The organism is Shewanella sp. 0m-6 (assembly GCF_052977325.1).
In genome coordinates this window covers 57,672-115,342 of sequence record NZ_JBRIMD010000007.1, presented here as the reverse complement: position 1 = coordinate 115,342, position 57,671 = coordinate 57,672, and the positions used below count along the sequence as shown (strand labels likewise).

The following is a 57,671-nucleotide window of genomic DNA, read 5'->3' as shown; positions in this document are numbered from 1 at the left end:
GAGTTAACGAAACCTGTTATGCAAAGTGGCACCGATGCACAGCTTCGCGGTACGCGCCATACTTTGGTTAACGTACTAGAGCAGATGCAGCGTCTAATGCACCCAATCATGCCATACCTAACTGAGACTATCTGGCAGCGCGTTAAGCCACTAGCCGGTGTTGAGGGTGACACATTGATGTTGGCTGCCTTCCCTGAGTATCAAGCTGACAAAGTCGATGCTGCTGCGATGGAAGATTTAGAGTGGGTTAAGCAAGTGATTGTTGCGGTACGTAACATCCGCGCAGAACTTAACATCGCGCCATCTAAGCCGCTTAATGCATTGCTACGTGGCGTGAGCTACAAAGACAGAGCACGTCTTGAAGCGAACCAGATATTCTTCACTACACTGGCAAAACTTGAGACTATCACCATTATGTCTGAAGATGATGTTGCGCCGATGTCGACGACTCAGCTTGTAGGCAACATGGAGCTATTGATCCCAATGGCAGGTCTTATCGACGTGGCTAAAGAAGTGGCGCGTATCGATAAATTACTCGAGAAAGCGGCCGCTGAATTTGCGCGTATCGAAGGTAAGTTATCTAACCAAGGTTTCGTTGCTAAAGCGCCTGCTGCCGTGATTGAAAAAGAGCGTGCTAAGCAAGCCGAATACCAACGTGATATGGACAAGCTAACTGAACAGAAAGCTGAACTGGCTAAGCTAGAAGGCTAATTCGAAAAGCTACAAATAGCGTAAAAAAAGAAAAAGGGCTGTCATCGACAGCCCTTTTTGTTAGCTAAAATCTAATACTTCAACAAAATCACACTCGGTAGTAAGCAATCTCTTGCTGCATAGATTCAGCAAGCTGGGCAAGCTCATGGGTCGCGGCCTGCGTTTGCTCTGCACCTGCTGCTGTTTGGTCTGAGATATCGCTAATATTAATAATATTGCGACTAATCTCTTCGGTCACTAAGCTCTGCTCTTCTGATGCGGTCGCTATCTGCGTATTCAAAGCACTAATTTGCTCGATGCTCACCATAATTAACTGTAGCGCGTCACCCGCTTGTTGTGATTTATCCACGCTTAACTTAGCTTGCTCTGTACCGCGCTCCATCATCAACATCGAGTCGCGTGCGCCCTGTTGCAAATGCTGGATCATCTTCTGGATCTCCTCAGTCGAGTCCTGAGTTCGTTTAGCCAGCGAACGTACCTCATCAGCGACAACAGCAAAACCTCGGCCCTGCTCTCCAGCCCTAGCCGCTTCAATTGCCGCGTTTAAGGCAAGTAAGTTAGTTTGCTGCGAGATCCCTTGAATAACATCAACAACTGAGCCGATTTCATCAGATGACTTAGACAACAATTGCATCGCTTCTGTCGCCCCATCCATCTCTGTTGATAACGTCTCGATCACCGCAATACTTTCACTCACAACGGTTTGCCCATGATGAGCCGCGTCATTTGCTTCTGTTGACGTCATAGCTGCAGCTTCGGCACTTTGCGCAACTTCTCGCACCGTTGCAGAGAACTGATGAATCGCGGCAGCGATTTGCTGAGTTTGCTGTTGCTGGTCAATCACATTACGCTGAGTCTGAGTCGATACCACAGAGTTCTCTTCCGCTGCACTGGCTAAGCGAGCTGTCGACTCATGGGTATTTTGTACTGCATGCTGAAAGCGTGCCGCAATTTGATTCACATAGGTAGCAATATGCGAAAACTCATCATCCCCACCAAGCTCTATGCGCTTGGTTAAATCGCCATTAGCAATATCAATGGCAGTGGTTTCTAGCTCCGTCATCGCCTTGCCCATACGACGAACAATAAGTGATGAGCTAATCGTTATAACCAAGATACAAACCGTCGAGAAAACCGCCACCAGCAAGAGATAAATACGCATGTCTTCATTAAAACGATTGAAGCTATCTCGCCCCTCTACAACCTGCATATCTAAGAAAGACTGCGCCTCAGCGGTAATGTTCTTAAACAGTGGGTTAATCTGTGTCAGCAACACCCGGTTTGCCGCTTCATACTCGCCTCGCTCTAAGGCATCTATTGTTGGGTTAAACCCCTGCGCGACCACTTTATCGAGCTGAGTCTTTAAACGGCTAGCTTGCAGCCGTTCTTCATTATCTAATTTCGCGCCTAAGATTTCATTATCGATAATATTATACAGCAGCTCGATAGCCGCCTGTGCCTGGCTAACATGCAGCCTCAGAGGATGGTTATGCATTTCAGAAAACGGGCTACTTGGATCGTGCTGAAACGCTAATAAAAGCTCACTTCGAGCAGTAGCAAGTTCATTAAGCACCTGTCCAGCGCGAATACTATGCTGCATACCTTCGGCATACAGCTTTCCTATCGAATCGCCCGCATCTTGCATACCAGAAATCCCCTTATACCCTAGGAATAGGAAAGAGATCACGGTCAAAAATACAATCAGTTTTAGTTGAAAACGTACTGATTTAAATGCTGAGACAACATTCGCTTGCGAGTGATTCGATTGGCGAAGGTCTTCTCGGTCTAGCTGTTCGATTAATACAGACATACAGTTCCCTAGTCTCCGGGGTTGCCTTACTGAAATATAAGAAATGCTCGATTTAACTACCTACTCATTGCTTCTAACAATATCGAGTCGGCAAGCAGCATAGAGTAAAAGCGACAATTTAATACCTGAAAATCAATCGATTGTATAAATAGTTGATATGGGTCACAGCGAAAACGAGTCGTAGAATTGGCGGTAAAGCTAATAGTGAGAAACGCTAATTTAGTCACCACTAAATTTACAACAAATGTCAATTTGATGACAACGCCAAAAAACCGCCTTAAACATTGTTTTATATAACTATTTTAAAAATAACCATTGCTTTAAACATGAAACAAATTCAAGATGTAAACAAATTGCATAGAGTGTAAATAAAATGAAGCATTTGCTTGTATCGAGTTGTTTATTATTAGGCTTATCGGCCTGTGGCGGATCAGATGATTCAACCAGTGATAATGGCGGCGTAATACCGCCCTTAGCTCAAGCTCCCACTATTGAGCTCGGCGATACCGTAACGGCATGGAATGATTCGCTGATAAACCTCACCGCTGATGTCAATATTTATGCCACTGGCGCTAATACATTTAGCTGGCAGCAAGTATCAGGACCCGAAGTCACATTACAAAACGCGACACTTGAAGGCGTAACTATTAATGCCAAAGAACTTATACAAGATAGCAGCATTACCCTCAGCCTTACGGTTACAGATAGCAGTAACCAAAGTGCTAGCGAGCAGATAACGATTCAGCTCAATGATAAAATCAGCGCGGCGATGAAAAGCGGCGATGCCAGTATTGCCGCCGCAATGTCACCACAAATAATCAAGCGCGCCTTGAGTCACATTCATCAGTATCGCTTAGACGGCGATACACTGCTAAAAAGCATCTACCAAAATGATAGCCTTCAATACGATCAAGGCCGTCACTCACAAATGATCCAGCTTGCAGGCGCAGAACATGCCTATCCGCAAAATAAGGCTTATGCCATTGTTACGGGTAATAAAGGCCTAACCTTCGCAGCTACCAATGACAAGTCTGGTCAACGCAATGCTGCATTCGGCACCGATATTATTTCGAGCATGCAGCAAGGTCATAACGCTAGTTTTGAACCTAGCTTTAAGCGCTTATTAGGCTGGATGCTCAAGCAGGATGAAACTGCACTGGCAAAGCCACAACAAGTACGTCTGTTTCTCATGAGCGGCAATACGGTCAGCCGCATCAATGGCTGGATTAGCGAACACTACCCTAATTGGCAGGTACAAACCTGTAGCGATGAAACCACGCTTAGCAGTTGCTTAGCCGAGGCGCAGTTGGTGATAACCGGCTCTTCAGAGCTATTTCCAATCAAAACTGTTGAGCCACTGATTGCTCAAATTCAACAGGCAACACAACCACTGCTCTATGTGCACCTACATAGCTGGAATAGTGTTCCCTTAACCCAAACCGTACTGAACCCTATGGGCTTTAGCATGCAAGGTTCTGGCGGGCCTGGTAACTATTTTGCTCAAGATAAAGCCGACTGGTCATCTGCCACCGCGATGCTCGACAGCTTCAGCGCGCTAGATAAAGAACAATTATGGTTAAGCCTATTCGATAGCCAACAAGTCGATTTTAACCTTGCCAATTGTGCAACGAGTTGCGATGCCAGATTTAACGATCATTATCGGCCAGCGCTCGGTACTATTCGCAGTAATATCCAAGCGATAGAAACCAGTAAACGTGATATTTTCAATCAGCCTGACTACTCTCTCTACAAGCTGCTTATCTTACTTGGTGATAACTATCGCCAAGCGATTCAATACCCGATGGATGTGACGACGACCGATAGCTTGAATTACCTTAAAGCCTATTACGCCGATCATAGCGTTTATAACTTCCGCGATATTAATGCTGTACCAAAGGACTTAGGCAACTTTAGTCGCACCGACTTTAGCCAAATCAGCGCTGTAGATCAGCATGTGAGTTTAAGCAGTAAAAAAGGTTTCCGCTCTGCTGGCGTTTACGCCCTACCGGGCCAAACTGTAAGCGTGACGCGAAGTGATAACAGTCAAGTCCGCACCTGGGTATTTATCAATACTCTGCGCTCAGGTTCAACTCATGAGTTTGCCAGCAACGGCTACAACCGCCCTAAATTATTGCAATCGACCCATATTGAAGTTAAGGCCGGTGAAACCATTAAGTTTACCAGTCCTTATGGCGGACCGATGCAGGTGCGTTTTGACCAAACTGACTTAGCCACTGAATTTAGCTTTAAGCAAGTAGGCCTTCATCCATACTGGCGCACAGGCATGGACGGCAGCAAGTTCATGCAAGATTTAGCGGCAAATCAATATGATTGGAGTGAGCTGGCAACAGAGCATTTTGAGGTGCATTCCAAACTCGATAAGATGCAAAATACCCTAAGCCACGAGCCTCTGTGGAATACCCCAGAAAAAATGGCAACCGCCATCATGACCCAGGTCCATAACTACCCTCACTTGTTAGCGGGATTCAAAGGGCCGTTTATCGACGAGGTTGCAGAGATCAGTGAGTTTGCCACCAGCCAGGGCTGGCAAGTCGATACTATTGATACTGTAAAACATATGAATGCCGACCAAGCCACCTGCGGGGCGGGCTGCTCTGGCAACCCTTATGATGCGAGCTGGTCATTTAGCCCAACTGGCCATGGTGACATCCACGAACTTGGGCATGGGCTTGAAAAAGGCCGCCTGCGATTTGATGGACATGATGGCCATTCAACCACCAATCCATACTCCTATTACACTAAGTCACGCGCCTATACCGAGCTAGGTAAATTACCTTCTTGCCAAGGTCTTAACATTGATGATGAGTTTGCAGTATTGCAACAAAGCATGAATCAAGCCGACCCATTCGCTTATATGCAAGAGGCTAAGCTAACAAGCTGGTCAAATGGTATGGCAACCATGCTGCAGATGATGGTTGCTGCGCAGAAATATGGCGCACTGGAAAATGGTTGGCATCTGCTCGCAAGACTACACATTTTATTGCGTGAATTTGAACGAGCTAAAGGCTCAGAAGAACTTTGGCTGCAAAAGCGCGCTTTACTCGGCTTTAGTCAATTTAACTTAGATGCCGCAAAGAACATCTCAAATAATGACTTCTTGATGGTGGCGATGAGCTACTCCACTCAGTTAGATTATCGTGAGCTTTATCAAATGTGGGGACTGGCGACGACACAAGCGGCCAAAGATCAAGTCGCTGGATTTAACTTTAGTGTTATCGACAGGAAAGTATATGTCTATAACCCTGGGGATTACTGCCTAAGCTTAGATCTTCAAGCTGTAGCGGTGGATGGTAAACAGGCTTGGCCACTTTAACCCGGTATTTTCAGCGGCGAGTTAAGCGCTAAATTAAGTGTAAATGTGCTTATCGATTAAATAAGCAATCAAATGATCAAAGCCACCAAGATACGGTGGCTTTAGTTTATCCCTCCTTGGTGCGTTTACAAGCCCTATAATATAGATTAAGTTTTGAACAGTTATCATAAAAAATGTACTGAACAAATCATCGAGTTATCGCCATGCATAAGCCATTTGTTATGCGAAAAAATATGCTATTCGATAAAGACTAAAAGGACATTACAACATGGACACCAACAAGCTATTACTTATCATCATTGCGATTCTATTGCCGCCATTGGCAGTATTTTTAAAAAATGGTGCGGGTAAAGACTTATTAATCAACATTATTCTCTGCCTGCTTTTCTTCGTTCCTGGTTTATTACACGCTCTGTGGGTCGTCACTAAGTCGTAATCTAACGAGTAGTTACCTAGCGAGTATTAGCAGCTTGGTATTACTTGGTTAGTTTTAGTTGCTTAGTCTTAGTCGCTTAGTTTTAAAAAGACTGTCCTTCACTATATGCTTGCTAAGTAACCCCAGCTACTGACTCGCCTATAAATGCACAAAGCCTAGTCTCTAATGAGCTAGGCTTTTTGTTTTCCAAAAAGCCAAACATTGGCTGCATTTTACTTATTCTGCGTCAACATCGCCGTCTGCTCTAACTGTTGCTTAACGAGCTCTATCATCGCCTTAGCCGCAAAAGAGAGAGTTTGCTGCTTATGCCAAAACAGGGACAATTCCCACCTAAGATCATTTGCCGCAAGGGGCACATTAACCACAGCATCAACTCGATAGCGCTCGGCAATAATCTGCGGTAACACCATAATTCCCGTACCGGCCGCAACCAGAGCTATGCCAAAGTCAGCATGGCTGACTCGAGTAATTTCAGCGGGGACAAAACCCGCCTTATCGCAGGCCTCTAAGATCAGCTCATAGAGTGCATATTCAGGTTCAAACATCACCTGCGCTAAAGATTGCAGATCTTTAAGCTGTAGCTCTTGATAACCGGCTAACGCGTGGGTTTTCGGCACCACGACGACCATAGGATCATTACGGATCCTTAATCCATCAAATTCACCATCAAATTCAATGATCCCTGTTGCCAACTCAATTTCATTTTTTTGTAAGGCTAGTGTTTGCTCAATGCCGCCACGAACCAGTAATTGCATATCAACTTTCGGATATTGCTGCCTAAACTTTGCTATAACAGGGGCAAATAGCTCGGCGCTACCAAGCGGAGCTAAGCCTAACTTTAAGCTGCCGCCGGTTAAATTACGCAACGCATCGAGCTCATTAAGCAGCTCTTGCCGACCAGCCAGCAATTGCTGCGCATGTCGATAAACCACTTCACCTGCCGCCGTTAGCTTAATTTGTGTGCCACGCTTACCACGCTCTAACAACACCATATCGAGCTCTTCTTCTAGCATTTTTATTGCCTTAGAAAGCGCAGGTTGAGTTAGAAATGCTGTGCGGCTTGCTTTTGCAAATCCACCCGCATCCACGACTTGCATAAAATAGTGCAGGGTTTTAAGATCCATTTAGATAACCAAAATTGATAGATTCCATTCTTAATATTCATTTTTTCTATCAATTAAGCAAGCGTAAACTAAGCATCAATCCTCAAAGCCCTAGTTTGGAATTCACCATGGCAACTTTTGCCAAGCCCTGTCATAAAAATGCTAAGCATATCGCTTTAGCCGCCTCACAGATGATCGCACAAATCGTTGCTTTGTGTTTATTGGCCTGGGCCTGCCAAGTATTAGCACAGAAAATTAACTCCCCTATTCCCGGCAGCGTAATTGGTTTAGGGATTTTATTACTGCTACTTGCCAGTAAGATGGTGCCTGAAAAAAGCGTCAATATGGGAGCCACTTGGCTCATTGGCGATCTACTGCTGTTTTTTATTCCTCCCGTTGTGGCGGTCATTAAATATGAAGCCTTGCTTGAACATTATGGCTTGGTGCTTATCAGTTCCATGTTAGTCGCTAGCACCTGCGTGTTATTGGGCACGGCTTTTACTGTCGATAAATTATTCAAATTTGAACGAAGGCTGCGATTAAGAAAACACTTAGCCTCTTCAAAAGCGCAAGTCATACCGCTACGCCCTGTCGATTTACCCCATGAGAAAAGGAAGGCTGCGTGAATCATTCTGCTATAGGAATATTTTGCTTGGTCTTAACATTGGCGGGTTATTACGCCAGTAAAGCCCTCTATCGCCGTCAACGTAAAGTCTGGTTTGCGCCCATTATTGTCGCGCCTGTCGTTATTTTGTTAGTGGTTGTGTGTTTGAATATTAGTGTTAACGACTACTTCAGTTACACCCACTGGCTAGCTGCGATGCTCGCTCCTGCAACAATCGCTTTTGCGCTGCCAATTTACCGTGAACGCCTGTTAATTAAGCAGTATCCACTGACCTTAAGTTTAGGTGTTATAACGGGTTTATTACTCGGCTTGGGCTCCTCTTGGCTATTGGCCTACTTAACCAACATGCCAGCCGAGTTATCTCATAGCTTAATGGTACGCTCAGTCTCAACCCCCTTCGCTATCGAAGCCACTGGCGCCTTTGGTGGTGTGCCAGAACTCACCGCTATGCTGGTGCTACTGACAGGGATCATGGGCATGCTCATTTGTGAGCCTTTATTTAAAGTCGCTAACATTCGCAGCTCTGTTGCTAAAGGCGTCGCATTAGGAGCTTCCGCTCACGGAGCGGGCGCTGCTAAGGCGAGTGAATTAGGCCGTCAAGAAGGGGTTATCGCGAGCCTGACCATGATATTTACCGGGATTGCGATGGTATTAAGCGCCCCACTCTTTGCCCGATTACTCAGCTAATCGCAACAATACCTATTGAAGTACAACTTGATTCAAGCAATAAAACGACAACTTGAATCGAACCATATTTATGCTTTATTTAGCCTTGATGTGTAATTCCGGCCTCCATAGCCATATCAGCCGCAAGCTTATGGCTTACCTCGCTCCCTCACAATTATCGGCACTTCAGAGTACTTTCCCCATAAAACTCAATTTTGTTTAAAACATCCGTTACGACTCAATGTAATAACGCATTGGTGTTTGCAACCAAATTAGGTAAAGTGTCGCATGCAATTACAAGCTTGCAGCGTTTTGGCAAAGATTCACACGCTCTACAAACCCAAAACCAACACAATTAAGATATATACATAATAACGATTAAATAATTAAAACATTTGAAGGGATAGCTATGAGTGATTCGAACGATGCTTATGCAGATAACGACCTAAGGGAAGTTAAGCAGCTGGGTATGTGGGCCTCTATTGCCAGCTTAAGTTACATTTTCTGGATTGTCGGCGGCATGGAGCTCGTTGAGCGAATCGCCTATTACGGCGTTAAAGCCAGTGCTGGCCTCTACGCCAAAGCCCCAGTATCAGAAGGTGGCTTAGGCATTAGCCTCAGTGATTATGGTGTCATTATTGCTCTGTGGGCATTTATGCAGACCTTTGTACCTGTCTTTACCGGCGGGATCTCAGACCGTGTCGGCTATAAAGAAACAATTTTTGCCTCCACACTTATCAAAATTGCTGGCTACTTAGTCATGGCGTTTTTCCCAAGCTTTTATGGTTTCTTATTTGGTGCCATCTTGCTTGCTGCTGGTACTGGTATATTTAAGCCTGGGATCCAAGGCACATTAGTCTTATCCACGGGTAGACAAAACACCTCGATGGCATGGGGTATATTCTATCAGGTCGTTAATATTGGTGGCTTCCTCGGCCCACTGGTTGCTGTGCATATGCGTCAGCTATCTTGGGATAACGTATTTTATGCCTGCGCTGCAATCATCTCGTTTAACTTCCTGTTCTTATTTGCTTATAAAGAGCCCGGAAAAGAAGAGCGTTTAGAACGTAACCGTAAAATTAAATCGGGTGAGATTAAGCAAGAAGCGCTCTGGCGCGATGCTTTACACGAGCTAAAAAAGCCTATCGTTATCTACTATATGTTGGTATTTGCGGGTTTCTGGTTCCTGTTTAACTCACTGTTCGATGTTCTACCTATTCACATTTCTGAGTGGGTCGATACCAGTGTAATTGTGACCTCGCTATTTGGTCCAGAAGGGACCTCTAATGGCTTCTTCCAATTCTGGCTAGGGCTTGATAATACCGGAACTAAGGTGATGCCAGAGGGCATGCTAAACCTAAATGCCGGCATGATCATGACCAGCTGCTTCTTGGTCGCTGCTTTAACCGCTAAATACCGTATCACTACAGCTATGCTCGCTGGCTGCTTGTTGAGTATTTTGGCGTTCGTATTGATTGGCGCAACAAACGCGGCATGGATGATTGTGCTTGCGATTGCGATGTTCTCATTCGGTGAAATGATGATCAGCCCAAAGAAAAACGAGTTTATGGGTAACATTGCACCGGAAGGTAAAAAAGCCATGTACTTAGGCTTTGTTATGTTACCGCAGGGTATTGGCTGGACGCTTGAAGGTTACTTTGGTCCTAAACTCTACGAGATGTATGCATCGAAGGAGGTTTTTTCCCGCGAACTATTGGCCGAACGTGGCATGAGCGCTGCAGATATTAGCGCGATCCCACAGGGTGAAGCTTTTACAACTTTGGTTAGCTACACCGGCGAGAGTGCACAAGCACTGACAACACTTTTATATAACACCCATGATATAGGTATGGCTTGGTATATCATTGCCGCAATCGGTAGCATCTCAGCGATTGGTATTTACCTTTACGGTAAGTGGTTGTTTAAGCTTCAGCAGCGTTAAGCAATGTACTGTTACTAAGTATGAAATAAAAAGCAGAGACAAAAAAAGCTGACCTCGGTCAGCTTTTTTTTTCGCTTTAAATTTCACATTATTGGAGATAGGTGATAATGGATAACTTATAACTTAAGCGGCTTGTTTTTCTGCAGCGGGCTCATATGCAGCAACTGCAACTGGACCAACTGGTAAAATAACGCGGCCAAACTCAGCATTTAATACTTGTGCCATAGCAAAGTAAATTGCGCTTAAACCACAGAAGATACCTTCGTAGCCAGCGATCGTGCCGATTAGCTCACTACCCGTGAAATCACGAGCTGCAAGTAGGAAGAACAAAATCGTTAATGATGCAAACACAACTTGCTTAGCACGTGGGTAACGTAGTGAGCCCACAAAAAGTGCTGCTGTGAACAGACCCCATAAACCTAAGTACCAACCCATAAAGCTAGCTGGGCTTGCTTCTGCTAGGCCCATTTTAGGCATAACGATTAAGCCAACCAAAGTTAACCAGAATAAACCGTAAGAAGTAAATGCAGTTGTACCAAACGTGTCACCACGCTTAAAGCACATGATACCAACGATAACTTGAGCGATACCGCCGTAGAAGATCCCCATTGCTAAGATCATTGAATCAATTGGGAAGAAACCTGCGTTATGGATGTTAAGTAAGACAGTTGTCATACCAAAGCCCATTAGGCCTAGTGGAGCTGGGTTAGCTAGTTGTGTCGACATTAAGTTCCCCTACAGGAAGTAGTCAAAAAATATATCCGCACCGCTAAATGCAAATATGAAATTAAGTTAATTTGAGCGCGCGCATTCTAGTCGAAGCGATGGGGCCGAGCAAATATGCTCGCAGGCGTAGGGGAAACGAGGGAAATCGAAACTAATACGGTATATTACTAATTAATCAATGTGTTATAAACAAAAATAGGACTTTAGTTCAAGCGTAAAACCAATGCGAGACACTGATCACGCAAACCAATAAAAATATGACATTGAACACACGGTTCAAGTTTAGCACATTAGCAACTGATGAAATTCGCAGAGTAAAAGTGCTGAAAAATTGCACCAGCTCACAAACTAAAAAAATGGTCTTATTTTTAGCAAAAAGACCCTAAGGGTTAAGATATTTGACAGGTTTGGGCTCAACATTCTCACTTTGCTCTCTACATGGCCTTTATATAGCCTTTTACTCAGCCCTTTATTCCACCCTTTTATAGCCCGCTCAAGCGGTATATTTAACAGAAGTCCTGCACCAGAGTGAGCGACATGAGTTAAGAGAAAAACCTATGGATAGCATATTTAGGCATTCTGAATTTCTGCTATCGATAAGTCTCGACTTTCACCAGCAGTTAATTGCGGGTCGAGCACGATGGCGCCGACGGATATTCGATGTAAACCTACAACGGGGTTTCGAAAGCGGCCAAACATGCGCTTGATTTGATGATAACGCCCTTCCATCAAAGTCACCAAAGCCGTGTGTGCATCTATGATCTCCAGCTTAGCGGGTAAGGTCGTGATACCTTCATATTCAAAGTACATCCCATTGGCAAAAGCTGGAATATAAGATTCATCAATGGGATTTTGCAGCGTCACTCGGTACAGCTTTCCGACCTTATGTTCTGGCGACATCAGCTTTTTAGACCAGCGACCATCATTAGTTAACAGCAACAAACCTGAAGTATTGAGATCTAAGCGACCAACAATATGCAGACTGCACTTATCTTCTCTAGCCAGCAAATCGATAACCGTTTTATGCTTATCATCAACGGTAGCACTGACCACGCCAACGGGCTTATATAGCATCACATAGCTCGGCCGGCTGGCTTGCAACACTTGACCATCAAGACAAACATGGGAGAACTCGTCGATAATCAAATCGATATCACGCGCTATCTCACCGTCCACCTGCACTTGCCCTTTAGCCAACAGCAACCTAACATGTTTTTTATTAATACCTGTTTTGACGCTAATAAACCTATCTAGCCGTGCACGTTTTGATTCCATAAAATTCTATTGCTCAGCAGTGATAGGCTGTACTTTATAGGCGCAGCGACGTGCCCCCTGGATAATGTGTTCCTCACGGCTCACCGTAGCGTCATGCTGCAGTAAGGTCTGAAATAACTGCAATTCTGAGCGGCAAAAATTAAGACATTTTGTTGCTGCAGCGCAGATCGGGCAATGGTTTTCAAGTAGCCAGTAACAGCCGTCGCTATGCTCAACCGTCGCCATATAACCTTCATTGGTACGTAACTGTGCCAAGACTTGTAGCTTAATGGCTAAGCTATCGGCACTGATTAACGCATCACGATAAAGCGCAAGTGACACCTGTTCACGATGGCTAATAAGCTGTTCTAAGCCACTGTCGCCAAAAACAGTTTTAACCGAATCAATTAGCTGAACGCTCAGCTCTTCATGTCTATCAGAGAAATGACTATTACTTTGCGGCGTTAGCGCCCAGAAACGTGTCGGTCGCCCACGAGTCGCTTTTCTATCATCAAAAACCACATCGCAACTTTCTTCAAGGCTTTGTAAATGCTGACGCACCCCCATTGTTGTCAGGCCTAGCTCACTAGCAATCGCTTTAGCCGTTAATTCACCTTGGGTTTTAAGCATCTGCAAAATTTTGTCACTGGTCTTCATCGTTATCTCTTTATGGCAGCTTTGTTCTTTTATCGCTCAAGGCACAAAGCGGTATGACTATGGCCATTATTACTCAACCATCAATTAAGTAAACTTTTTTCTTTACTTTATTTTGTAAACTGTTTACTTTACTTAAAACTTAAATAAACAAAAAGGTTTACTAAAATGGAATTAGTCATCATTAGTGCCAGCCAGAGAAGCCCATCGCAGAGTGCCAAAGTCGCCCGTTACCTGAGCGAACAGGTGACGGGTTTTAACAGAGTCAATCACATAGAGCTTTGCCAATACCAGTTACCTTTTTGGGATGGAAGTGCAGAAACCAAATCTGCCGATGGTAGCCGCTGGCCTTTAATTTCTCAGCAAGTAAAGAAAGCAGACGCCTTAGTATTAATTACACCCGAGTGGGGCGGCATGGCATCACCTTTGATGAAGAATTTTTTGTTGATGTGCGACCACCAAGATACCGCCCATAAACCCGCTTTATTGGTTGCTGTTGTCAGTGGGATAAGTGGTGCCTACCCTATTGCCGAGCTAAGAATGAATGCATTAAAAAACAATAAACTGGTGGCGACGCCTGATCATTTAATCGTTAGAAATGTCGAAGAACTCTTCAATACTGACGCGCCACTGTGCGATAGAGAATTACATTTACGGGAACGTATCGACTACAGTTTGCATATGCTCACTCAATACAGCGAAGCCTTAAAAGGAGTGCGGATTAACCATCAAAACAAGCCATTTCCAAAACAGCAGGAGTACCATTATGGCATGTGACCATCAAAGCAAGCCATTTGCAAAGCTGCAATCAATTTAGGACAACAATACAAGGAGTCAATTATGATGCGTTTAGAGCATTTAAATTTAGTGGTCAGAGATATTTCAAAGGCATTAGCGTTTTACCAAGCAATCTTTCCTCATTGGAAAGTTCGCGGCGGAGGAAAGTCTAGTTGGCATGGCGTAGAGCGCAACTGGGTGCATTTTGGTGATGATTATCAATATTTAACGTTTAACGATGACGGTATTGAAGACAACCGTGACTTAAGTGGGCATCAAGTTGGCTTGGCCCACTTTGCATATGTCACCGATGATCTTGATGGGGTGATTGAGCGCCTCAAAACGAGCGGCCATCTTGTAGATAAAGCGGGCGCAGAAGATCCCTATCGCCGTAATGTGTACTTTATCGATCCCGATGGTTACGAAGTTGAGTTTGTTGAATATCTCACGGATATTCCGGCTATGCGCAATCAATATGAATAATCGCCGCTGTCAGCAATAGCATCAACAATAGCGATTAATCGCCAACCTGAACGTCAGTGACAACTATAGCGCCTCAGCTAAAGCTGTAAACGATGAGCCTGATCAACTCATTGTTCTTATCCAGCGACTCGGTAGTACTCTAAGTAGCCGATGCAGTATTGCCCATGGCCAGCTTGGTACAAAGCTATTGGCTTTTTCAGCCTCGATAGCTGCAACCATAGCACTACAGCCCACGTCGGTATCAACAATAAAAGGCACCTTTTCGACGTGCTCGTTTATTTCACTGCGGATAAAACCAGGATGAATACAACTGACCTTAATTGGCGTATACATTACATCAATACGAATACCTTCAGTTAACGACGTAACAGCAGCTTTTGTCGCCGCATAAACGGTCATCGCTCGCCTAAAGCCACGCACAGCACTCACCGAGGATATGGTTACTAAGTGGCCAGCATTTTGTTCACGAAAAATAATCATCGCCGCTTCAGCTTGAGCAAGTAAAGCTACAAAATTAGTTTCCGCCGTTTGCTTATTGGCCTCGAAATGTCCTGTGCCAATGGCAGCGCCCTTACCCATTCCTGCGTTAAGAATGATCCTGTCTAACTGGCCAAATTCAGACTTGAACTCATTAAACACCTTAAACACATCTTGATGCTGATTAACATCAAGCGCTTTAACCGAAACGTTAATATTTGGATTTATCTGTAAGAGATCTTGCTTTAGCTTATCTAAACGCTCAACTCGTCGCGCGCACAAAGCCAAATCTCGCCCCATGTTGGCAAACTCCAGTGCCATGCCTCTACCTAAACCAGAGCTGGCGCCGGTGATCAATATTGTCTTACGCTTAGCCATCATCTGTTTCCATCCATAGCGGTATCGTTTTTAATTCACATGGTTAACATCTAACCTAATCTAATCTAAGCTACTGTTGAAGTAATAGAATGTAAACCTCAACTCGGCGATTAGAAAGCGACAGAACAGCAGGTTTATCCAAGCCAGATGCCCAGCGATAGTAAGCCGATATAAAATACCAGCCCCACAACAAAAGGCTTATCGGTCTCAGGCAGTCTCCCAAGCAATGCCTTTTCACGTTACGCCGCTGTACTGACTAAGCATAAAAAGTAAGCGCAAAACCTAGCAATTCAATATCAATCCAATCTCAACGAACATCAACCCAGTATGGTTAATACCTTTGAACGCGCCATCTATCGCCTCTACTTGTCATCGAGCGATGGAGATAATCGCCCCATCGACAATGCAGGTTAAAGTCAGGTTGAGGACCGTTAATAACAATGGTAATCATTTTTTATTCACAAATTATCTGCAAATTATTTGAACTAGAGAAGTAAGACAATTTTGAAATCAATGACTTAAAATCTCGTAGATTGAAAAGCACTTACAAGGAGTAATTTAAGCGTGATTTAGTATTAGCAAAACCGTGTGTTTACTGGGTTATCGACTAGATTTACAGAATTATGGACCTGTGTTAATGGCAAGGGAATGCAAGGCTGACGGAGTATTTGCCATGATTTCCTACCACCATACATTAACGGTAATCGATAATGATTCGCCGGTACAACTTGCACTCAACAAGGCGTTACAACTCGCTAAAAAAACTCATGCGAAAGTCACTGTATTGAAGATTGAGCGCCCCTACAATAATGTATTAAGTCGCCTTGGATTACTCTCCAAGCAAGCACTCGACCCCATGCTAGTTGTCAAAAAGCTATTGGCTAAGTATCAACGGCTGGGGGTTGAAGTTGAGATAAAAGCCATTAAGAACCTCCAAGACCATGTTGCGATATTGAACGAAGCCAATAAGGGTAACTACGATTTAATCGTGGTCAATAACAAACACCACAACCCAGTTATCAACGAGTTCATCCCTAGCTGTGAAGCTCACCTACTTAGAGAGTGTGAGCAACCCGTCATGATAGTGGGTAATAAGACTTGGCAGCAACATGGGCATATCCTCACCGCGCTTGAAACCGCAGACCCAGATATTGAACACAGTAAGTTAAATCAATGCTTACTCGATGATACTTTGCAACTGGCGACATTGTTAGACAGCGATATTCATCTGCTTAACTGTTATCAAACAGAAAATTGGAGCATGTCTGTTGAAAAAGAAACTAACCACCTTTCAGATAAGGAGCAAAAACAGCAGCATTGGGCACGCTTACTCAGTAACGCTAAAAACTACCATATAACAAACGAACATTTACACCTTGAGCAAGGCCTACCGGATCATATTATTCCCACTATCGCTCACCAATGTAACGCTAACTTGTTGGTCATTGGCGCAGGTGAGCACCATGGCTTAATAAGTGAACTCAAGGGGCACACCTCTTCTGTGATCGTCAATCAACTCAAATGCGATATCTTGGCTATCAAGCCGCAAATCCACTAAGTCACTAATGCCCCTAATATGAGTCATTATCATGAATGACCATATGAACGCTAATCTCGTTCCGACTGGGTCTTCGCCACTATGTCAGAATCTGCTTGCGCCCAAAAGTCGACTCTAAAACAGGTATCATCCGAAAGAAGCTCAACTTTATGCCAATACTGAGGCGGCGATACCCCGACCTCACCGACTTTAATCACGATCTCTTGCTCCACCTCGCCCCGTCTATCAGTAAAACCATAGAACTTGAGTTCGCCGCTCAACACATGAATTTGTCCATAGACGCCCGCCTTAGTATTGTGCAGGTGTAAAAACATCTTTGGCACGGTCTGCTTGTCAAATACCGGACTCGATTTATAGTTCACATAATCAGTTGGGATCGTGGGCATATTCGTAGAACCTCATTTTATAACGTGTTATTAATGCCAATTAAGCTCAAGTTAAGCGACGATAAGCAAACTACGCACTATAATCGCAACATCCCCATACCAGCTGGCATGCACTTGCTGTAATAATGAGACAAAATGAACAATCAATATAGCTACACTACACAATACACGCTAGATAAAAGCCACTTTAGCGAGTGTTATGACGAATCAGTCATTGTCGATACTTCTGTGCGTGCATATCGTAAGGCCATCATTTTTGGCTTAGTGGGTACCGCCCTAATGCTAACCAATATTAATGGTTACGCTTCATGGTTTTTAATCGCCTTAGGCGCACTTGAAGCATTGAGTGTACGATTTAGAAAACCTTGGTGGCTAATGCGTCAAATGATGAGTAAAGCCGCCAATAATGAAGTGACCTTAACGGTAGATGAATCTGGGATCACTAATGACTCTTTCTACGTGCAGGGCACTATTTTATGGCAAGATGTCACCGAGATAACGGAAACTACTCAGGGCTTTCTATTAAAGCATCTAAAAGGCACCAGCTACCTCTCAAAGCGCAGCCTAGATCAACAGGCCACGCAATTTGTTGTGAGTAAAGCGGCTGAAAAAAGTCAAAAGCTGCAACAAAGCGAAGCGGATTAATCTCTCACATTCGCCATTAGAAATGCGTCAATATACTCGCCACTGCGAAAAGCATATTCACGCATTTCCCCCTCTATCACAAAGCCATGTTTTTTATATAAGCTAATGGCTAAGTGGTTATCAGTGTAGACCTCAAGCTCAATTCTCCTCACTGCAAGCCAATTTTGTGCAAGTGATACCATTGCGTCAAGCAACGCAGAGCCAATACCCATCCCTCGAAATGCCTCATCTACCGCCATACCAATATTTGCTACATGTTTACGCCTAGGGTTACTAAACACTTCCATACCTATTTGACCAACGACCTCGCCATCTCTTATTGCCACTAAGCTATAACAGTTATCAGGCAGTTCCATAAGACGTTTTTGCCAAGTATGTAATGACGGGAAAGGATGTTGTAACGTGCCTGCATAACAGCTTTGCTGACTATAAAGCTGACAGATACCATCAATATCAGCATCAAGGCTGTGACGAATATCTATATCTACCAAAATTGTTTTCTCCCTTTCTAAGGGGATACGCTCTCCAGTCACCACATTCTCCTTTTATTACACAGCACAGTTTAAACACTAACTTTCGCTAAAACAGCTTATATGTCAATACCTAAGCCAGTCTTATCCGTTTCCTGTACTTTTGAATCAAGATAAACACGCGCCTAAAACTGACTACTTTTCAAACTGTATCAGTTTGCAACAAATATCTTAACCTTCATGCTGTATATGGCAATAGATGATACCCTATAGCTTCATTTGTTAATTTTGTAATCAAGAGTTAATGTATTAGATGCCATACTTATTAGCACTTATGCTTACTATCAGCTTATATTCGGGAGCTGCTTTCGCAACCGCTTCAACGGGCTGCGATAACAATACCGACTGTATCGAAGTCGGTCGTTGGGACTTAGGCTTTGCCTTAGGCTATGGTAATAAATCTAATCCTCTTAAAGACTATAAAGACATCCCCCTGTATGTCGTCCCGACCATTGCCTATTATGGTGATAACTGGTTTTTCGATAACGGTAATATCGGCTATACCTTAACGGAGGGCGAAAACTACACCATCAATTTGATCACCACTTTTAGCAGTGATAGCGCCTTCTTCTATCGCTGGGATCCGTCGAATATTTTCCTGCTTTCAGCTGGCGGCAGTAGTCAACGTGCAACCTCCCCGCTCTCAACCTTTGGCAGAGTAAATCCAGAGCCTGCCATTGGTGAGCTAGAAAATCGAAACTTTACATATCTTGGCGGAGCCGAGGCTTTTGTTTACACCCGATTTGGTATAGTGCACGCAACGCTCGCCCATGACATACTTGATGTCCATGGCGGCCTTGAGTCTAAATTGAGGTGGTTTTACAATATTCCCCTAGATAGGTGGAATTTTGAATTTGCTGCGGTATTAGACTGGAAGAGTAAAGAGGTGGTTGACTATTACTATGGTGTCAGACCGAGTGAAAGCCTCTACTGGAGCCAAGAATATCAAGCGGAGTCTGCATTGAATAAGAGTATCGAATTTACTGGGCAGTACGTTTTAACTGAAAACTGGAACTTACTCTTAGTGGCACGTTATACCGATATCAGCGATGAAATCGTCGATAGTCCTCTTTTAGAAAAAGATTACACCACCACCTATTTTGTTGGCGCAGCGTATAGGTTCTGATTAGAGTGTCTTCAAAATTCAAACTTGTATTCTTGTGTCTGTTGTTGAGCTCGTTAATGAGTACAACGGCTATTGCAAAAAATAGTACAAAACAGCCAACAACTAACCTAAAACTGTCCCCTGAGTTTTGTATCACTTCAGCTAATGAAGAGTCTTGCGATATAGAAGTCACATTAGAATGGGATATGTTAAAAAACAAAACAGTCTGTATTATTTCAGACTACAAAGATCTAAAGAAATGGTGCAGTCCTTCACCAGACATTCACTCTTTGACCGTCAATATCAGTGCTGACCGTGATATTCAGTTTGTGATGATAGACAAAGATACCCACGAAACAATTGCAGGTGTAAAATTGAAAGTCACACCCGCTTCTTCGCCTCAAGTTAGGCGACGATATCGAAACCCATGGAGTTTATTCTAATGACCAGCTCTCAATCTACGCATAGAGTATTATTAGTCGAAGATGATATTCGTTTAGCCAACTTGATTGTCGACTTCCTAAAGTCACATGGCATGCATGTTGAAGTAGAGCGTAGAGGCGACACTGTCCTTACTCGCCTAATAAACTATAAACCTGACATTATTTTACTCGATATTATGCTGCCTGGGATGGATGGCTTAACCTTATGCGAAAAATTGCCAGATTACTTTGCAGGCCCTATTTTACTGATGAGTGCCCTAGGCTCAAATGAAGATCAAATTAAAGGCTTAGAGTTAGGTGCTGACGATTACGTGGTTAAACCTGTTGACCCAGCATTATTAGTCGCGCGCATTAACAATTTACTACGTCGCCAAGCTAAACCAGCGCAAGTAGAATCTCACTGCCTAAGCTTTGGTAAGTTAAGTATCGACCCGCATACTCAAGCGATTCGTTTGGGTGAGACCGAAGTGGATCTGACCAGTCATGAATTTGAACTACTTTGGTTACTGGCATCACAAGCAGGCCAAGTAATGAGCCGCCAATATATCTATCAATACCTGCTCAATATTGATTTTGACGGTAAAGACAGAAAGATTGATGTACGTATATCACGCCTAAGAAAGAAACTTGGCGATAATATTGAAACCCCTTTTAGGATTAAAACAGTTTGGGGGCAAGGTTACCTCTTCGCGCCAGAAGCGTGGAACAACTAAGTCTGCTAATTTATTAAGATGAAACGGCTTTTCATTAGCCTTTATCTTCTGCTCAGCCTAGGTTTTTTAGGCATTGGATGGGCACTGGATAATTTATGGCAAAATAACGTTGACGAAAAAGGTGCACTCGATGCACCTTTAGTTGCTTTGGCGCAAGTGTTAGCTAAGCTGCCTCAAGATGAACGTCAAGCCATGCTAGAGAGTATTCAAGCTAGGCCTAACTTTCCACTCACCCTGCTTAATGCTGAACAGGTTGCTTTTTCTGGCGAACAATTAGTTCGGGCCGACAAAGTGATTGCCACCCCTTATGACATTAACCATGAGCTGCAATTTGTGGCTGTTGGCGAACAAGTCCTAATGGCAGGTCCGATTGAACTCGACCCAGAAGCCAGCCTAAGAAATATCTATAATATTTTCTTCTATTTTCTATTAGCCTTTATTGCACTCATTTGGGTATGGCCGCTATCGAAAGACTTAAAAATCTTGGGGAAAGCCACTAAAGAGTTTGGACAGGCAAAATGGAATACCCGAATTAAACTCACTAAGCGCTCACAGGTACTGCCTCTAGCCAACACCTTTAACGATATGGCCGCCCATATCAGTGCCCTTATTGAAAACCAAAAACATCTCTCTAATGCCGTCTCTCACGAAATAAGAACGCCACTTGCAAGGCTCAAGTTCGCCCTTGCCCTGTTGCCTCAATACTGCCAACCAGAATCGGATCCCGCTAGGCGCGAACACTTTCTTGACGAGATGAAGCTTGATATCAAAGAGATGGAAAATCTTCTACAAGAACTCCTCACTTATGCCAGTTTGGAAACCCAGCGAGAATCACTCAATTTTGAGCGCTGTGACCTAAACAGCTTAGTCACGCAAACCATCCGACGATTACAAAGCCACCACCCAACCCCGATACTTTTCGATGCCCCCGAAGAGACAATTTACTTGGTCGCAGAACCATCACTGGTTGAGCGCGCTCTGCAAAACCTCATCACCAATGCTCAGCGTTTCTCAATCGATGACATTAAGGTCAACATCGCGATAGACAGTAAAGCCGTCACCTTGTCTGTGACTGACGATGGCGAAGGGATTTTAGAGGAAGACCAAGGTAAGATTTTTGAGCCTTTCTACCGCAGTGCAAGCAGTAAAAATGGTAATAAGGGACACGGCTTAGGCTTAGCTATCATAAAGAGAATCATGGAAAGACACCACGGCGAAGTCACGCTTCTAAGTCAACCAGGCTTTACCCAGTTCACCTTAGTTTGGCCGTTAAACACCACACAGCACTAGTCCAATCCGATCAGCCTCTAGGCTTATAAAACGCCTTTTAAGAGCCATCAGAACCAAAGTCTAGAGTGGAATTCACTTTCGCCCTTTCATCAAGTAACTGCGCTTTTCTCGCTTTAAATAATGCAAGCTGACGCCTCCGTTTACGCTGCTGACATAAACGGATCACATCATATTTTTGCGCATCAGAAAACTCGAGCCAGTTAAAACGCTCATTTCTATTACGTAAGCACCCTTTGCAATAGCCTCTAGCATCACTCTGACATACGCCAATACAAGGGCAGGGGATCTCAAAAAACTCTAACTGCTCCATACCTTAAACATATACTATCTTGACAATGAAAGGCTAAAATAAATACAGTGAGATGACTAATACCAATCACTCTCCCCATGTTTGGCGAGATTAAAGTCGCCGAGAATTGAGCACTAAGAAGGTAACAATATGAAACAACAGCAACGAAGCCTCTTTGTCACACTACTCGCGTTACCGCTATTATTCTTATCGGCCTGTAGCTCTACGCCTAAGAATGATTATGACCTTGATTATAACTTTGCTAACTTAAAGAGCTTTTCACAGCTCCCCCCGCCAGCAAATAGCGACCCTCTGAGCGCTAACAGAATTAAACAAGCCATAAGCAGCTCACTGACCAGTCAAGGTTTTATCCCCAATGACCTGGCCGCTGATTTTTATGTGGGTTATGGTTTTAGAATTGATGACAAACCCAAAGACTCGGGCTTTTCAATCGGATTAGGTACGGGGACATGGGGCAGTTCTGGTGGCGCAAGTATCGGCACTAGCGTCGATGTCCCCGTTGGCAGTAATACCGCCAAAATACAAACCATACAGATTGATATTCTCGACCCTAAAACCAATCAATTAATCTGGCGCGGTACAGACAAGTTCACCTTTGATGAGGGCGGTGAAGCAAAAGCACAAGAAACTAATGCTACCGTTGCAAAAATCTTAGCGCAGTTCCCCCCTAAGCAACAAAAGTAGATTGATATACAATGAACCGCCCACAGCCCGTGTTCGGTTCATAACGAGTCACTGATAATAGGAGCACAACAAAAAGTCACTCGCTATTGGTGCGCATTGACCGTGCGTCCTTCAGCCCATTGCCTTAATGATTGCAGTTTTTCACGCATCACTACCGACAATGGGCGCGTTTTCATCAGCTCTTCTTGCAACAGAGCTTGATCAACATCTCGCTCCGATGCTTTAGCCGTATAGATAGCAGAAATAACCGCTTGCTCAATCTCCGCCCCTGAAAAACCTTGGCTAATCTTAGCCAGCTGACTTAAGTTAAAGTGAGTAGGCTCAAGCTGACGTCGCTTGATATGAATAAGAAAAATAGCTTTACGGATCTCTGCATCGGGCAGATCCACAAAGAATATCTCATCCATACGCCCCTTACGCATCAACTCGGGGGGTAAGGCGCTAATATCATTAGCCGTAGCGACTAAGAACACATCTGATTTTCGCTCTGACATCCAGGTTAGAATTGTGCCAAGAATTCGCTTTGAAGTGCCATCATCACTACTACCACTGCTTAAGCCCTTTTCTATTTCATCAATCCACAACACACAAGGTGCCATTAAATCCGCAAGTTCTAACGCCTTTCGCAAGTTCTTCTCTGTCTCACCAATGTACTTATTATAAAGTGCTGACATATCCATCTTAAGTAATGGCCTTTGCCACAAGCCCGCGACAGCCTTAGCAGCCAAGCTTTTACCACTGCCTTGCACGCCCAGTAGCAATATACCTTTGGGTTTATCCTCCAGTATCTGCGTCTTTAATGACGGCGTTCTATAGCTCAACCATTGTTTAAGGTTATGCAATCCTGCAACTTGCGAAAAGTCACTGGTATCATATTCAAATTGAAGTACACCTTGCATATCGAGCAATTCAAACTTGCCTCGGTTAATACTGTCGATATCGGAATGGGTGATTGCGCCATCATCGACAATCGCTTTGTGCGCGAGTCGCCTGGCATCATCAAAGGTCACGCCACGTAGGTTTTCTGCAAGCTTAGCGACCGCACTATCATCGACATTGAGCCTGATCCCTTCACTGCGCACCTTATCTATTTGCTCATAAATTAGATTCAATAACTGAGCGCTATTAGGAAGTGATAGCCTAAAATGAGCACAATAGTGTTTGATTTCGGGAGGGATAGTGAAGGCATGGCTGACCAGCACCAGCGTATGTTTAAGTGACTCATACTCCAGCGCGATCTCTTTTAGCAAACGTACGTTTCTAGGCGCATCGTCAACAAAAGGGTGAAAATCACATAAAACATATATCCCTTGCTGCGTTGTCGACTTGATCTGCCCAAGAATATCGCCAGGTTCACAGTTAAATTTTTGTCTTCCCATGCCGCTATCGACTCGCATCAAGCCTTGGGTAATGCTCCAGCTAAACAGGGGTTGATACAGAATATTCGAAACTTTTCTAAGTAACTCTATCACCCGGTGCTCTTCATAGGTTTCTATGATAACTATCGGTGTATTCGATCGCAGTACTGCGGTGAGATCTTGAATATCTTGCATGTCATCTATTGCCTACACAGATTTAAATAGAAAAGGGGCCTATAGCCCCTTTATAGCCACTGTGGTTCTGTAAGTACCAGTAGTTAGTACCTGCAAATTCCACAGTGTTAAGATATATAAATTAATGGAACAGGTAATTGAGCCAGCCTTGCATTCTCAACAATACTTTTCGCATAATCGATACATGGGCAAAATGGTCAGTATAAATAGCTGCATGCCCAGAAACACCAGCTGGAAACTCAGTTTTCGCCTCATGATCTTCAAGCTTAATCAGTACTAATGCGCGGCCACGACTCATCACTCGCTGAGATGATATCAGTGAACCCGATGACTGAATTTCACCTTCAGCCATAGCAGGCAAGACTTTAGCCACTTTACCTTTAAATACTTGGCCCGGCGCAGCATCTAGAATGATTTCAGCTTCATCACCCTCTTTTAATCTGAGCAATGAGTTTTGCCAAAACGCGCCGACAAACATACGATCTTCATTTGGAATAAAGCTAATTAACGGCCTTAACGGCATAGGAACAGCAATAATACCTGGGCGCAATGCCATCTGAGTCACCATGCCATCGGCAGGCGCTTTGACTACCGTCTGATCTAGGTCAAACTGTGCTTTTTCAAGTTCGCCCTGGATCCCTGCGACCTTGGTATTCACTCCATCAACGTTTGACTCATAGGCTAAACGTACTCTTAGCTCTTCAGCATTAGCAGCAGTTAATAGTGCTTCTGATGCAAAATAAAGCTGACGCCTATTATCGAGTTCGAGCTCTGTAAAGGGTGAGTTAGCACCGCCACGCTTACGGCCTTTCTCATAACGGTCGAACGCAGACTTGGTTCTATCTCTGTCAGCGGTTGCTCGCGTCACTGCAGCTTTTGTCGCTTCCCATGCCGCTTCTAATTGTGGTACTTCAAGCTCCGCCGCCACTAATGCCGCACGTTTTTGCTTTACAATAGCCTGAAAAGGAGTGGGATCGATTTTAAATAATACATCACCTTTCTTAATCGGCGTATTGGGCTCCACCTCGACAGATACAACCATGCCCCTAACCGCTGGGTTGATGGGCGTTGTTACAAAATACTCTTTAGCATAAGGTGTATACGGATGGTTATAGTTCATCAATAAGATCAAGGCACCAACAATAAATATGCCGCCTAATATCGCCGTTGGAACGGTCCACTTAGTTAATGGGATCTTAAATATTTTAAAAATGGCAATACAGATTGCGGTGTAAGTCAGTACAAGTAGTAAATCCATATTACACCTCTGCTCTGTCTGTTGAACTATCGTCGATTTGAGTATCAACTTTAGTACCGGACTGATGATTACCAGAGCCTCTTACTTGTTTAGGCTGTTGTTTTGATAATTCCATCTCAGTGATTCTTTGTTCTAATTTTCTCACAGTTTCAGTCAAGCCTTGCACTTCACTCTCTAACAGTTGTTCTTTCTCGACGACCTCTTGGAATCCCCAACCACGGTCTTCACGATAAAGGGTTGCCCAGATCCATAAGAATGGCCAAATAGCATGTAAGGTAAATAGGCTCACCCACCCCGCAATATGCAGTGCATCTTGCTGTGGGTGATTGCGCTTCTTGGCTATCTCATAGGGGATATCATGAATGGCAATGACCCCATAGAAAATAAAAATCGCAACGAAAAAAATAATTCCTAACGCAAAATAATCTAAAAACACATCGCTCTCCTTGTGAAACCTTGAGTTACAACGATAGACACTAAAAACATCATAGCAACATTAAAGCAATATTAACCCTACAACTGCATTTTTTCGACTTAAATCTGCATATTAGCGATCCCATATTTAGCATAACAAAGTGATCTTTCGCACACTTGCCACTAAATCTAACCTAGAGAAATACACGTCACGTTACACTAATCACAAATAAATGGGGCACTAGAATGCCTCAGTAAAGTGTTGCTAGCTTGAGTGCCATACAGGCTCTGTAACCAATAACTACTCCCTACAATCTCAAAAGGTAATCATAATGATAGGTACTGCATTATCAGCTAATGCTAAACGCGCCATGTTGCTAGGCTGCGGCGAACTCGGGAAAGAGGTCGCCATTGAACTTCAGCGCTATGGTATTGAAGTGATCGGCGTAGACCGCTACCCCAACGCCCCTGCAATGCAAATTGCTCACCGCTCTCACGTTATTAATATGCTTGATAGTGTGGCATTAAAGGCGGTTATTGAACTTGAAAAGCCTGATTTGGTGATCCCTGAGCTAGAAGCGATTGCAACTCAAACCTTGGTAGAAATGGAAGCTAAAGGTGTCAACATCGTGCCAACAGCTAAAGCCACTCAACTAACGATGGACCGAGAAGGCATACGTCGCTTAGCAGCCGAAACCCTATCAATCCCAACATCACCTTTCTTTTTCTGCGATACCGAGCAAGAGTTTACCGATGCAGTCGCCACTATCGGGCTCCCTTGCGTCATCAAACCAGTGATGAGCTCCTCAGGTAAAGGCCAAAGCGTTATACGCACCCAAGATCAAATTGAGTCGGCTTGGCAATATGCACAAGAAGGTGGCCGTGCGGGCAAAGGACGTGTCATTGTTGAGGGGTTCATTGCCTTTGACTATGAGATCACCTTGTTGACCATCAGCGCGGTGAACGGCATGCATTTCTGTGATGCTATTGGCCATCGTCAGGAAGATGGGGATTACCGTGAGTCTTGGCAGCCGCAAGCGATGTCAAATATCGTATTAGCTAAATCACAAGCCATAGGTAAAAAGGTAGTTGAAGCCTTAGGTGGTTATGGCCTATTTGGTGTTGAGTTATTTATCAAGGGCGATGAAGTTTACTTTTCTGAAGTGTCCCCTCGACCACACGATACCGGTATGGTGACCCTTATTAGCCAAGACTTATCGGAGTTTGCTCTGCATGTTCGTGCTATCTTAGGTTTGCCAATTAGTAACATCGCTCAGCACGGTCCAAGTGCATCGGCGGTGATCCTTGCCCAAGGCAGCTCAAACAACATCCAGTTCTCAGGTTTAGCTGATGCATTAGTTGAGCCCGATACACAGGTTCGATTATTTGCCAAACCTGAGATTGACGGTAAGAGACGTTTAGGTGTGGCATTAGCCAGAGATACTGATATCGATAAAGCCGTTGCAAAGGCGCTAACTGCGGCAAGTAAGGTTAAGGTTACTTTTTAACTCTACATTAGAGTGACTGAAAGATAATTTCAAAATTAAAAAGCCTCAGCCTTGATTAAAAGGTTGAGGCTTTTTTAAAGTGTTTATTATTCTCTTAGTGCCTGCATAATGCGCTAACGTTTAATACATTAGCTTTTAATGTACTAGCCATTAATGTATTAGACTTTGACGCACCAGACTTTAATGCGTCAGCCTTTAATCGCCAACTCCTATGTGCTAGTTAACCCGATTGTTCGCATTATCTGTTCTAAAGCTCACTAGATTTTCAATCGCAATATTAAGCAAATTCTGCCGTGCCTCTCGCGTTGCCCAGGCGTTATGGGGAGAGATGCTGATATTGTTAGCGCTAAGAAGCGGATTATCAGCCTTAGGAGGTTCAGTTGACAATACATCAACGCCTGCAAATGCCAGTTGCCCTTGATTTAACGCTGCCGCTAATGCCGCTTCGTCAACAAGCCCTCCACGAGCGGTATTAATTAATATGCTGTTAGATTTCATGGTACTTAATACATCTGCATTAATCAGCTTATCTGTCTTTACGGTAAGCGGGCAGTGCAAAGAAACAATATCTGCCTGCTTAAATAACTCCGCTTGTTCTACCCAACTACAGTTTTCAGGTAGTGGAACTTGCGAGTTTCGAGTATTGACTATGACCTTCATGCCAAAAGCCAGTGCAATCTGAGCCACAGTTTGCCCGATATCACCAAAACCAACTAACCCTATTGTTTTATCTTTAAGTGATTGTAGTGGCGTAAGAGTAAAACAAAAATCTGCCGACTCAGCCCACATACCACGCTTTACTGCATCGGAGTGCAGACTCACTTGCTGAGTGGCATGAAGAATATGAGCAAATACCATTTGAGCAACCGCATCTGGGCCATATCCAGGCACGTTTGTGACCACAATGCCGAGCGTTTTAGCCGCTGCGAGGTCGACCACATTAGTGCCGGTTGCGAGAATGCCGATATATTTAAGCTTTGTTAACTGCTTAAGTATCGTTTCATCAAGCACGGTTTTATTGGTCAGGATAAACTCAGCATCAAGGCTACGCGCTATCACGTCATTCGGTGCGCTGCGATCATAACAAGTGAGCTCGCCGAACTGCGCTAGAGCTTGCCAGCTTAGATCTCCAGGATTGAGTGTGTATCCGTCCAATACTACTATTTTCATCTAACACAGCCCTTGTTTATAAAATGATCGTCAGTCTCGTGGCTCTTGAAAGAAAGACTGCAAGCCGCACACTTGAGCTAAGAACTAAGAACTTAAAGCTAGAACTTAAAACTGGCACCCAGATTGGCTTGCCCTTGCCACATAATATCTGACTGAATATTCCATATACAGCCGTCATTACCACAGAACAAAGCGTTATCAGCATTGATAAACGTCGCGTAGCCCTTTACTTCAGCAAACAATGAAAAGGCTTCACTGACCTGGTATTCAATACCACCACCAAGAGCCACTGAAAAACGCGTTTCATTAGAGTAAGCGCCGCTTGGTCGCATATGGGTAAAGCCAAGGCTAGTGGTGACATAAGGTTTAACGCTTTGCATAGGGAAATATAAACTGCCACCAAAATGAAAGTAATCCACATCCATAGAGGTAATCACATTAGGGCTAAAGTTATCACCTGTTTTTAAATCGGTTGATTGGTGGCTATAAAGAAGATAGACGTTACCAGGGTCTTTTGTGGTAAAGCCCAGCATGACACCATAGTTTTGCGCCTCAGCTATTTTTACCTTTCCCGCTTCGTCGGTTTCTGTGCTAGCAATATCAAACTCACTAGCACCAAAGCTATAGCCACCAAAAGGGGCCACATATACTTCAGACACTGCAGGAAATGCACACAAAAAAACCAGTAATATTGCTAAGCTTCTTTTCATCATATATCCCTATTATTTTCTGATTATTAGTATTTAGCGCATGCCTCTATCAGCCTTAACTCTATCATAAGCAGCTTGAATATCTTGGGCTTTTGTTTTAGCAAGCTCCATCATCTCAGCAGGTAACCCCTTAGCGACTAGCTTATCGGGGTGATGCTCATTCATCAACTTTCTATAAGCTCTTTTGATCTCTTGATCAGACATCGACTCTGTCACCCCCAGCACACTGTAAGCATCTTCAATCGATGTTTGATGTCCAGCCCCACCACTACGATGAAAATTAAACTCTGCCTGCCAACGTGCTAATAAGTCATTGAGTTGCTGTTGGCTAAATCCGAGCTCTTTGGCAACCACGGACAGAATTGATAACTCTTTTTGATCTAACTGAGCATCGGCAAGCGCTGTCTGAATTTGGATCTCCAAAAACATCTGTAGCACTTCTTTACGCCCCATAGAGATGAGTCTAAAGGTTTTTAGGCAAGCATTAAGATCAAAGTCAGGCTCCCTGCCTTCACGAAATGCCGCCTGTGCATCTGCTCTGGCTTGGCCACTTAAGTTAAGCTGATCCATTAACGAGCTCGCCATGCGAATATCGTTTTCAGTCACTTGTCCCGACGCTTTTGCTACATGCCCCATCACCGAAAAGGTGGTATTAAAAAACAGTGCCTGACGTTTTCCGCCGCCCGCGAGCCCCGCTTTTTGGCTCTGCCTGCGGTCATACATATGCCCTAGCCAAAGCCCAAAGATGGCGCCACCAAGACGACCCGCCATATAACCAATAATAAAACCGAAAACCTTACCCCAAATACGCATTATCTAACCTTTTTTGTTTCACGTTCTGTTATTTGTGCGAGTCGCTCAATCGTACCAACATCACACCAATACATATTAAAATGCTCACCACTAACCTGACTATGACTCATGGCTTTACGGAGCAAAGGAGCCAGTGCAAACGCACCTTCTGGTGTCTCTTTAAATAAAGCCGGATGGTAAATGCCCATACCAGAGAAAGTCAGTTTTTCTGCGCCACTATCACTCACCTTGCCACCTTGCAAAGCAAAGTCTCCTTGGGGGTGTTGCGATGGATTATCCACTAACCATAGATGCGCCAGCACTCCGGTATCGAGCGCCTTGATTCTCGGTAACTCATCAATAAAAATATCACCGTTTATCACTAAAAATGGCTCGTCACCTAACAGGCCTAACGCTTGTTTTATGCCTCCACCCGTCTCCAGTGCCGAGGTTTCTTCGCTATAACGAATCTTAACTTGCCACTGACTACCATCACCTAACGTCTCGACTAACTTATGGCCAAGCCAAGCATGATTAATGATGATTTCTAAAATCCCAGCCGCAGCAAGCTTTTCGATGTGATAGACAATTAGCGGCTTGCCCGCCACCTCAACAAGAGGCTTAGGCACTGAATCTGTTAAGGGGCGCAGTCGTTCTCCACGCCCCGCCGCAAGGATCATTGCTTTCATTGATCAGCCTTTTTGATATGAATCATTATTTATGAGCATTGAATGTTGGGATGATGACTTCACCAATCCATTGAGCAAATGGTTGCAGCTCGATATAACGACCTGCAATATCGCGAATATACTCAAGAGTCAGTGGAATATCGGCCATATAAGCCGGTTTATTATCGCGATAATTAAGCCTTGCGAAAATGCCCGCAGCTTTAATGTGTCTTTGAATCCCCATCAAATCAAACCAGCGTCGATACAGCTCAAATGTGACTGCCACATCAATCAGCCCAGCGCTAACACACTGGCTGTAATGTTGATGCATTAAGGCTTCCACATCGCTATCTGGCCAACGAATGTAGCAGTCTCGCAATAGTGAAACCGCATCATAGGTTACAGGTCCAAGCACTGCATCCTGAAAGTCGATAACCTTTAACTTGCCATCTTGCAGCATAATATTACGGCTATGGTAATCACGGTGCATGCCAACTTGTGGCTGAGCCAGTGCATTATCTACTAACAGTTTAAATGCACTACTGGTGTGCGCTTTAACGTCATCAGTATCCAGCCCAAGATGATGCACGGCTAACCATTCAATAAAAATCTCCAGTTCTCGTACCACAAAATCGGCATCATATTGAGGCAATGGAGCTGTTTGCGTCTCTGTCACATTGGCAATATCGTTAAGTAACACTAATGCTTGAGAATAATATTGCTGTAAGTTATCGCTTTTTAACACCGATAATAATTGCACGTCACCAAGGTCGCTAAGCAGCATAATGCCCTGTTCTTTATCGCTAGCGATCACCTTAGGCACAGCAATACCTTGACGCGCATAACTGTCCGCTAATTGAATAAACGGGGTGATATCGATAAGCTTAGGAGGGGAATCGACTACAATATAAGACAAGTTGTCGACAACAACTCTGAAGTAACGCCTAAAACTTGCGTCGCCTGAAATCAGCTGTGGCGAAACTTTTACATTAAAATACTGGTTTAGCCATGCATTTAACTGAAGAAATCTAGGATCTGACAAGGGCACCTCATGGCTCTTAAGAAGAAATTGCTTTATTATAACGACAAAATGGAATCAGCTAAGCAATTGAAAAGAATTATTTTGGCTGAGTTGCCCAAGAAAGGGTCAACTTTTCTCCTCTTTCACCGTCCAGACTAAGAAATCATAATTAATTGACCTAAGATGCAGATCCGTTATTTTCTGGCCTTGAGCCTGCTTCCCCAATTAGTCTTAGCAGACGAACCCGAAACTGTGACAGCCCCTGCGTCGCAGTGCGTAGTTGAACCTCCGGTAAAGCCGTACGTTCCGCTTTACGACATCAATAATCCAGCCGACTTAGCGCGGATCTATATTAGTTCTGATAGTTCTTCAGCCCAAATGGGTAAAGAAGCAACTTTTATTGGCGATGTAAGCTTCAGCCAGGGCGGTCGCAACATTGCAGCCGATGAAGCAATTTTAAATCAACAAACTGAAGAACTTCATGCCAATGGCAACTTAGTGTTTCAAGACGCTATGTTTACCGTTACAGCTGACTCTTTAGTTGCCAAAATGCGCAGTAACAGTGCGATCTTAAGTGGCGCTCAATATTGGTTACACGGTCAACAAATCCATGGTGATGCCGAAAGACTGGAGATCACTAAAGATAATAATCTATTGTTGTCTGGCACGAACTTCAGCACTTGTCCTGATAAAGATCCAGCTTGGCTATTAGAAGCTGACCGAATCAAGATTGATAGCTCCGAAGAGTGGGGAGAGATTTGGGACGCTAAAATTAAGATTGCTGGCGTACCTGTAATGTATGTGCCTTATATGACCATTCCGGTATCAGATAAGCGTAAATCTGGCTTTTTATTCCCAACATTTAGCACTAGTACCACCAACGGTGTTGAAGTTGCGACGCCATATTACTGGAATATTGCACCAGAATACGATTTAACCTTTACGCCAAACTATATGTCGGCTCGTGGACTATTCACCAAGACAGAGTTTAGATACCTAGCTGGCGAGAAGCAGAGTGGCCAGTTAAATTTTGAATATCTAGCCAACGATAACAAGCTAGAAAATAGTCCAGATAGATACCTGTATCACTGGGAGCATACTGGCGCATTTAATCAAAACTGGCGCGTTCATGCAAACTACACTGATGTGTCAGATAACAACTATTTCAATGACTTGAATTCAGATGTTCAACGCGCGACAGATAATCAATTAAACCGAATTGGTGAAATATCTTACTTTGAGCAGAACTGGGATTTAAGTGCACGAGTACAAGATATTAAAGTACTTGGTGAAGAGGAAAAGCCTTACCAAGTGATGCCGCAGTTTACGTTTAACTACCGTGCGCCAAGCTATTGGCACGGCTTAGACTTTAACCTATATAGTCAAGCGACTAACTTTGAACATCAAGATAGTGAATACTCGGCTGCCACTCGTGTGCATATAGAGCCAAGTATCTCCTATCCCATTCATGGTCCAGCAGGCTCGCTGACCAGTGAAGTCAAATTGCTGCAAACTAACTATTGGCAAGATGATAAGGGCAACCTCTCTGATTCAGAGCTTCGCGATCGCGTCAACCGAACGCTGCCAGAGGTACGCATTCATGGTCAAATTAACTTTGAGCGCTTTACGGATTACTTCGACACCAACTACCGCCAAACATTAGAGCCACAGTTCCAATATCTTTATGTCGGTTACCAGGACCAATCTGATATTGGTATTTACGATACTGCGCCGTTACAAGAAGATTACAACGGTCTGTTTAGAGATCGACGTTTCTCAGGCCTAGATCGCATAGCCGATGCAAATCAGTTCACGCTCGGTTTAACCACTAAGCTATTTAACGAACAAAACCGCGAAGTATTTAAATTCAGCTTGGGGCAAATTATTTACCTCGAAGACAGTCGTGTTGGTATTAACGATGTCATGGGGAGTAACGATACTTTCACCCAAGAGAACACCTCGAACTCTGCAATTGCAGCCGAATTAAGTACTCAACTCTACGCAGATTGGTTTTTAAGTGGCTCGATTCAGTATGATGCTAAAGAGAGTGAAAATAAGAAGAGCGAAGTCACCGTTGACTATCGTCCGGGTACTAATAAGCTACTGCAAGCTAGCTACCGCTACGTACCGGATCTACTGAACACCAATACCAATGAGTCTGTCGATATTAAGCAGCTTGGTTTCCGGGGAGCCTGGCCGATTAACGACAGCCTCTACTTAGTGGGTAACTGGTATTACGATCTCAATGAAAGCCGAGCAGTTGAAACCTATACAGGTTTTCAATATGAATCATGTTGCTGGGCAGTCCGTTTGAGTTATCATTACCGCATCAAGACCAATTATATTGACGAAGATAATCCGGTACAGGATACTCGAGAACTATTTGAAAGCGGGATCTACCTAAACTTTATCCTCAAAGGACTCGGTGGTTCAGGCCCATTAGGGGTATCAGATATGTTAGATGACGGCCTATTTAATTATCGTAAACCGCTTTATTTGAAGAATTAGCAGATAAATAACGTAAATAAATGCTGAACCTAGCTGACGACATGCAGTCAAAGCAGAACTAAAGAATCATTAACCCGGTGAGTAATCACCGTAAATGACACTCAATAAATGCCAAGGATTTTAGTGGATGAAACGCTGTAACCAATTGATTTTTGCCCTTATAACATTGGCAATGAGCCAGACAATTCACGCTGCGCCAGAACCTCTAGACCGTGTAACAGTGCAAATAAATGAAGGGATCATTTTAGAAAGTGAAGTGACCGGAATGGTAAAGACCATCCAGGCAAATGCTGCCAATGCAGGTCAGAAGCTGCCGTCAGACACTGCACTGCGGACTCAGGTTATTGAACGTTTAATCCTAACTCGTCTGCAGTTACAGATGGCCGATAGAATTGGTCTACACATTGGTGACTTACAGTTAGACCAGACTATCGAAAATATTGCTAAAGAGCAGAAGATGACGGTTGCGCAAATGAAAGCGCAAATTGAAAGTGAAGGTACAACTTTTGCTCAATACCGCGAGCAACTACGTGAAGAGATCACCTTAGGTGAAATTCAACGTATTCAAGTTCAACGTCGCATTCAAGTCTCTACGCAAGAAATCAATAACCTTGTAAAGCTAATCAATGAGCAAGGTCTGAAAGAAGTTGAGTTTCAAATTGGTCATATCCTTATTGATGTACCAAGCGACGCTAACAGTCAGCAGCTAGAAGCTGCAAGTAAGCGCGCCGCAGTCGTGATGAAACGATTACAAGATGGTGATGACTTTAGAAGTATCGCAATTGCAGCCTCTTCAGGCCCTAAAGCACTAGAAGGTGGTATTTGGGACTACATGAACATCAACGAAATGCCAACCTTATTTGCTGAAGTCGTTACTGATGCGAAGACTGGTGATATCATAGGTCCAATTAAGAGTGCATCGGGCTTCCATATCATCAAGGTGATGGATGCTCGCGGTCTAGAAACCAAAGAAGTTAAAGAAGTTAAGTCTCGCCACATTCTACTTAAGCCGTCTCCAATTCTTTCGGAAGAACGCGCTAAGAGCATGATGGACAGATTCCTAGCTCAAGTTAAATCAGGTGAAGCTAAGTTTGAAGATTTAGCACGTCAGTATTCAGAAGATCCAGGTTCTGCTGCTAAAGGTGGTGAACTGGGTTGGGCCGATCCGAACATCTATGTTCCAGCATTTGCCAAAGAGTTAAATAGCCTTGAAATTGGTGGCTATAGCGAACCATTCCGTTCGACTCACGGCTGGCATATTGTTCAACTAGAAGAAAGACGTACAACAGATGCAACCGATAAATTTAATACGAACCGAGCTCACCAGCTGATCTATCGTCGTAAATTTAATGAAGAGTTACAAAACTGGCTAGATGAAATGCGCGCTGAAGCATTTATCGATATTTTCGAGCCAGAAACGAATCGAGGTTAATACTATTGTCAACTAAACGAATTGCCATCACGCCGGGTGAACCGGCGGGTGTAGGTCCCGATTTAGTGATACAACTAGCTCAGCAGGCTTGGCCTGCTGAGCTAGTTGTTTGTGCTGATCCCGAACTACTAAAGTCTCGCGCTAAGAAGCTTGGGCTGTCGATTACGCTACGCCCATACCAACCGAACCAGCCGCCTAAAGCACAGGAAGCTGGAACATTGACTATTGTGCCATTTACCCTTGAAGCCGACGCGGTGTGCGGGAAACTAAATGAAAACAATAGTGCCTATGTTGTTGAAACACTGAGATTTGCTGGTGAAAAGAACATGGTTGGTGAATTTGATGCTGTTGTAACTGGCCCAGTCCATAAAGGCATCATTAACCAGGCCGGCATTCCGTTTAGTGGTCATACTGAGTTTTTCGCAAACCAAGCAAATTGCCAGGATGTGGTGATGATGCTTGCAGCCCCAGGTTTGCAGGTTGCACTGGTAACAACTCATATACCATTGGCTTATGTGTCTAAAGCTATTACCCGTGATCGCTTGCATCAGATTGTCAAAATTTTACATACCGATTTAGTCGAGAAGTTTGCAATTGAGTCGCCGCGGATCTATGTCTGCGGTTTAAATCCTCATGCAGGTGAAGACGGCCATTTAGGCAGAGAAGAGATCGATATCATCATCCCTGCCCTTAATGAATTAAGAGAACTCGACATGGATATCGTTGGCCCATTACCAGCAGATACCCTGTTTCAACCTAAATACTTAGAAGATGCTGACGTTGTACTCGCTATGTACCACGATCAAGGGCTTCCAGTACTAAAATCTAGAGGATTTGGCAGTTCAGTCAATATCACTCTAGGATTACCCTATATAAGAACGTCGGTCGACCATGGTACGGCCCTAGAGCTTGCAGGCACGGGTACTGCTGATATTGGCAGTTTTGTCTGCGCATTAAATAAAGCCATTGATTTGGCTGCAAAGAATTAGTGATAAAAGTTACCTCATGAGCAATAAAGTACATTTAGGCCACACGGCCAGAAAACGTTTTGGACAAAACTTCTTAACTGACGAGAATGTGATTAATCGCATTGTTGGTGCTATTTCACCTGATAATGATCATGTGATGGTAGAAATTGGTCCCGGTTTAGCGGCATTAACTGAGCCTGTTGCAAGCGGTATCGACAAGCTTATTGTTGTCGAACTCGATAAAGACTTGGTTGAGCGTTTACAAACGCACCCGGTCCTTAAAGATAAGCTTGAAATTCACCAAGGTGATGCACTTAAGTTTGATTTCAATCAACTCGTGCGTGAAGACAAGCAGATGAAAGTGTTTGGTAACTTACCATATAACATTTCAACTCCGCTTATGTTCCATCTGTTTGAGTTTGCTCAGCATATTGAGAACATGCACTTTATGCTGCAAAAAGAGGTCGTATTAAGACTCTCTGCAAGCCCGGGTACTAAAGCTTATGGCCGCCTTACCGTAATGGCTCAATACCATTGCCAAGTCATGCCTGTGCTTGAAGTCCCACCAGGATGCTTTACACCACCACCTAAAGTGGACTCAGCTGTTGTGCGTTTAGTGCCATACAAAACTAAACCTTGGCCATGTAAAGATGTCGACCTGCTTAGAAACTTAACCACGACAGCATTTAACATGCGCCGTAAGACGCTTAGAAATAACCTTAAGCAGCTATTATCTGATGAAGACTTCGCCGCGTTAGGTATTGATGCAACGTTGAGGCCTGAACAGATCCGTGTTGACCAATACGTCGCTATGGCTAACCACGTTTTCGATAGGAAGTAGATTTATTCTCTGAATAATATACTGACCAACAAAAGGGCAATAACTGCCCTTTTTTTATACCTGCTCATAAATAATTACCTGTTAATTCAGATACTCTCCATTTAATATGGAAGCTCGTTAAAAATCAGATAACTCCATCTTTTAGAGGTCTATATGAGTCAATTAACAACGCCTGTTAGCGTCGACGTAAAAACAGAGTATATTGAAAATCAATCCTCCCCTGATGAAGAGAAATATCTATTTAGCTACACTATTACCATCAGTAATCTCGGTGATGATGACGTCACACTAAAAAGTCGCCATTGGTGTATTACAGACTCCAATGGGCAAAAAAGTGAAGTTCACGGTGCGGGCGTGGTAGGCCAAACTCCGACAATCAAGCCCAATAGCTCATATGAATATACCAGCGGCACCGTATTAGAAACCCCATTGGGTGTGATGGAAGGCAGTTATACCATGGTCGACAGCAGTGGCAATGAATTTACAGCCCCCATATCCGCCTTTCGTTTAGCCGTCCCAGGTTTACTTCATTAATCACAAAACATAATTAACAAAACATAAATAATGCATAGGTAAAAATGGCGAACTATTTTGTAGGTGATATCCAAGGCTGCTTTGACGAGTTAACGTTGCTACTCGAAAAGGTAGCCTTTAATCCATCAAAGGACTGCTTATGGACCGTAGGTGATCTCGTTGCTAGGGGGCCAGGTTCCCTTGAGACACTGCGTTTTTTTAAGTCCTTGTCTGGTTCAGCTAAAATTGTCCTCGGTAATCATGATCTTCATCTGCTGGCTATTCACGGAAAGTTAAAACGTGCTAACCCAAAAGATCATTTAACCGCTCTACTAGCAGCAGATGATATCGCTAATATTATCGACTGGCTGAGACTGCAGCCACTCTATCAAGACTGGCCTGAAAAGAACCTTATTATGACCCATGCGGGTGTGCCGCCTAACTGGGATCTGCACACCTTACGCACTCAAGCAGATCGAGTCAGCCTAACATTGCAATCTCCCAACTATCTAAATGATTTGATTAGTGAGATGTATACCAATTCAGTCGATGAGTTTAATTCAAATTTAACAGCGCTTGAACAACAGATCTATTGCATTAATGCACTCACCCGTATGCGTTACTTAAAAGCCGATGGCCGCTTAGATTTTGACTGTAAGTCACCACTACAAGATTGTAATCATGACTCCTTAGTCCCTTGGTTTAACCAACCTAGTCAGCTACCCACCGACTACACTGTGATTTTTGGCCACTGGGCTGCCATTATGGGGCAAACTCACCTCGCTAATAGGCAGGCACTAGATACTGGCTGTTGCTGGGGGGAGCACATGACACTTTGGCATATGGAGTCAAACCAGAAAATTACTCAAAACAAAATAAAAGCCGTTAAAAGAAGTTAAAAAAGAGTTAAACTATTGCAACATTTGGCCGATACAGTATACGAAATAGATGTCGGCCAGATGCTGAGACTTAGATAAAAATAATAATAATGGAGCTCATATGAAGTTAAATGTAGCCACTAGAGTGATAGGTGGGTTTACGGTAGTCACTTTACTGCTAATTGTACTTGGCGCAGCTTCTTGGTTTACTAACAACCAGTTAAAGACCAGTACTCAAGTCTTACAGGAGCTAAGTCTTCCTGCATTAAAAACCAGCAATCAGCTTTCTCAGACTCTTTCTCAACAAGAAAAACAAGTTTTGATGGCCTACCACAGCCAAAGTGCAGCGATGATCCCTACAATCAACGCTCAATTTACTACAGCCAGCCAGACCTTTGAGCGTGAGCTTAAAAAACTAACCGGCCTAGTCAGTAGCAATTCAGAATTAAATTCTGTTATTCGAAATCTTGATAATCAATACGCTAAATTCAATAGCATTAGTCATGAAATGATTACGACTCATGAAACTGCTTTAGTCACTACAAATAAAATTATCAGTAAATACGATGATATTGAGATAGCCGTCGATGATAGCGCCTCTTTATTACTCGACTTAATTGACCTAGAGATGAGTGAAGATGTTGTTGAGCAAGAGATAGCAGCCACAGCAAGTTCGCTCGAACTCAGTTTTAGCAGCATCGCCAGCACCAGTTTTGACTTGATGGGCAGCACTGAAAAAGCAAAATTCGACATCATTTCAAAAGAACTCGATTATATTGTTAGCGATACAAAGAGCAAAGTTGATTATGTTACTAACCACTGGGACGGCGTTGTCGATGCCGAACTTATTGACGAGCTTAATGCTGAAGCCAGTAACGTATTTAGCATGGTTAAAGGCAATAACTCCCTCACAGCGTTAAAGCAAAAAGAACTTGAGCTTAATCGTAATACAAGCCGTTTGCTTGCTGATGTTGAACAAGCAGCAGCTAACGTCAACAAGCAGATGAAAACCTTAACGGCTAACATCGAGACCATCTCTGCCGAGATCAGTCACGATGTCATTGCTAATATCGATAGCGCGAGTATGCGCACCGTTTTATTGATGCTAGTCGCTATTATCGTTGCAGTCGTTGTTAGTATCGCAGTCGTTCGCCCACTGACTCGCTCATTAGAGAAAGTCAATCATGCTCTAAATGTACTAGCATCAGGTGATTTAACCCACAAACTTGATGAATCAGGCCATGATGAATTCGCAAAACTGTCAGCCAACTGCAATAAACTCGTCGATAGCCTAAGAGAGCTGATCCAAGGCATTTTAGAGCGCTCAGATCAGCTTGCCGCTGCAGCAGAAGAGACTTCAGCAATTACTGCCCAAACCACTGTTGGCATTCAAGAACAGAAGAGCCAAGTTGATCAAGTTGCAACAGCAACGACTCAGCTAAGCTCAAGTGCTCAGCAGGTGACGGCCAGTGCTGATGAGGCGCTAAGCCAAATCAAAGCCGCCGATGATGAAAGCCAACATATGCGCCTGATTGCTGATGAAAATAAGCGTACCATTCTAGCGCTAGCCGATGAAGTGTCTAAAGCCAGCGTCGTCATCAACAAGGTGCATGCAGATAGTGCCTCTATTGGATCTATTCTCGATGTTATTCGAGGCATTGCAGAGCAAACAAACTTACTCGCGCTAAATGCTGCAATTGAAGCCGCTCGAGCCGGAGAGCAAGGTCGAGGCTTTGCCGTTGTTGCCGATGAGGTGCGTAGCCTTGCATCAAGAACTCAGGATTCTACCCAAGAGATCCAACAGATGATTGAGGTCCTGCAACAAGGAACCCAAGAAGCGGTAGCCGTAATGGATTTGGGGCGCACACAGGCTAACTCTTGCGTTGATAAGACTGAACAGGCTAATAATGCACTTGAAAGTATTAGCGATGCTGTACATCGCGCTCACGACTCAGGAACACATATTGCTCATGCTGCGCAAGAGCAAAACTTAGTGAGTCAGCAAGTATCCGAGAAACTAGAGCATATTGCGGCGATTTCAGAGGAAACGTCGACTGGAGCCGACCAAACAGCCCAGTCAAGCCATCAAGTGGCCCAACTCGCAGAAGAACTGCAGGCTTCTGTTAAAGAGTTCAGAGTCTAATTTATACCCATTGCATTAAGTATCTGTTCATTCAGTGGGAAGCGCTATATTTGCAGCGCTATATTGACCAAGCTTAAGCAACAGATATAAATAAGCTCAATCAAGCCTAAAAATAAAAAGAGGCGCTAAGTTTAGCGCCTCTTTTTGTTTTCTACCTGGTAAGTTCACTCGCTACAGACAAAAAAATACTGGGATAAGCCCAGTATTTTTTATTACATTGATTTCACGGTTTAACCACCTGCGATACGCTCTTTAATCGCTGCGGTTATCTCACTGCCACTGTGACCGTTACTTTCTGCCCAAGCAACAATTGTACTTCCATCACTTTCAGCAGAGCCTAAGTCAGCTGCAGGTAAGCGCTTTGCCACAAAGGTACCCACTTTATTTGAACCACTTTTCAGCGCTACTCTTAGCAGGCTATCACCATTACAAGATACGCCACTATAAATGTTGCGAAGCTTAACACGACTCTCTTTAAGCTTTTTACGTAGGCGATTTTTATCATCAGCCTGAACATAATTACAGATATTCGCGGTCAACTGGTCTTGGTTAGCAAGTGCAGTTGAAGGTACAGAAATTAAAGATGCAGCAATCAGTGTAGCGAGGCTCAGAGGCAACAAGCGCATCGGACACTCCTTATTTTTAGTTTTTATTTATTATTAGTAAAGTAGCGCTAACTAGTAGGCTTTCTTTATCGTTATACAGGGTACTAAACAACCCCTTAAATTTAACATTTTTTTACCAACTTGATAAAGCTATATTCAAGCTGTTTATCATTTTTCGCTACATCTCGAGAGACTTCTTGCCAGCTACCATCATTCCACTCAGGAAAGAAGGTATCACCCTCGACAGTTAATGCAATTTCAGTGAGATACAAGATATCTGCTTGAGCCAGTAACATTTCATATAGCTGGCCTCCCCCTATCACAACAAGCTCCGCACAGTCTCCTGCGGCAAGTTTAGCCTGCTCAAAACTCGTGACGGTTGTCACCCCTTCAATAACGAGATCTGCTTGACGACTAATGACAATATTATGTCGTCCGGGCAATGGGCGCCCTATCGACTCATACGTCTTTCGCCCCATGACGACAGGCTTGCCCAAGGTCATGGCCTTAAAGTGGCGTAAATCTTCAGGAAGGTGCCATGGCATTTGGTTATCTTTACCAATGACGCGATTATTTGCCATTGCGGCAATCATAGCTATTTTCATGAAACTTCCTTTTATTTTTATATTGTCAGATACAGTATGTTTAGCTTACCTAAGCGTTAATGATTGAACACGTATTAGCTAAGAACGAATAACTATCGAATGAAAGATTCTAGTTACTTAATGACTGGACGCGAACGGAAATAGAGCAGACTCGGCATCGCAAGCCCCACAGAGAGTGCGCCTAAAATAAACACCGTTTTAAGGCCGTTACTGACAACTTGGTAAATCAGCTCAGGGCTCATATCGGCTTGCGCTGTTAGCTGCACCAAACCTATTACGGTATTAAATGCATAGGTGCCTGGGATCATAGGAATAATTGCAGCTACAGCATACATTAATGGCGGCGCTAAATGCTTTCTAGCAAACGCTATCGTTATAACGCCGACCAAAGCTGCGGCTAAAAATGTCGCCCACTCGATAGGCAAACCAAAGCTTAACCACATGGTACGGCTACCATGTCCCATTGCTGCCGCGATTGCACAGTAAGGTAAAAATCGACGCGGTACATTAAATACCATAGCAAAACCAATGGCTGGAATAGCAGAAAAAATGGCGTCATTGAGCATGGTTAATAATAATGAGATCACAGGAATAATCCTCCAATCTGCATTGCGATAGTAATGCCTATAACCGACGCTACCGTAAGCAAAGTGGCCTGTCCCCAGCGAGAGATCCCCACATTGAGGTGACCTTTAACCATATCCGATATGGCGTTAATCATTGGGAAACCAGGCACGAGCATTAATACACTTGCCGCCATAGGCAACTTAGGGGTATCAGTCAGGTCAAATTGATATCCCGTTTGTGCTATTAGCGTCGTCACGAAGGCAGTCACACTAAAGTTAAGCAGTAAATTATAATGACGTTTAGCAATTGATAATCTGACAAACATACCCGCTGCCGAGGCGAAAAAGGTAATCAAACAGGCCGTTAAATCACCACCAAATAAGTGGCAAAAACTTGCACATGATAAACCAATCATGGGCACGACATATTTAGCGGGGTAGGTTTTTGGTTGGATCCGGCCAACACGCTTACGTACTTCCGTTAGGCCATAAATGCCTTTTTCGGTGAGTAAACAGATACGTTGGAGTTCGCAAACTACGGTCATATTAATGCCATGTTCGCGAATGCGCCGCGTCGTTGTAATACAACGGCCGACGGCCAAGCTGGTAAGTACTAACGAGTTGGAAGAGATGGATATCTCAACGCTTTCTAAACCTAAGGCGTGGCCTAAGCGCTGAGTGATCTCTTCAACAAGTTCAGATTCAGCGCCATAAGCTAGCAGAAGTTGAGCAACCCTAACGACTTGACGAGTAATGTCATTTTGCGTTGTAGCGTACACCTTTTCTCAACTTCCTCTTATGCGAATAATTATCTTTGGTAGATAATCTCTACATCGTAGTCATCTTCATCAAAGTCGTCATCGAAATCATCGTCAAAATCTTCATTGACTGATTCGTTAGCGTTCTGATGATAGTTATCCCACTTGAACTCGACTTCGGCATCGGCATCAACTTCTTCTTCAGGAGGAAGTGAAGCAATAAAGTCTAGTAGTTTAAGGGCTAACTCAGCAGTACCTTCACGGTTATAAGCTGAAATCGTATAGATATCGCCATCCCACTCAAGTTCTTTAACGATATGGTCGATTCGCTCTTGTAGCTCTTCTTCCAACATCAAATCTGCTTTGTTAATCACTAACCAGCGCGGCTTACCCGCAAGCTTTGGAGAGTGCTTTTCAAGCTCACCAACGATAGCACGAGCAGACTCAACAGGATCGCTACCATCGATAGGCTCAACATCTAGAATATGCAGCAATACACGACAACGCTCTAAGTGCTTCAAGAATTGAACACCAAGACCTGCGCCATCAGCAGCACCTTCAATAAGACCTGGAATATCGGCGATTACAAAGCTTTGACCCGGTCTAGGGTTAACAACACCTAAGTTAGGAACCAAAGTTGTAAACGGATAGTCAGCCACTTTCGGCTTAGCCTTAGACACTGAGCGAATAAAGGTCGACTTACCTGCGTTAGGCATACCTAACAAGCCTACGTCTGCTAACAATAACAGCTCCAGCTTAAGGCTACGCACTTCACCGTCGGTACCTAACGTCTTCTGCCTTGGCGCACGGTTAGTACTACTCTTGAAACGAGTATTACCTAGACCATGGAAACCACCTTTAGCCACAAGCAATTTTTGCCCGTGAGTGGTTAAGTCACCCAGTGACTCCTCAGTATCGTTATCGATAGCGCGAGTACCTACAGGCACTTTAAGGATCAAGTCTTCACCGCCGTGACCGGTACAATCACGTCCACGACCATTCTTACCGCGCTCGGCAATATGGAAGCGTTCAAACTGAAAAGTGATCAGTGTGTTAAGGTTCTCATCGGCTTGTAGATAAACACTACCACCGTCGCCACCATCACCACCATCAGGACCACCATCAGGAACATATTTTTCACGTCTAAAGCTAACGCAACCACTGCCACCATTTCCGGCTTCTACACGGATAATAGCTTCATCGACAAACTTCATACCAACTCCTGGCACCACAGAATGAAAGAATTATACTCTTAACGATTCTAGTCGCCAAAACACAATTTACTTAATTTTGAAAAAACAAAGCCCCACCAATGGCGGGGCTTAATATTAATTATTAGCTGAGCTAAGAATTAATCTTCGATGCTGATGAACTTACGGTTCTGTGGACCTTTAACTTCAAACTTCACTTTACCATCGGTAAGTGCGAATAAAGTGTGGTCACGACCGATACCAACATTAACACCAGCGTGGAATTTAGTACCACGTTGACGAACGATGATGTTACCAGCTAGAACTGATTCACCGCCGAAGCGCTTTACACCAAGACGTTTACTTTCTGAATCGCGGCCGTTACGAGTAGAACCGCCAGCTTTTTTATGTGCCATGAGTTATTCTCCTAATTAAGCGTTGATAGCTGTAATTTTAACTTCGGTGAACCATTGACGATGGCCCATCTTCTTATCGTGGTGCTTACGACGACGGAACTTAACAATAGTTACCTTCTCCGCACGGCCGTGGCTGATAACTTCAGCAACAACCTTTCCACCTTCAACTAAAGGTGCACCTACGTGTACAGTTTCACCATCAGCAACCAAAAGAACTTGGTCAAATTCGATAGTTTCGCCTGTAGCGACTTCTAATTTCTCTAAACGAACTGTATGGCCGGCTTCAACGCGATGTTGCTTGCCGCCACTTTGAAAAACAGCGTACATAGCTATTTTACTCCGATATTTCTAACACGCCGCTCAAAACATATTTGTTTGATGCAGGGGTGCTATAAAAGCTTTAATGACAATGGTCGCGGAGTTTACGCTAAGAACAGGCTGCTGACAAGCCTTAATTAACTTAGAATAAAAAAAGACCCAAATAACTCTCACATTCATCTACAACTACTGTCTTGTACCGTAAATTTAGGTAGAATCCAATTATTATAACATTAAGCCTTAATTGAGCTGCAATGTTACTCAGCAGCCAACAAGAACTAGAGCCTACTTATGGATTTAAACGCCATTCGTCAATTGACTGATAGCGATATGCAAGCTGTCAATCAACTGATCTATAAACAACTAGAGTCAGATGTTGCCCTAATTAATCAACTTGGGTTCTACATTATTAACGGTGGCGGTAAACGCTTGCGACCTCTGCTATCTATTCTAGCAGCTCGCGCCATTGACTATAAAGGTGAATCTCACCTTAAATTAGCAGCCATTATCGAATTCATTCACACCGCGTCACTTTTACATGATGATGTTGTTGACGAGTCGATGTTGCGACGCGGCAGAAAAACTGCCAACGCCCTATTCGGTAATAGCGCTAGTGTATTAGTCGGTGACTTCTTATATACCCGCTCGTTCCAAATGATGACGGAACTCAAGTGCCTAGACGTGCTAGAGATCCTCGCTGACGCAACAAACGTGCTCGCGGAAGGTGAAGTCCTACAATTGATGAATTGTAATGACCCTGACACCACAGAAGACAGCTACATGCGCGTCATCTATTGCAAGACAGCCAAGCTATTTGAAGCCGCTACTCGCCTTGCAGGTTTGCTCGCAGACAGCCCTATTGAGGTGCAAACCGCACTGGCTGAATACGGTAAGTATTTAGGTACAGCATTCCAGTTAACCGACGATCTTCTCGATTACACAGCAGAAACAGAAGAGCTAGGTAAAAACATCGGTGACGACTTAGCTGAGGGTAAGCCTACACTGCCGCTTATTTTTGCTATGGCAAATGGTAACGACACTGAAAAGACGCTTATCCGTGAAGCTATCGAGAAAGGTGACGGAACTGAGCATATCGAGGTGATCCTTGCCGCACTTAAAAACTGTGGTGCATTGGAGTACACAGAGAAGCGCGCTATCGAGGAGTCTGACAAGGCCATTGCAGCACTGGCCATCATTCCAGAGTCCGATTATAAAGAAGCGCTCATCTCGCTTGCGAGAATAGCAACTCAACGCAGTAACTAAGATCGAAGTAACTAATTATTCTCTTTAAATTAGCACCTTGATGCCATTGAGAAACAAAAAAGGAGCCTAAGGCTCCTTTTTTATTATGACCCACAAGAGGTCAGTCATCGTTTATTTAACGAATTCGATACCCAGCACAATATCAGCCTTTAGTGTATCTAGCATAGCGTCACGAGCATTCGCTTCAAATGCGCTTACATCGCCATAAGCAAGGACTTGCTCAACACCGTTCTTACCAAGTACAACAGGTTGTGCAAAGAACTCAGTATGCTCACTGCCGCCATCAACATAGGCGCATTCAATCACATTTGCTTCACCTTGAAGACCACGAACAAGTGATAAGCCGAAACGACATGCAGCTTGCCCCATAGATAGGGTTGCGCTACCGCCACCCGCTTTAGCTTCAACAACTTCCGTACCCGCATTCTGGATACGTGTCGTTAATGCTGCAACTTCTGCATCGGTAAAGCTTACGCCTTCAATTTGTGACAGCAGCGGAAGAATCGTCACTCCACTGTGCCCACCGATAACATTAACTTTAACGTCTGCAACGTTTAAGCCTTTTGCTTCAGCAACGAACGTTTCTGAACGGATAACATCCAACGTTGTAACACCGAACAAACGGTTCTTGTCGTAAACACCCGCTTTTTTCAATACTTCAGCAGCAATGGCTACGGTTGTATTTACAGGGTTTGTAATGATACCGATTAATGCCGTAGGGCAAGTCGCGGCACATTTTTCAACTAGATTACGAACTATACCTGCATTGATGTTAAATAGATCTGAACGATCCATACCCGGCTTACGAGCAACACCCGCAGAGATAAGTACAACATCAGCACATTCTAGTGCAGCAGTAGGATCTTCACCAGCGAAACCTTTTACTTCTACCGCAGTAGGGATGTGGCTTAAGTCAACCGCAACGCCTGGCGTAACAGGGGCAATATCATAAAGCGACAATTTTGAACCCGCAGGTAATTGAGTTTTTAACAGTAGGGCAAGCGCCTGGCCAATACCACCAGCAGCACCAAGTACAGCAACTTTCATAATGATCTCCGTCAATTCTCAGATTTTTGTGATTTAGATCCACCTTTCCAAGGCCGCAACAGTACTGGATTCACAAAAAAAATTCAATTATCCCTTAGTCGTGTTGAATATAATCTAGAACGCTAATGTAAGATGGTAAATGAGTAAAGTGAGTGTACATCAGCGATACAGAGCTAAAACCATAATAAATTAGCATAACAAAATTTAGAATAATCATTCTAACTTAAGTTGAATCATTGAGTCTAACTGGGTTTATTAATGAATTTTTATTCAAAAAAACGAATACCAATTGACAAAAACGGCGAAAATATTCATGATGAAGCAGATTTTTTTGAATAAAGAATAATAATATATGCAAGCTAGTAAAAGCCCAGATGATTTAGTTAAGACGTTCAAATCTATTTTAAAAGAGGAGCGTTTTGGCTCTCAAAGTGAAATTGTTATCGCCCTTCAAGCAGAAGGCTTTAGCAATATAAACCAATCTAAAGTTTCTCGTATGCTAAGTAAGTTTGGCGCGGTTAGAACCCGTAACGCAAAGCAAGAGATGGTTTACTGCCTTCCAGCAGAGCTTGGCGTTCCTACTGCCGGAAGCCCGCTTAAAAACCTGGTACTGGATGTTGACCATAACCAAGCCATGATTGTTGTCAGAACTAGCCCTGGTGCAGCGCAATTAATCGCGCGTCTACTCGACTCAATAGGTAAGCCTGAGGGTATTTTGGGGACTATTGCTGGTGATGATACGATTTTCATCTGTCCATCTAGTATCCATAGCATTGAAGACACGCTAGAGACAGTTAAGTCACTGTTTAATTATGCTGATTAATTACGCCGACTAAACATAAAGCGACGATTTTTTTAAATGCTGTACCCTCAGGGCTACAGCATTTTTTGTTTGTTGCATAATCAGCCTCCATCACTCGACCGTTTACCTAGGCTCTGCACCGTAACCCAATCATTTAGCTTAATGCCCCCTGTATGAAACACTATGTTTTATACAATATATTGAATAGCAGCTTCTCTCTCGAGCAATAATCGTTATAATCCTCAATGACAGTACTGTTAGTCGAGGGCAAATAATGAATAAAAGTAAAATAATAAATATCAACGATATATGCTGGGAATCTTGGCAGCATGAAGATCAGTATGCCAGCGAGCAAAAGCACATTGGCGATACCGCCGGTGGAGAAAAAATTGGCGTGACCATGGAACGCTTAGCGCCAGGTAAGTCCTCAGCTGTTGCCCATTACCATACAAAAGAAGAAGAGCATATCTACGCGATGCATGGCGAAGCGACGCTATACATTGACGGCGAGCCTCACCCTTTTAGTCAGGGAGAATATATCTGCTTTAACGCTGACACGGGTGTGTCTCATAAACTCGTCAATCATAGTGAGCAAGAGTTTGTTTTTCTGGTCGTTGGTAACCGAGACATACATGACGTAGTTGTGTACCCAGAAAATAACAAGGTGCTAGTAAAATCTGTCAACGAAGTTTACGCTAAACGCCCCACCAATTATTGGGATAAAGACGAAGCTTAGCGCGAATAATTCACTTTGTTACGCCCAATAAAAAACGCACTTTACTGTGCGTTTTTTATGAGTCAGTAAAACCTTGCGAATTAGCCCGCTGTAATCATAAAGTCTAATGATGGCGCAAAGAATGACGAACCTGTTAATGCTTGAGTAAAATGCATTAAATGGTCATGGTTGCCTTCACTATCGCCATGCACCATGCTCTCTAGCATCTTTTCGAAATTAACTGAATTGCGGCAAGTAGAGATAAACATCAAGCCTTGCTCTTTAACTGAACCATAAGGCATGCTTTGCCTTAAGATCTCCATAGACTTACCTTCACTGTCTTTCAGGTTAACACGCTTAATGTGGCTCGTAAGCGGTTTATCAGCCGATGCATACTCGATATTGTCCGCTTTAGTACGCCCAATAACATCTTCTTGCTTCTTGACTGGCAGACGGTTCCACTTACTTAAGTTATGGGCAAACTTTTGTACATGAATATAACTTCCGCCTTTAAAACGGCTGTCTTCCTCGCCGATTAATGCAACTTCCTGACGACTACGTCCTTTAGGGTTCTCGGTGCCATCAACAAAGCCGCTCAAATCACGAGAGTCCATGAATCTAAAGCCACGCTCTTCATCAATGAGTTCAACTAAGCCTTCAAACATTTGATTAACTTCGTTAGCCACCAAGTGCAGAATATCAAAACGATCACAACGGATATGCACAAATAAATCATACTCGATAGCCGGTGCATCTCGATTACCTCGATTCATCGCAGGGAAAGGTTTTAGCTCTTCTGGTCGAGCATGGGGGTATAAGGTGTCCCAATAATTAGCACCAATGGCAACAAAACCATTAAAGGCACTATCAGAATATTGATCTGCTAATTCATAAATATACTGAGCCACATTCGCCACACAAGGGCGCATGTCAGACTCAACACTATCATTAGCATTAAACATTAAGTAGACACTGTGCAAGTTTCCTTCTGCACAAACTCCAAGCTGTTCACGAGGCATAACCTGACTATCCATTATTATAAGTAACCCTTAGCATAATTAATTTTCGGCAACATTATGGACAACTTTAGTGATTAATATCATTAACTGACGCACAATAACTAAAATCAATAGTCAATTCCTTGAACTAACTACAACTTAAGCAAGCAAGAAAATCTACTTTGCTCACATTATCTCACATGTAAATTAACTAAAACGCGTCTGTAAGCGGTGATGGCTTAACGATTAAGCGACTAGGACTGAGTGATTAAACTCTTTTAACTAGAACAAAACCAAACTATGGTTCTGACACGCTATAGCGACCCGCTGGCCAAGTACTAAGTCTCGCTGCGGACTGTGGATCTCTATGACAGTTTCATCGACCTGAACTTGATATTGGCAGATATTTCCTAAAAAGCGTCGCTCAATCACTTCGCCAACACCGTTAGCATCCGCTTTCAATAATAAGTGCTGAGGCCTTAGCAGCACTTCAGCCGTGGAACCGACTGGCAGCTTAAGTAAACTTTCACTCACGATTTCACCAATGCTAGTGGCAATGCAATAGTCACTAATGACTTCAGCCTTAAGGTAATTCCCCGCTCCTAGAAAATCTGCGACATATTTATCTGATGGCGCTAAATATAAGCCTTCGGCATCACCACACTGCACGATTTCACCGTGATTAAATAGCGCTAGCTTATCTGCAAATACAAACGCTTCATCTTTACTGTGTGTCACGAAAACCGCACTAACATTATGCTTTTTCAAAATATCGCGGATCTCGAGCATCATTTCACGGCGTACTTTGGCATCAATATTTGAAAACGGTTCATCGAGCAATAACACTTCAGGCTTATAAGCCAGCGCTCTTGCGATTGAGACCCTTTGTTGTTGACCACCCGATAACTCATGGGGGTAACGTTTCGCCAATCCTTCGAGTTTGACTAACGCTAACATCTCTTCTAAACGTGATCGCCTGACTGCTTTATCACGAGTTCGTAAACCAAAAAGAATATTATCAGCCACAGTTAAATGAGGAAAAAGCGCATAATCCTGAAAAATCATCCCAACGCCTCGCTGCTCGCTAGGAATAAAACAATCATCGGATGCCACGACTTTATTATTAATGATTATCTGGCCATGAGTAATCGCCTGAAGCCCCGCAATTGCGCGCAACAAAGTGGTTTTACCACAGCCGCTTGGACCAAGTAACGCGACAATCTCACCTTTCTCAACGGTTAAATCTAGGCCCTTTAAAACGACTTGCCCCTGGTAGTCGCTAACAACCTGTTGTACTTGTAATGTGGCCATATTAATTATCATGCTCCAAGGAACGATTTAGGTAGATAAGCGGAATAAGACCGACTAATACAATGACAATCGCAGCCAGTGCCCCGTGCTCTAGCTGCTCATCAGATACAAACTGAAAAACATAGGTGGCTAAGTTTTCAAAACCTATCGGCCTTAGCAATAACGCTGCAGGCAACTCCTTCATACATTCGATAAATACCAGCAATAAGCCAGCAAAAATACCTTTTCTCAGAAGAGGAATATGCACCTGTCGTAAAAGTCCTAATGGCTTAAGGCCCATAGTGATCCCCGCCATATCCAGTGAGGGGGAGATCCGTTTATAACTGTTTTCTATACTGCCGATAGCAATTGCGGCAAAGCGAATACAAAAAGCGCACACAATAATAAAGCTGCTGCCCGTTAAGATGAGCCCTGGGCCCTCAAAGCCAAAGTATTCGGCTATATCATTGATTGCAAAATCGAGTTGGGTAAAAGGTACTAAGATCCCAATGGCTAACACGGTACCTGGCAGAGCATAGCCCGTTGATGCTAAGCGAGAAGGAAGAATATCGGCCCGCCTAGGGCTAACCCTACGAATGAACATCAACACAATACCAATAGCCACACAGATGCAGCTCACCACCACCGCTATCCATAAGCTATTAAAGCTATATTCAAAGAACTCTTGATTCCAGCTTTCGGCAAAATAGCCATAGGCATACTGCACTAATATAATAAAAGGCAGTAAAAAAGCGACAAAGAGTAAGGCTGCGCAGTAACTCATTGCAGCCAGAGCTTTCAGCCCGGTCAGAGGATAGATATCGAGTTCGCCTGGCGTTGATTGTTTCTGAAACAACTTTTGTTTTCGCCTCGCGAAACGCTCAAAACCCACCATGGCAAAAATCACTAATAACATAATGGTTGAAAGCTTTGCAGCCGCTGCTAAGCTGCCATATTCAAACCAGGTATCGTAAACAGCCGTAGTCAATGTTGGCACGGCAAAATAGCTTACGGTGGCAAAATCTGCCGCTGTTTCCATAGCAACCAATGCCGCACCAACAGCCAATGCTGGACGCGTCATAGGTAAACTTAAACGCCAGAAGCTTTTCCAAGGCCCACAGCCCATCACTCTTGTTGCTTGACTTAAACTAGCGGATTGCTCCATAAAAGCCGTTCGTGCCAGTAAGTAGATATACGGAAACAACACGAGCGACAACATAATGGCAGCGCCGCCCAATGAGCGTACCTCTGGAAAGTAATAGTCTTGAGGTGTTTGCCAACCAAAAAATGTGCGCAAGCCGCGCTGCACAGGGCCAGCATAATCAAATAAGTCGGTATAAACATAGGCCACGACATAAGCTGGCATGGCTAAAGGCAGCAGTAACGCCCACTGAAAAATTCGACGCCCAGGGAAATGACATTTAGCCACCAGCCATGCGGCTGGGACCGCGATGATAAGTGAGCCAATAACGACCCAAAACATCAGCCACAGGCTATTACTGATGTAGGTGGGTAATACAGTATCAAATAGATGGGTAAATACAGAACCATCAGGCAAGAATGATTGACCGATAAGTGCAATAAGTGGCATAACAATCAATAGTGCCAAGGTATAACTTGCTACAGACCAGCCCTTGGCTAAGCCTAAAACCATAATCTTTACTACCTACATATAACGTGAAAAATTTTAGCCAAAAATAAGAAAACCTATCTCGATAGATAGGTTCAATGGTATTTCAATTGTTGGAACTAACACACTGCGAATATGACTATATACACACTTAGCAGGCTTTTCTAGAAGACTTAATCTAGAGGCTTAATCCAGAGAGCTTAATCCAGAGAGCTTAATCCAGAGAGCTTAATCAAGTAGAGTTGCTCTAGAGAGTTAGCCTAGAGGCTTTAACCTATCTGATTAACCTCAATAATTGAGTTTACGCCGAATATGTTAGCCCAACCTTAAATATTTTTACCATCAATTACAGATCGAACTTCACTTCATCAAGCAACTTAATCGCTGCACCATGATATTCAGCTAATTTGTAGATAGGTAAATCATCAGCTTTAAACGTTCCCCAAGAAGCTACTATCTTAGATGGTGCGACGTTGGCTTTAACTGGATATTCAAAGTTCACTTCAGCGTAAGTGTGCTGGGCTTTATCACCAGATAAGAACTCCATCAACTTAAGTGCAGTTTGTTTATTTTTGGAATATTTCGCCAGCGCCATACCCGAAACGTTAATGTGGGAGCCATAATTGTCTTGATTAGGGAAGTTAATCTCTATGGCATCAGCCCAAGCTTTTTGCTTAGGATCTTGTAACATCTTACCTAAGTAGTAACTGTTACCAATCGCGAGATCACACATACCTTCGCTTACCGCTTTAACTTGTGCGCGATCATTTCCCTGTGGCTTTCTGGCTAAATTGGCCTTCCACCCCTCTAACCAGGTTTTTGTTTCTTGCTCACCGTGATGTGCAATCATTGAAGCCACAAGAGAAACGTTATATGGGTGTTTACCACTACGCGTACAAATTTTACCTTTATATTTAGGATCCGCTAAATCTTCGTAGTTGATATCAAGTTTGCCGAGCCTGTCTTTAGAGCTATAAATATTACGCACTCGCATTGTGAGCGCATACCACTCATCATCTGGTGAACGGTATTTTGCAGGGATATTCTGTTTTAAGGTATCGCTGTTTGCTGGAGCAACTAAATCTTTTTCTACTAACTCCATCAAACGGTAAAAGTCAGATGTCAGCACTATGTCGGCTTTAGATAAACGCCCTTCACGCATCATACGTTCAGCAATACCCTTCTTTGAGAAAACCACGTCAACTTTAACGCCAGTCTCTTTAGTAAAGTCAGCCAATATGGGGTCAATAAGAAAAGCTTGGCGATAGGAATATACCGTCAGTCTTTCAGATGCATTTGCTATTGATGCAATACATGCAAGCCCCATAACAGCAAGACTCTTTACTATTTTCATTACGCTTCTCCCTTCAAGTGCTACCCTGCGACCACCAACTGATAGTGATAACAATTCTCAATTGCGTTAAGGGTAATCAAATTGGTAAGAAACAGCAAGTCATTGTGAGCGATTTAAACAAACAAAACTAAAATTGATAAAAATCAGTAAACACTTAACTTACATGCATTTAAATTAACAAATACTGATTAAACGATCCTTGTGGCCGAGATGCTAACAGTGCCGCTTACCAATATTTCTCAACCGTTATCTGCCCAGGTGCACGGCGTAGGTTTTTAGTGAGTCCTTTGTCTTTCAGCGCCTGCTGCGCCTCTGTAATCATTCCTGGATTACCACAGATCATCACCTGGGATTCAGTAGCACTTAGGGATAAGCCTGCTTTAGCTTCAAGTTCACCGCTTACAATGACATCTGGGATCCGCTTAGTTAATGCGCCATCAAATGGTTCACGAGTTACCGACAATATTAACTGAAACCGTTCAGGATAAGTTTGTTCAAATCGCTTTAAGTGCTCAAGATAGGCCAAATCTTTCCCTTCTCGTACACCATATACCAGCACCAGTTTTTCATAGTTAAGCCATGGCTCAGGGGTATCCATTATGGAGATAAAAGGTCCGACTGCTGTGCCAGTCGCTAAAAACCACAAATGCTTGCCCTGCTCTTCATCTTTAGGCAACTCATCTAAGGTCATAAAGCCGGTCGCTTTAGTAGCGACATCAATAACATCACCGACTTCTAATGCCTGTAAGTTTGGAGAGAGTTGACCATCATCGACGGCAACGGCTAACACCTCGATATAATCGCAACCTGGTGGATTAACTAACGAGTAGGCTCGTCCAATCCTTTTATCGTCAACAATGCGACTAAGCTTAATGAACTGCCCAGCAATAAAGTCACCAATATCAACTTTAATTTTGAGCGAAAACAGTTTATCGCTCCAATCTAATCTTTCAATAACTTGCCCTTCTATCCACATAAGACACTCCCCTTTCGTTTAATTGAGCATAAGCTTTTATTCTAACTTCAGAAAGATTAATCTAAAGACTGTTGTTATTTCATACAAGCAGACCCTCTATACCTTTGCTCCTCCTAGGGGAAAGTGATTTTTTAATTCGAAATTTTAGACGTTAATTCAGTAGGTAGTCGATGATTCAGGCCAAGAAAGCCCTCGCAATAACGCTAACCACCTTAGCGATTATCACTACAAGTTTTAGTTGCTACGCCCAAGAAAAGCTTGAACCTAAAGCAGACCATCAGGCAAAAATCATCGTATTGGTTAGGCATGCAGAAAAGCGTGATGATGGTTCTCGCGATCCCGAACTCAGTCAACAGGGCAGTATCAGAGCCAAGGCGCTAACAGAGGCTTTAGCTGATGTAGACTTGTCACAACTCATCGCGTCAAACTACCAAAGAACGCAGTTAACTCTGGCTCCTATAGCGCTTCAAAGAGGCTTGGATGTCGAAATCGTTCAAGTAAAATCAGGGATTAAAACCCACATAAATGACATCGTATCCTTAGTGCGTAGCTCACCGGGCAATAGCCTTATCGCTGGTCATTCCAATACTGTGCCCCTAATCATTAACGCGTTAGGCGGCCCTTTAGTGCAGCAGATAGATGAGGATAATTATGGTGAGTTATATCAATTACGCATTTCAACAACGGGGAAGGTCAGTTTGTTAAAGACCCGCTTTGGCCAACCTTTTATAGATTAAAGGGCTAGCTTACTCAGCAATAAAACCGATGAGCCCCTATTCAAAGTGAAAACAAAATAAAGACAGAATGAGGGTAAAATAAAGACAATATAAAGACAATATAAAGACAATATAAAGACAATATAAAGACAATATAAAGACAAAATGAAATATAACAAATTAGGCTTGGTATATTTGTATTTAAGTGATTAAATACCTTCCTCACAAAAGCACTAAAAATGCAATCTTGGTCACACAAATAAAGTCTTGTTTATGCAAAATCTTGTGACCATCAGGAAGAGTAAGCGCTGAAAGAATACTCACAACAAACAACGCAAAACTTAACCCACTACTTTTAAAAGTGAACCAAAGCAGATCAGCGATTGCTTTATCATACGCCATTGCTGCTTGCTTTAACCAATGACAATGTTCAAATACGGCTTTAGCTTAATAAAAGATGAGCTAAAGACAAGCTAGCGCTTACTGGAGATCAGATATGGGCAACTTAAATACACAGCCAAACAATAGATCACTTTCATCTAGCTGTAGCAGTTGTGAGCGAATGACTGTGATAGAAGGAGAGTACATCTGCTTTATAGAGGGAAAAATCATAGGGTTAACCCAGATATCCGATCCCTCTCCAAAACCTAAACTCATTTGTGATGGTTGGAAAATTGGTAAGTTACACTTTTAGGCGCTCAGCATGCCTGCATAATCTCGAGCCGAGAATTTAGGCTCATGCAATAAGCCCGGTAACGAAGCGACAGGCGCAGCCTTCGCGAGACTTAGGCCACGGGTTGTCACTCGCATTCCAGCACATAATTCAAAATACGCTACTTCAAGTTCATCATTTTCTAGCCCGCGCTTTTTTAGCGTTGCCATAATCGCAAGCCAGTCAGTATTTACTTTACTCTCTTGCCCTTCAATCTGGGCCAGTATAGGTATATTTTTCATTGTGACCTTCTGCATTAGCTTCCCGTTAAATTATGTTCAATTATAGACATA

58 protein-coding genes (1 of these 58 only partly in view) are annotated in these 57,671 nt (G+C 43.5%); 27 read left to right on the top strand and 31 right to left on the bottom strand.

What is annotated here, in order from left to right:
- A protein-coding gene (locus tag ACVBJC_RS07705) for a valine--tRNA ligase (protein ID WP_447160293.1) crosses the window boundary here: on the top strand, positions 1–711 show its final stretch. The gene continues 2,205 nt to the left of window position 1, outside the view; only the last 711 of its 2,916 coding nucleotides appear in the window; its start codon lies beyond the left edge, outside the window; its stop codon occupies positions 709–711.
- Between the two features lie 88 nt (positions 712–799).
- On the opposite strand, the gene ACVBJC_RS07700 is transcribed toward ACVBJC_RS07705, so the two are convergent.
- Positions 800–2,521 carry a methyl-accepting chemotaxis protein gene (locus ACVBJC_RS07700; RefSeq protein ID WP_447160292.1) on the bottom strand — a complete coding sequence of 574 codons (1,722 nt, stop codon included), beginning with the start codon at positions 2,519–2,521 and terminating at the stop codon, positions 800–802.
- 373 nt (positions 2,522–2,894) lie between these two features.
- On the opposite strand from ACVBJC_RS07700, the gene ACVBJC_RS07695 reads away from it, so the two are divergent.
- The gene (locus ACVBJC_RS07695) at positions 2,895–5,855 is read left to right on the top strand and encodes an ImpA family metalloprotease (RefSeq protein WP_447160291.1); all 2,961 of its coding nucleotides are present in this window, start codon (positions 2,895–2,897) and stop codon (positions 5,853–5,855) included.
- A 268-nt stretch (positions 5,856–6,123) separates the two neighbouring features.
- Positions 6,124–6,291 carry a YqaE/Pmp3 family membrane protein gene (locus ACVBJC_RS07690; protein WP_447160290.1) on the top strand — a complete coding sequence of 56 codons (168 nt, stop codon included), beginning with the start codon at positions 6,124–6,126 and terminating at the stop codon, positions 6,289–6,291.
- A gap of 212 nt (positions 6,292–6,503) precedes the next feature.
- On the opposite strand, the gene ACVBJC_RS07685 is transcribed toward ACVBJC_RS07690, so the two are convergent.
- Positions 6,504–7,415 carry a LysR substrate-binding domain-containing protein gene (locus ACVBJC_RS07685; protein ID WP_447160289.1) on the bottom strand — a complete coding sequence of 304 codons (912 nt, stop codon included), beginning with the start codon at positions 7,413–7,415 and terminating at the stop codon, positions 6,504–6,506.
- 107 nt (positions 7,416–7,522) lie between these two features.
- Here ACVBJC_RS07685 and ACVBJC_RS07680 point away from each other — a divergent pair, with 107 nt between their 5' ends.
- The 3 genes from ACVBJC_RS07680 to ACVBJC_RS07670 all read left to right on the top strand — a co-directional run bounded on the left by ACVBJC_RS07680 (position 7,523) and on the right by ACVBJC_RS07670 (position 10,627).
- A complete protein-coding gene (locus tag ACVBJC_RS07680) occupies positions 7,523–8,020 on the top strand; it encodes a CidA/LrgA family protein (RefSeq protein WP_447160288.1) in 498 nt (165 codons plus the stop codon).
- The gene (locus ACVBJC_RS07675; RefSeq protein ID WP_447160287.1) at positions 8,017–8,706 is read left to right on the top strand and encodes an LrgB family protein; all 690 of its coding nucleotides are present in this window, start codon (positions 8,017–8,019) and stop codon (positions 8,704–8,706) included. Before ACVBJC_RS07680 ends, ACVBJC_RS07675 begins: the two co-directional genes overlap by 4 nt.
- Before the next feature lie 388 nt (positions 8,707–9,094).
- Entirely contained in the window at positions 9,095–10,627 is a 1,533-nt protein-coding gene (locus tag ACVBJC_RS07670; protein ID WP_447160286.1) for an MFS transporter, read from the top strand.
- Positions 10,628–10,750: 123 nt separating this feature from the next.
- On the opposite strand, the gene ACVBJC_RS07665 is transcribed toward ACVBJC_RS07670, so the two are convergent.
- The 3 genes from ACVBJC_RS07665 to ACVBJC_RS07655 form a co-directional block, all read right to left on the bottom strand.
- A complete protein-coding gene (locus ACVBJC_RS07665; RefSeq protein ID WP_447160285.1) occupies positions 10,751–11,353 on the bottom strand; it encodes an acetate uptake transporter in 603 nt (200 codons plus the stop codon).
- Positions 11,354–11,923: 570 nt separating this feature from the next.
- Positions 11,924–12,628, bottom strand: a complete 705-nt coding sequence (locus ACVBJC_RS07660; RefSeq protein WP_447160284.1) for a pseudouridine synthase — start codon at positions 12,626–12,628, stop codon at positions 11,924–11,926.
- Between the two features lie 6 nt (positions 12,629–12,634).
- Positions 12,635–13,264 (bottom strand): helix-turn-helix transcriptional regulator, encoded by a 630-nt coding sequence (locus tag ACVBJC_RS07655; RefSeq protein ID WP_447160283.1) that lies wholly within the window; start codon positions 13,262–13,264, stop codon positions 12,635–12,637.
- Between the two features lie 165 nt (positions 13,265–13,429).
- Between ACVBJC_RS07655 and ACVBJC_RS07650 the strand changes: the two genes are divergently transcribed.
- A complete protein-coding gene (locus ACVBJC_RS07650; protein WP_447160282.1) occupies positions 13,430–14,038 on the top strand; it encodes an NADPH-dependent FMN reductase in 609 nt (202 codons plus the stop codon).
- 63 nt (positions 14,039–14,101) lie between these two features.
- The gene (locus tag ACVBJC_RS07645; RefSeq protein WP_447160281.1) at positions 14,102–14,521 is read left to right on the top strand and encodes a VOC family protein; all 420 of its coding nucleotides are present in this window, start codon (positions 14,102–14,104) and stop codon (positions 14,519–14,521) included.
- Between the two features lie 102 nt (positions 14,522–14,623).
- On the opposite strand, the gene ACVBJC_RS07640 is transcribed toward ACVBJC_RS07645, so the two are convergent.
- Positions 14,624–15,376 carry an SDR family oxidoreductase gene (locus tag ACVBJC_RS07640; RefSeq protein ID WP_447160280.1) on the bottom strand — a complete coding sequence of 251 codons (753 nt, stop codon included), beginning with the start codon at positions 15,374–15,376 and terminating at the stop codon, positions 14,624–14,626.
- A 637-nt stretch (positions 15,377–16,013) separates the two neighbouring features.
- On the opposite strand from ACVBJC_RS07640, the gene ACVBJC_RS07635 reads away from it, so the two are divergent.
- Positions 16,014–16,934, top strand: coding sequence for a universal stress protein (locus ACVBJC_RS07635; RefSeq protein ID WP_447160279.1), 921 nt, complete (start codon positions 16,014–16,016; stop codon positions 16,932–16,934).
- A 50-nt stretch (positions 16,935–16,984) separates the two neighbouring features.
- Here ACVBJC_RS07635 and ACVBJC_RS07630 read toward each other — a convergent pair whose 3' ends face one another.
- The gene (locus tag ACVBJC_RS07630; protein WP_447160278.1) at positions 16,985–17,320 is read right to left on the bottom strand and encodes a DUF1971 domain-containing protein; all 336 of its coding nucleotides are present in this window, start codon (positions 17,318–17,320) and stop codon (positions 16,985–16,987) included.
- A 135-nt stretch (positions 17,321–17,455) separates the two neighbouring features.
- Between ACVBJC_RS07630 and ACVBJC_RS07625 the strand changes: the two genes are divergently transcribed.
- Positions 17,456–17,965 (top strand): YcxB family protein, encoded by a 510-nt coding sequence (locus ACVBJC_RS07625; RefSeq protein ID WP_447160277.1) that lies wholly within the window; start codon positions 17,456–17,458, stop codon positions 17,963–17,965.
- Here ACVBJC_RS07625 and ACVBJC_RS07620 read toward each other — a convergent pair.
- Positions 17,962–18,498, bottom strand: a complete 537-nt coding sequence (locus ACVBJC_RS07620) for a GNAT family N-acetyltransferase (RefSeq protein WP_447160276.1) — start codon at positions 18,496–18,498, stop codon at positions 17,962–17,964. The two genes, ACVBJC_RS07625 and ACVBJC_RS07620, sit on opposite strands and share 4 nt — an antisense overlap.
- A 250-nt stretch (positions 18,499–18,748) precedes the next feature.
- On the opposite strand from ACVBJC_RS07620, the gene ACVBJC_RS07615 reads away from it, so the two are divergent.
- Genes ACVBJC_RS07615 through ACVBJC_RS07600 form a run of 4 tightly spaced genes read left to right on the top strand, consistent with a single transcriptional unit; the run spans position 18,749 to position 22,046 of the window.
- Complete coding sequence (locus ACVBJC_RS07615) at positions 18,749–19,621, top strand: MipA/OmpV family protein (protein WP_447160275.1); 873 nt, start codon at positions 18,749–18,751, stop codon at positions 19,619–19,621.
- Between the two features lie 56 nt (positions 19,622–19,677).
- Positions 19,678–20,043, top strand: a complete 366-nt coding sequence (locus ACVBJC_RS07610; RefSeq protein WP_447160274.1) for a DUF3019 domain-containing protein — start codon at positions 19,678–19,680, stop codon at positions 20,041–20,043.
- Positions 20,043–20,756: a response regulator gene (locus tag ACVBJC_RS07605; protein WP_447160273.1), complete on the top strand. Its 714-nt coding sequence runs from the start codon at positions 20,043–20,045 to the stop codon at positions 20,754–20,756. The genes ACVBJC_RS07610 and ACVBJC_RS07605 overlap by 1 nt, the downstream gene beginning before the upstream one ends.
- Before the next feature lie 18 nt (positions 20,757–20,774).
- Positions 20,775–22,046, top strand: coding sequence for an ATP-binding protein (locus ACVBJC_RS07600; protein WP_447160272.1), 1,272 nt, complete (start codon positions 20,775–20,777; stop codon positions 22,044–22,046).
- A 37-nt stretch (positions 22,047–22,083) separates the two neighbouring features.
- On the opposite strand, the gene ACVBJC_RS07595 is transcribed toward ACVBJC_RS07600, so the two are convergent.
- Positions 22,084–22,356, bottom strand: coding sequence for a DUF1289 domain-containing protein (locus ACVBJC_RS07595; RefSeq protein WP_447160271.1), 273 nt, complete (start codon positions 22,354–22,356; stop codon positions 22,084–22,086).
- Between the two features lie 129 nt (positions 22,357–22,485).
- Between ACVBJC_RS07595 and ACVBJC_RS07590 the strand changes: the two genes are divergently transcribed.
- Positions 22,486–23,040, top strand: coding sequence for a DUF4136 domain-containing protein (locus ACVBJC_RS07590; protein WP_447160270.1), 555 nt, complete (start codon positions 22,486–22,488; stop codon positions 23,038–23,040).
- An 83-nt stretch (positions 23,041–23,123) separates the two neighbouring features.
- Here the strand turns inward: ACVBJC_RS07590 and ACVBJC_RS07585 are convergent, their stop codons facing one another.
- The 3 genes from ACVBJC_RS07585 to ACVBJC_RS07575 form a co-directional block, all read right to left on the bottom strand.
- Entirely contained in the window at positions 23,124–24,593 is a 1,470-nt protein-coding gene (locus ACVBJC_RS07585; RefSeq protein ID WP_447160269.1) for an AAA family ATPase, read from the bottom strand.
- Positions 24,594–24,714: 121 nt separating this feature from the next.
- Entirely contained in the window at positions 24,715–25,851 is a 1,137-nt protein-coding gene (locus tag ACVBJC_RS07580) for an HlyD family secretion protein (protein ID WP_447160268.1), read from the bottom strand.
- A gap of 1 nt (position 25,852) precedes the next feature.
- Positions 25,853–26,287 (bottom strand): DUF3302 domain-containing protein, encoded by a 435-nt coding sequence (locus tag ACVBJC_RS07575; protein ID WP_447160267.1) that lies wholly within the window; start codon positions 26,285–26,287, stop codon positions 25,853–25,855.
- 310 nt (positions 26,288–26,597) lie between these two features.
- On the opposite strand from ACVBJC_RS07575, the gene purT reads away from it, so the two are divergent.
- Entirely contained in the window at positions 26,598–27,773 is a 1,176-nt protein-coding gene (gene purT / locus ACVBJC_RS07570; protein WP_447160266.1) for a formate-dependent phosphoribosylglycinamide formyltransferase, read from the top strand.
- 216 nt (positions 27,774–27,989) lie between these two features.
- Here the strand turns inward: purT and ACVBJC_RS07565 are convergent, their stop codons facing one another.
- The 5 genes from ACVBJC_RS07565 to ACVBJC_RS07545 form a co-directional block, all read right to left on the bottom strand.
- Positions 27,990–28,943: a D-2-hydroxyacid dehydrogenase gene (locus ACVBJC_RS07565; protein ID WP_447160265.1), complete on the bottom strand. Its 954-nt coding sequence runs from the start codon at positions 28,941–28,943 to the stop codon at positions 27,990–27,992.
- A 98-nt stretch (positions 28,944–29,041) separates the two neighbouring features.
- Positions 29,042–29,653, bottom strand: coding sequence for an outer membrane beta-barrel protein (locus tag ACVBJC_RS07560; RefSeq protein ID WP_447160264.1), 612 nt, complete (start codon positions 29,651–29,653; stop codon positions 29,042–29,044).
- Between the two features lie 33 nt (positions 29,654–29,686).
- Positions 29,687–30,466, bottom strand: coding sequence for a co-chaperone DjlA (gene djlA / locus ACVBJC_RS07555; RefSeq protein ID WP_447160263.1), 780 nt, complete (start codon positions 30,464–30,466; stop codon positions 29,687–29,689).
- Complete coding sequence (gene murU, locus ACVBJC_RS07550) at positions 30,466–31,134, bottom strand: N-acetylmuramate alpha-1-phosphate uridylyltransferase MurU (RefSeq protein WP_447160262.1); 669 nt, start codon at positions 31,132–31,134, stop codon at positions 30,466–30,468. Before murU ends, djlA begins: the two co-directional genes overlap by 1 nt.
- Before the next feature lie 25 nt (positions 31,135–31,159).
- Positions 31,160–32,161: an aminoglycoside phosphotransferase family protein gene (locus ACVBJC_RS07545; RefSeq protein WP_447160261.1), complete on the bottom strand. Its 1,002-nt coding sequence runs from the start codon at positions 32,159–32,161 to the stop codon at positions 31,160–31,162.
- A 156-nt stretch (positions 32,162–32,317) separates the two neighbouring features.
- On the opposite strand from ACVBJC_RS07545, the gene lptD reads away from it, so the two are divergent.
- From lptD to ACVBJC_RS07510, 7 genes are all read left to right on the top strand, one after another.
- On the top strand, positions 32,318–34,642 hold the full coding sequence (lptD, locus tag ACVBJC_RS07540) for an LPS assembly protein LptD (protein ID WP_447160260.1): 2,325 nt from the start codon (positions 32,318–32,320) through the stop codon (positions 34,640–34,642).
- 127 nt (positions 34,643–34,769) lie between these two features.
- Positions 34,770–36,074: a peptidylprolyl isomerase SurA gene (gene surA, locus ACVBJC_RS07535; RefSeq protein ID WP_447160259.1), complete on the top strand. Its 1,305-nt coding sequence runs from the start codon at positions 34,770–34,772 to the stop codon at positions 36,072–36,074.
- Between the two features lie 5 nt (positions 36,075–36,079).
- On the top strand, positions 36,080–37,063 hold the full coding sequence (pdxA, locus tag ACVBJC_RS07530) for a 4-hydroxythreonine-4-phosphate dehydrogenase PdxA (RefSeq protein WP_447160258.1): 984 nt from the start codon (positions 36,080–36,082) through the stop codon (positions 37,061–37,063).
- A 16-nt stretch (positions 37,064–37,079) separates the two neighbouring features.
- Entirely contained in the window at positions 37,080–37,883 is an 804-nt protein-coding gene (gene rsmA / locus ACVBJC_RS07525; RefSeq protein ID WP_447160257.1) for a 16S rRNA (adenine(1518)-N(6)/adenine(1519)-N(6))-dimethyltransferase RsmA, read from the top strand.
- 153 nt (positions 37,884–38,036) lie between these two features.
- Positions 38,037–38,417 (top strand): Co2+/Mg2+ efflux protein ApaG, encoded by a 381-nt coding sequence (gene apaG, locus ACVBJC_RS07520; protein ID WP_447160256.1) that lies wholly within the window; start codon positions 38,037–38,039, stop codon positions 38,415–38,417.
- Between the two features lie 44 nt (positions 38,418–38,461).
- On the top strand, positions 38,462–39,295 hold the full coding sequence (locus ACVBJC_RS07515; protein WP_447160255.1) for a symmetrical bis(5'-nucleosyl)-tetraphosphatase: 834 nt from the start codon (positions 38,462–38,464) through the stop codon (positions 39,293–39,295).
- 100 nt (positions 39,296–39,395) lie between these two features.
- Positions 39,396–41,417, top strand: a complete 2,022-nt coding sequence (locus ACVBJC_RS07510) for a methyl-accepting chemotaxis protein (protein WP_447160254.1) — start codon at positions 39,396–39,398, stop codon at positions 41,415–41,417.
- 230 nt (positions 41,418–41,647) lie between these two features.
- On the opposite strand, the gene ACVBJC_RS07505 is transcribed toward ACVBJC_RS07510, so the two are convergent.
- The 7 genes from ACVBJC_RS07505 to rplU form a co-directional block, all read right to left on the bottom strand.
- Positions 41,648–42,043: a DUF3718 domain-containing protein gene (locus ACVBJC_RS07505; protein ID WP_447160253.1), complete on the bottom strand. Its 396-nt coding sequence runs from the start codon at positions 42,041–42,043 to the stop codon at positions 41,648–41,650.
- Positions 42,044–42,144: 101 nt separating this feature from the next.
- The gene (gene folA, locus ACVBJC_RS07500; RefSeq protein ID WP_447160252.1) at positions 42,145–42,627 is read right to left on the bottom strand and encodes a type 3 dihydrofolate reductase; all 483 of its coding nucleotides are present in this window, start codon (positions 42,625–42,627) and stop codon (positions 42,145–42,147) included.
- 113 nt (positions 42,628–42,740) lie between these two features.
- Entirely contained in the window at positions 42,741–43,214 is a 474-nt protein-coding gene (locus ACVBJC_RS07495) for a threonine/serine exporter family protein (protein ID WP_447160251.1), read from the bottom strand.
- Positions 43,211–43,972 carry a threonine/serine exporter family protein gene (locus tag ACVBJC_RS07490; RefSeq protein ID WP_447160250.1) on the bottom strand — a complete coding sequence of 254 codons (762 nt, stop codon included), beginning with the start codon at positions 43,970–43,972 and terminating at the stop codon, positions 43,211–43,213. The genes ACVBJC_RS07495 and ACVBJC_RS07490 overlap by 4 nt, the downstream gene beginning before the upstream one ends.
- A gap of 29 nt (positions 43,973–44,001) precedes the next feature.
- Positions 44,002–45,165, bottom strand: a complete 1,164-nt coding sequence (gene cgtA / locus ACVBJC_RS07485) for an Obg family GTPase CgtA (protein ID WP_447160249.1) — start codon at positions 45,163–45,165, stop codon at positions 44,002–44,004.
- Positions 45,166–45,302: 137 nt separating this feature from the next.
- Positions 45,303–45,557 carry a 50S ribosomal protein L27 gene (gene rpmA, locus ACVBJC_RS07480; RefSeq protein WP_012154114.1) on the bottom strand — a complete coding sequence of 85 codons (255 nt, stop codon included), beginning with the start codon at positions 45,555–45,557 and terminating at the stop codon, positions 45,303–45,305.
- Positions 45,558–45,572: 15 nt separating this feature from the next.
- Positions 45,573–45,884 (bottom strand): 50S ribosomal protein L21, encoded by a 312-nt coding sequence (gene rplU / locus ACVBJC_RS07475; RefSeq protein WP_028765847.1) that lies wholly within the window; start codon positions 45,882–45,884, stop codon positions 45,573–45,575.
- 282 nt (positions 45,885–46,166) lie between these two features.
- Here rplU and ispB point away from each other — a divergent pair, with 282 nt between their 5' ends.
- Positions 46,167–47,138 (top strand): octaprenyl diphosphate synthase, encoded by a 972-nt coding sequence (gene ispB, locus ACVBJC_RS07470; RefSeq protein WP_447160248.1) that lies wholly within the window; start codon positions 46,167–46,169, stop codon positions 47,136–47,138.
- A 111-nt stretch (positions 47,139–47,249) separates the two neighbouring features.
- Here ispB and mdh read toward each other — a convergent pair whose 3' ends face one another.
- On the bottom strand, positions 47,250–48,185 hold the full coding sequence (gene mdh / locus ACVBJC_RS07465) for a malate dehydrogenase (RefSeq protein ID WP_447160247.1): 936 nt from the start codon (positions 48,183–48,185) through the stop codon (positions 47,250–47,252).
- A 352-nt stretch (positions 48,186–48,537) separates the two neighbouring features.
- On the opposite strand from mdh, the gene argR reads away from it, so the two are divergent.
- A complete protein-coding gene (argR, locus tag ACVBJC_RS07460) occupies positions 48,538–49,008 on the top strand; it encodes a transcriptional regulator ArgR (protein ID WP_439267726.1) in 471 nt (156 codons plus the stop codon).
- A gap of 253 nt (positions 49,009–49,261) precedes the next feature.
- Positions 49,262–49,723: a cupin domain-containing protein gene (locus tag ACVBJC_RS07455; RefSeq protein ID WP_447160246.1), complete on the top strand. Its 462-nt coding sequence runs from the start codon at positions 49,262–49,264 to the stop codon at positions 49,721–49,723.
- A gap of 80 nt (positions 49,724–49,803) precedes the next feature.
- Here the strand turns inward: ACVBJC_RS07455 and ACVBJC_RS07450 are convergent, their stop codons facing one another.
- The 5 genes from ACVBJC_RS07450 to ACVBJC_RS07430 all read right to left on the bottom strand — a co-directional run bounded on the left by ACVBJC_RS07450 (position 49,804) and on the right by ACVBJC_RS07430 (position 55,950).
- Positions 49,804–50,736, bottom strand: coding sequence for a Dyp-type peroxidase (locus ACVBJC_RS07450; RefSeq protein WP_447160245.1), 933 nt, complete (start codon positions 50,734–50,736; stop codon positions 49,804–49,806).
- 246 nt (positions 50,737–50,982) lie between these two features.
- Positions 50,983–52,011, bottom strand: coding sequence for an ABC transporter ATP-binding protein (locus ACVBJC_RS07445; RefSeq protein ID WP_447160244.1), 1,029 nt, complete (start codon positions 52,009–52,011; stop codon positions 50,983–50,985).
- Between the two features lies 1 nt (position 52,012).
- Positions 52,013–53,644, bottom strand: a complete 1,632-nt coding sequence (locus tag ACVBJC_RS07440) for an ABC transporter permease (protein ID WP_447160243.1) — start codon at positions 53,642–53,644, stop codon at positions 52,013–52,015.
- A 322-nt stretch (positions 53,645–53,966) separates the two neighbouring features.
- The gene (locus ACVBJC_RS07435) at positions 53,967–54,974 is read right to left on the bottom strand and encodes a Fe(3+) ABC transporter substrate-binding protein (RefSeq protein ID WP_447160242.1); all 1,008 of its coding nucleotides are present in this window, start codon (positions 54,972–54,974) and stop codon (positions 53,967–53,969) included.
- A gap of 226 nt (positions 54,975–55,200) precedes the next feature.
- On the bottom strand, positions 55,201–55,950 hold the full coding sequence (locus ACVBJC_RS07430; RefSeq protein WP_447160241.1) for a ferredoxin--NADP reductase: 750 nt from the start codon (positions 55,948–55,950) through the stop codon (positions 55,201–55,203).
- A 170-nt stretch (positions 55,951–56,120) separates the two neighbouring features.
- Between ACVBJC_RS07430 and ACVBJC_RS07425 the strand changes: the two genes are divergently transcribed.
- On the top strand, positions 56,121–56,687 hold the full coding sequence (locus ACVBJC_RS07425; RefSeq protein WP_447160240.1) for a histidine phosphatase family protein: 567 nt from the start codon (positions 56,121–56,123) through the stop codon (positions 56,685–56,687).
- A 669-nt stretch (positions 56,688–57,356) separates the two neighbouring features.
- On the opposite strand, the gene ACVBJC_RS07420 is transcribed toward ACVBJC_RS07425, so the two are convergent.
- A complete protein-coding gene (locus tag ACVBJC_RS07420; protein WP_447160239.1) occupies positions 57,357–57,620 on the bottom strand; it encodes a hypothetical protein in 264 nt (87 codons plus the stop codon).
- Positions 57,621–57,671: the final 51 nt, after the last annotated feature.

Coding starts and splice junctions, on each gene's coding strand:
- ACVBJC_RS07700 (WP_447160292.1), bottom strand. CDS start 2,521: ATGTCTGTATTAATCGAACAGCTAGACCGAGAAGACCTTCGCCAATCG.
- ACVBJC_RS07695 (WP_447160291.1), top strand. CDS start 2,895: ATGAAGCATTTGCTTGTATCGAGTTGTTTATTATTAGGCTTATCGGCC.
- ACVBJC_RS07690 (WP_447160290.1), top strand. CDS start 6,124: ATGGACACCAACAAGCTATTACTTATCATCATTGCGATTCTATTGCCG.
- ACVBJC_RS07685 (WP_447160289.1), bottom strand. CDS start 7,415: ATGGATCTTAAAACCCTGCACTATTTTATGCAAGTCGTGGATGCGGGT.
- ACVBJC_RS07680 (WP_447160288.1), top strand. CDS start 7,523: ATGGCAACTTTTGCCAAGCCCTGTCATAAAAATGCTAAGCATATCGCT.
- ACVBJC_RS07670 (WP_447160286.1), top strand. CDS start 9,095: ATGAGTGATTCGAACGATGCTTATGCAGATAACGACCTAAGGGAAGTT.
- ACVBJC_RS07665 (WP_447160285.1), bottom strand. CDS start 11,353: ATGTCGACACAACTAGCTAACCCAGCTCCACTAGGCCTAATGGGCTTT.
- ACVBJC_RS07660 (WP_447160284.1), bottom strand. CDS start 12,628: ATGGAATCAAAACGTGCACGGCTAGATAGGTTTATTAGCGTCAAAACA.
- ACVBJC_RS07655 (WP_447160283.1), bottom strand. CDS start 13,264: ATGAAGACCAGTGACAAAATTTTGCAGATGCTTAAAACCCAAGGTGAA.
- ACVBJC_RS07650 (WP_447160282.1), top strand. CDS start 13,430: ATGGAATTAGTCATCATTAGTGCCAGCCAGAGAAGCCCATCGCAGAGT.
- ACVBJC_RS07645 (WP_447160281.1), top strand. CDS start 14,102: ATGATGCGTTTAGAGCATTTAAATTTAGTGGTCAGAGATATTTCAAAG.
- ACVBJC_RS07640 (WP_447160280.1), bottom strand. CDS start 15,376: ATGGCTAAGCGTAAGACAATATTGATCACCGGCGCCAGCTCTGGTTTA.
- ACVBJC_RS07635 (WP_447160279.1), top strand. CDS start 16,014: ATGGCAAGGGAATGCAAGGCTGACGGAGTATTTGCCATGATTTCCTAC.
- ACVBJC_RS07630 (WP_447160278.1), bottom strand. CDS start 17,320: ATGCCCACGATCCCAACTGATTATGTGAACTATAAATCGAGTCCGGTA.
- ACVBJC_RS07625 (WP_447160277.1), top strand. CDS start 17,456: ATGAACAATCAATATAGCTACACTACACAATACACGCTAGATAAAAGC.
- ACVBJC_RS07615 (WP_447160275.1), top strand. CDS start 18,749: ATGCCATACTTATTAGCACTTATGCTTACTATCAGCTTATATTCGGGA.
- ACVBJC_RS07610 (WP_447160274.1), top strand. CDS start 19,678: ATGAGTACAACGGCTATTGCAAAAAATAGTACAAAACAGCCAACAACT.
- ACVBJC_RS07605 (WP_447160273.1), top strand. CDS start 20,043: ATGACCAGCTCTCAATCTACGCATAGAGTATTATTAGTCGAAGATGAT.
- ACVBJC_RS07600 (WP_447160272.1), top strand. CDS start 20,775: ATGAAACGGCTTTTCATTAGCCTTTATCTTCTGCTCAGCCTAGGTTTT.
- ACVBJC_RS07595 (WP_447160271.1), bottom strand. CDS start 22,356: ATGGAGCAGTTAGAGTTTTTTGAGATCCCCTGCCCTTGTATTGGCGTA.
- ACVBJC_RS07590 (WP_447160270.1), top strand. CDS start 22,486: ATGAAACAACAGCAACGAAGCCTCTTTGTCACACTACTCGCGTTACCG.
- ACVBJC_RS07585 (WP_447160269.1), bottom strand. CDS start 24,593: ATGCAAGATATTCAAGATCTCACCGCAGTACTGCGATCGAATACACCG.
- ACVBJC_RS07580 (WP_447160268.1), bottom strand. CDS start 25,851: ATGGATTTACTACTTGTACTGACTTACACCGCAATCTGTATTGCCATT.
- purT (WP_447160266.1), top strand. CDS start 26,598: ATGATAGGTACTGCATTATCAGCTAATGCTAAACGCGCCATGTTGCTA.
- ACVBJC_RS07565 (WP_447160265.1), bottom strand. CDS start 28,943: ATGAAAATAGTAGTATTGGACGGATACACACTCAATCCTGGAGATCTA.
- ACVBJC_RS07560 (WP_447160264.1), bottom strand. CDS start 29,653: ATGAAAAGAAGCTTAGCAATATTACTGGTTTTTTTGTGTGCATTTCCT.
- djlA (WP_447160263.1), bottom strand. CDS start 30,466: ATGCGTATTTGGGGTAAGGTTTTCGGTTTTATTATTGGTTATATGGCG.
- murU (WP_447160262.1), bottom strand. CDS start 31,134: ATGAAAGCAATGATCCTTGCGGCGGGGCGTGGAGAACGACTGCGCCCC.
- lptD (WP_447160260.1), top strand. CDS start 32,318: ATGCAGATCCGTTATTTTCTGGCCTTGAGCCTGCTTCCCCAATTAGTC.
- surA (WP_447160259.1), top strand. CDS start 34,770: ATGAAACGCTGTAACCAATTGATTTTTGCCCTTATAACATTGGCAATG.
- rsmA (WP_447160257.1), top strand. CDS start 37,080: ATGAGCAATAAAGTACATTTAGGCCACACGGCCAGAAAACGTTTTGGA.
- apaG (WP_447160256.1), top strand. CDS start 38,037: ATGAGTCAATTAACAACGCCTGTTAGCGTCGACGTAAAAACAGAGTAT.
- ACVBJC_RS07515 (WP_447160255.1), top strand. CDS start 38,462: ATGGCGAACTATTTTGTAGGTGATATCCAAGGCTGCTTTGACGAGTTA.
- ACVBJC_RS07510 (WP_447160254.1), top strand. CDS start 39,396: ATGAAGTTAAATGTAGCCACTAGAGTGATAGGTGGGTTTACGGTAGTC.
- ACVBJC_RS07505 (WP_447160253.1), bottom strand. CDS start 42,043: ATGCGCTTGTTGCCTCTGAGCCTCGCTACACTGATTGCTGCATCTTTA.
- folA (WP_447160252.1), bottom strand. CDS start 42,627: ATGAAAATAGCTATGATTGCCGCAATGGCAAATAATCGCGTCATTGGT.
- cgtA (WP_447160249.1), bottom strand. CDS start 45,165: ATGAAGTTTGTCGATGAAGCTATTATCCGTGTAGAAGCCGGAAATGGT.
- rpmA (WP_012154114.1), bottom strand. CDS start 45,557: ATGGCACATAAAAAAGCTGGCGGTTCTACTCGTAACGGCCGCGATTCA.
- rplU (WP_028765847.1), bottom strand. CDS start 45,884: ATGTACGCTGTTTTTCAAAGTGGCGGCAAGCAACATCGCGTTGAAGCC.
- ispB (WP_447160248.1), top strand. CDS start 46,167: ATGGATTTAAACGCCATTCGTCAATTGACTGATAGCGATATGCAAGCT.
- mdh (WP_447160247.1), bottom strand. CDS start 48,185: ATGAAAGTTGCTGTACTTGGTGCTGCTGGTGGTATTGGCCAGGCGCTT.
- argR (WP_439267726.1), top strand. CDS start 48,538: ATGCAAGCTAGTAAAAGCCCAGATGATTTAGTTAAGACGTTCAAATCT.
- ACVBJC_RS07455 (WP_447160246.1), top strand. CDS start 49,262: ATGAATAAAAGTAAAATAATAAATATCAACGATATATGCTGGGAATCT.
- ACVBJC_RS07450 (WP_447160245.1), bottom strand. CDS start 50,736: ATGGATAGTCAGGTTATGCCTCGTGAACAGCTTGGAGTTTGTGCAGAA.
- ACVBJC_RS07445 (WP_447160244.1), bottom strand. CDS start 52,011: ATGGCCACATTACAAGTACAACAGGTTGTTAGCGACTACCAGGGGCAA.
- ACVBJC_RS07440 (WP_447160243.1), bottom strand. CDS start 53,644: ATGGTTTTAGGCTTAGCCAAGGGCTGGTCTGTAGCAAGTTATACCTTG.
- ACVBJC_RS07435 (WP_447160242.1), bottom strand. CDS start 54,974: ATGAAAATAGTAAAGAGTCTTGCTGTTATGGGGCTTGCATGTATTGCA.
- ACVBJC_RS07430 (WP_447160241.1), bottom strand. CDS start 55,950: ATGTGGATAGAAGGGCAAGTTATTGAAAGATTAGATTGGAGCGATAAA.
- ACVBJC_RS07425 (WP_447160240.1), top strand. CDS start 56,121: ATGATTCAGGCCAAGAAAGCCCTCGCAATAACGCTAACCACCTTAGCG.
- ACVBJC_RS07420 (WP_447160239.1), bottom strand. CDS start 57,620: ATGAAAAATATACCTATACTGGCCCAGATTGAAGGGCAAGAGAGTAAA.